The 55,375-nt window shown below is 64.6% G+C and carries 54 protein-coding genes, 2 pseudogenes and 1 riboswitch; of the genes and pseudogenes, 23 read left to right on the top strand and 33 right to left on the bottom strand.

Going from position 1 to position 55,375, the window contains the following annotated elements:
• The first annotated feature begins 139 nt into the window (after positions 1-139).
• Positions 140-2,383, top strand: coding sequence for an alkaline phosphatase family protein (locus AKN83_RS30130; RefSeq protein ID WP_050402009.1), 2,244 nt, complete (start codon positions 140-142; stop codon positions 2,381-2,383).
• 70 nt (positions 2,384-2,453) lie between these two features.
• Here AKN83_RS30130 and AKN83_RS30125 read toward each other — a convergent pair whose 3' ends face one another.
• Complete coding sequence (locus AKN83_RS30125; protein WP_050402010.1) at positions 2,454-3,170, bottom strand: glutathione S-transferase family protein; 717 nt, start codon at positions 3,168-3,170, stop codon at positions 2,454-2,456.
• A 107-nt stretch (positions 3,171-3,277) separates the two neighbouring features.
• On the opposite strand from AKN83_RS30125, the gene AKN83_RS30120 reads away from it, so the two are divergent.
• Positions 3,278-3,652 (top strand): winged helix-turn-helix transcriptional regulator, encoded by a 375-nt coding sequence (locus AKN83_RS30120; RefSeq protein WP_050402011.1) that lies wholly within the window; start codon positions 3,278-3,280, stop codon positions 3,650-3,652.
• Between the two features lie 156 nt (positions 3,653-3,808).
• Positions 3,809-4,792 (top strand): DMT family transporter, encoded by a 984-nt coding sequence (locus AKN83_RS30115; protein ID WP_050402061.1) that lies wholly within the window; start codon positions 3,809-3,811, stop codon positions 4,790-4,792.
• Positions 4,793-4,801: 9 nt separating this feature from the next.
• Here the strand turns inward: AKN83_RS30115 and AKN83_RS30110 are convergent, their stop codons facing one another.
• The 5 genes from AKN83_RS30110 to purC are packed head-to-tail and all read right to left on the bottom strand — an operon-like array spanning position 4,802 to position 8,108.
• Complete coding sequence (locus AKN83_RS30110; RefSeq protein WP_050402012.1) at positions 4,802-5,782, bottom strand: tripartite tricarboxylate transporter substrate-binding protein; 981 nt, start codon at positions 5,780-5,782, stop codon at positions 4,802-4,804.
• Between the two features lie 5 nt (positions 5,783-5,787).
• The gene (gene purQ / locus AKN83_RS30105) at positions 5,788-6,489 is read right to left on the bottom strand and encodes a phosphoribosylformylglycinamidine synthase subunit PurQ (RefSeq protein WP_050402013.1); all 702 of its coding nucleotides are present in this window, start codon (positions 6,487-6,489) and stop codon (positions 5,788-5,790) included.
• 4 nt (positions 6,490-6,493) lie between these two features.
• Entirely contained in the window at positions 6,494-7,069 is a 576-nt protein-coding gene (locus AKN83_RS30100; protein ID WP_244522158.1) for a hypothetical protein, read from the bottom strand.
• Between the two features lie 13 nt (positions 7,070-7,082).
• Complete coding sequence (gene purS / locus AKN83_RS30095; RefSeq protein WP_050402015.1) at positions 7,083-7,325, bottom strand: phosphoribosylformylglycinamidine synthase subunit PurS; 243 nt, start codon at positions 7,323-7,325, stop codon at positions 7,083-7,085.
• Between the two features lie 15 nt (positions 7,326-7,340).
• Positions 7,341-8,108 carry a phosphoribosylaminoimidazolesuccinocarboxamide synthase gene (gene purC, locus AKN83_RS30090; RefSeq protein ID WP_016843454.1) on the bottom strand — a complete coding sequence of 256 codons (768 nt, stop codon included), beginning with the start codon at positions 8,106-8,108 and terminating at the stop codon, positions 7,341-7,343.
• Between the two features lie 347 nt (positions 8,109-8,455).
• Here purC and AKN83_RS30085 point away from each other — a divergent pair, with 347 nt between their 5' ends.
• Positions 8,456-8,779, top strand: coding sequence for a DUF1476 domain-containing protein (locus tag AKN83_RS30085; protein ID WP_050402016.1), 324 nt, complete (start codon positions 8,456-8,458; stop codon positions 8,777-8,779).
• A gap of 47 nt (positions 8,780-8,826) precedes the next feature.
• On the opposite strand, the gene AKN83_RS30080 is transcribed toward AKN83_RS30085, so the two are convergent.
• Positions 8,827-9,771, bottom strand: coding sequence for a LysR family transcriptional regulator (locus tag AKN83_RS30080; RefSeq protein WP_050402062.1), 945 nt, complete (start codon positions 9,769-9,771; stop codon positions 8,827-8,829).
• A 111-nt stretch (positions 9,772-9,882) separates the two neighbouring features.
• On the opposite strand from AKN83_RS30080, the gene AKN83_RS30075 reads away from it, so the two are divergent.
• Positions 9,883-10,710: an isocitrate lyase/PEP mutase family protein gene (locus AKN83_RS30075; protein ID WP_050402017.1), complete on the top strand. Its 828-nt coding sequence runs from the start codon at positions 9,883-9,885 to the stop codon at positions 10,708-10,710.
• A gap of 181 nt (positions 10,711-10,891) precedes the next feature.
• Complete coding sequence (gene purB / locus AKN83_RS30070; protein ID WP_050402018.1) at positions 10,892-12,322, top strand: adenylosuccinate lyase; 1,431 nt, start codon at positions 10,892-10,894, stop codon at positions 12,320-12,322.
• 61 nt (positions 12,323-12,383) lie between these two features.
• On the opposite strand, the gene cynS is transcribed toward purB, so the two are convergent.
• From cynS to AKN83_RS30035, 7 genes are all read right to left on the bottom strand, one after another.
• Complete coding sequence (gene cynS, locus AKN83_RS30065) at positions 12,384-12,866, bottom strand: cyanase (protein ID WP_050402019.1); 483 nt, start codon at positions 12,864-12,866, stop codon at positions 12,384-12,386.
• A gap of 18 nt (positions 12,867-12,884) precedes the next feature.
• The gene (locus AKN83_RS30060) at positions 12,885-13,796 is read right to left on the bottom strand and encodes an ABC transporter ATP-binding protein (RefSeq protein ID WP_050402020.1); all 912 of its coding nucleotides are present in this window, start codon (positions 13,794-13,796) and stop codon (positions 12,885-12,887) included.
• Positions 13,797-13,798: 2 nt separating this feature from the next.
• A complete protein-coding gene (ntrB, locus tag AKN83_RS30055) occupies positions 13,799-14,638 on the bottom strand; it encodes a nitrate ABC transporter permease (RefSeq protein WP_050402021.1) in 840 nt (279 codons plus the stop codon).
• A gap of 85 nt (positions 14,639-14,723) precedes the next feature.
• Positions 14,724-16,115, bottom strand: a complete 1,392-nt coding sequence (locus tag AKN83_RS30050; protein WP_050402022.1) for a CmpA/NrtA family ABC transporter substrate-binding protein — start codon at positions 16,113-16,115, stop codon at positions 14,724-14,726.
• Positions 16,116-16,221: 106 nt separating this feature from the next.
• Positions 16,222-17,100, bottom strand: a complete 879-nt coding sequence (locus tag AKN83_RS30045) for a sulfurtransferase (RefSeq protein ID WP_050402023.1) — start codon at positions 17,098-17,100, stop codon at positions 16,222-16,224.
• Between the two features lie 46 nt (positions 17,101-17,146).
• Positions 17,147-18,274, bottom strand: coding sequence for an acyl-CoA dehydrogenase family protein (locus AKN83_RS30040; RefSeq protein ID WP_050402024.1), 1,128 nt, complete (start codon positions 18,272-18,274; stop codon positions 17,147-17,149).
• Between the two features lie 36 nt (positions 18,275-18,310).
• Complete coding sequence (locus tag AKN83_RS30035; protein WP_050402025.1) at positions 18,311-18,853, bottom strand: OsmC family protein; 543 nt, start codon at positions 18,851-18,853, stop codon at positions 18,311-18,313.
• A 267-nt stretch (positions 18,854-19,120) separates the two neighbouring features.
• Here AKN83_RS30035 and AKN83_RS30030 point away from each other — a divergent pair, with 267 nt between their 5' ends.
• The gene (locus AKN83_RS30030) at positions 19,121-19,780 is read left to right on the top strand and encodes a TetR/AcrR family transcriptional regulator (protein WP_050402063.1); all 660 of its coding nucleotides are present in this window, start codon (positions 19,121-19,123) and stop codon (positions 19,778-19,780) included.
• Positions 19,781-19,796: 16 nt separating this feature from the next.
• Here AKN83_RS30030 and AKN83_RS30025 read toward each other — a convergent pair whose 3' ends face one another.
• Positions 19,797-20,615 (bottom strand): AAC(3) family N-acetyltransferase, encoded by an 819-nt coding sequence (locus AKN83_RS30025; RefSeq protein WP_050402026.1) that lies wholly within the window; start codon positions 20,613-20,615, stop codon positions 19,797-19,799.
• 375 nt (positions 20,616-20,990) lie between these two features.
• Between AKN83_RS30025 and AKN83_RS30020 the strand changes: the two are divergent.
• Positions 20,991-22,208 (top strand): annotated as a pseudogene (locus AKN83_RS30020) (diguanylate cyclase).
• A gap of 18 nt (positions 22,209-22,226) precedes the next feature.
• On the opposite strand, the gene AKN83_RS30015 reads toward AKN83_RS30020, so the two are convergent.
• Positions 22,227-22,955: an SDR family oxidoreductase gene (locus AKN83_RS30015; protein ID WP_050402064.1), complete on the bottom strand. Its 729-nt coding sequence runs from the start codon at positions 22,953-22,955 to the stop codon at positions 22,227-22,229.
• Between the two features lie 102 nt (positions 22,956-23,057).
• Entirely contained in the window at positions 23,058-23,948 is an 891-nt protein-coding gene (locus AKN83_RS30010) for a LysR family transcriptional regulator (protein WP_050402027.1), read from the bottom strand.
• 144 nt (positions 23,949-24,092) lie between these two features.
• Here AKN83_RS30010 and AKN83_RS30005 point away from each other — a divergent pair, with 144 nt between their 5' ends.
• The 3 genes from AKN83_RS30005 (at position 24,093) to AKN83_RS29995 (ending at position 26,812) form a co-directional block, all read left to right on the top strand.
• Positions 24,093-24,554, top strand: a complete 462-nt coding sequence (locus tag AKN83_RS30005; protein WP_172803644.1) for a PACE efflux transporter — start codon at positions 24,093-24,095, stop codon at positions 24,552-24,554.
• 229 nt (positions 24,555-24,783) lie between these two features.
• Complete coding sequence (locus AKN83_RS30000) at positions 24,784-26,007, top strand: ABC transporter substrate-binding protein (RefSeq protein ID WP_050402029.1); 1,224 nt, start codon at positions 24,784-24,786, stop codon at positions 26,005-26,007.
• A gap of 34 nt (positions 26,008-26,041) precedes the next feature.
• Positions 26,042-26,812 carry an SDR family NAD(P)-dependent oxidoreductase gene (locus AKN83_RS29995; protein ID WP_050402030.1) on the top strand — a complete coding sequence of 257 codons (771 nt, stop codon included), beginning with the start codon at positions 26,042-26,044 and terminating at the stop codon, positions 26,810-26,812.
• Positions 26,813-26,993: 181 nt separating this feature from the next.
• On the opposite strand, the gene AKN83_RS29990 is transcribed toward AKN83_RS29995, so the two are convergent.
• Complete coding sequence (locus tag AKN83_RS29990) at positions 26,994-28,193, bottom strand: TrmJ/YjtD family RNA methyltransferase (protein WP_050402031.1); 1,200 nt, start codon at positions 28,191-28,193, stop codon at positions 26,994-26,996.
• A gap of 302 nt (positions 28,194-28,495) precedes the next feature.
• On the opposite strand from AKN83_RS29990, the gene AKN83_RS29985 reads away from it, so the two are divergent.
• The 3 genes from AKN83_RS29985 to AKN83_RS29975 all read left to right on the top strand — a co-directional run bounded on the left by AKN83_RS29985 (position 28,496) and on the right by AKN83_RS29975 (position 32,101).
• Complete coding sequence (locus tag AKN83_RS29985) at positions 28,496-30,223, top strand: alpha/beta hydrolase family protein (protein ID WP_050402033.1); 1,728 nt, start codon at positions 28,496-28,498, stop codon at positions 30,221-30,223.
• 126 nt (positions 30,224-30,349) lie between these two features.
• Positions 30,350-31,564 (top strand): NADP-dependent isocitrate dehydrogenase, encoded by a 1,215-nt coding sequence (locus AKN83_RS29980; protein ID WP_050402034.1) that lies wholly within the window; start codon positions 30,350-30,352, stop codon positions 31,562-31,564.
• A 36-nt stretch (positions 31,565-31,600) separates the two neighbouring features.
• Entirely contained in the window at positions 31,601-32,101 is a 501-nt protein-coding gene (locus tag AKN83_RS29975) for a DUF3455 domain-containing protein (RefSeq protein ID WP_050402035.1), read from the top strand.
• Between the two features lie 94 nt (positions 32,102-32,195).
• Here AKN83_RS29975 and AKN83_RS29970 read toward each other — a convergent pair whose 3' ends face one another.
• Positions 32,196-33,446, bottom strand: a complete 1,251-nt coding sequence (locus tag AKN83_RS29970) for a cyclic nucleotide-gated ion channel (protein WP_050402036.1) — start codon at positions 33,444-33,446, stop codon at positions 32,196-32,198.
• A gap of 11 nt (positions 33,447-33,457) precedes the next feature.
• The gene (gene alaS, locus AKN83_RS29965; RefSeq protein ID WP_050402065.1) at positions 33,458-36,145 is read right to left on the bottom strand and encodes an alanine--tRNA ligase; all 2,688 of its coding nucleotides are present in this window, start codon (positions 36,143-36,145) and stop codon (positions 33,458-33,460) included.
• 203 nt (positions 36,146-36,348) lie between these two features.
• A riboswitch (glycine riboswitch) is annotated at positions 36,349-36,437 on the top strand.
• Positions 36,438-36,579: 142 nt separating this feature from the next.
• On the opposite strand from alaS, the gene gcvT reads away from it, so the two are divergent.
• The 4 genes from gcvT to AKN83_RS29945 all read left to right on the top strand — a co-directional run bounded on the left by gcvT (position 36,580) and on the right by AKN83_RS29945 (position 41,617).
• Positions 36,580-37,725, top strand: coding sequence for a glycine cleavage system aminomethyltransferase GcvT (gene gcvT, locus AKN83_RS29960; protein WP_050402037.1), 1,146 nt, complete (start codon positions 36,580-36,582; stop codon positions 37,723-37,725).
• Positions 37,726-37,745: 20 nt separating this feature from the next.
• Positions 37,746-38,111, top strand: coding sequence for a glycine cleavage system protein GcvH (gene gcvH / locus AKN83_RS29955; protein ID WP_050402038.1), 366 nt, complete (start codon positions 37,746-37,748; stop codon positions 38,109-38,111).
• 22 nt (positions 38,112-38,133) lie between these two features.
• On the top strand, positions 38,134-41,007 hold the full coding sequence (gcvP, locus tag AKN83_RS29950) for an aminomethyl-transferring glycine dehydrogenase (RefSeq protein ID WP_050402039.1): 2,874 nt from the start codon (positions 38,134-38,136) through the stop codon (positions 41,005-41,007).
• A gap of 172 nt (positions 41,008-41,179) precedes the next feature.
• Entirely contained in the window at positions 41,180-41,617 is a 438-nt protein-coding gene (locus AKN83_RS29945) for an acyl-CoA thioesterase (RefSeq protein WP_050402040.1), read from the top strand.
• Between the two features lie 159 nt (positions 41,618-41,776).
• On the opposite strand, the gene recA is transcribed toward AKN83_RS29945, so the two are convergent.
• Positions 41,777-42,865, bottom strand: a complete 1,089-nt coding sequence (gene recA / locus AKN83_RS29940; protein WP_050402041.1) for a recombinase RecA — start codon at positions 42,863-42,865, stop codon at positions 41,777-41,779.
• Positions 42,866-43,234: 369 nt separating this feature from the next.
• A complete protein-coding gene (locus AKN83_RS40070) occupies positions 43,235-43,459 on the bottom strand; it encodes a hypothetical protein (RefSeq protein ID WP_157113638.1) in 225 nt (74 codons plus the stop codon).
• 1,418 nt (positions 43,460-44,877) lie between these two features.
• Here AKN83_RS40070 and AKN83_RS29935 point away from each other — a divergent pair.
• Positions 44,878-45,084 (top strand): hypothetical protein, encoded by a 207-nt coding sequence (locus AKN83_RS29935; protein ID WP_050402042.1) that lies wholly within the window; start codon positions 44,878-44,880, stop codon positions 45,082-45,084.
• Between the two features lie 20 nt (positions 45,085-45,104).
• Here the strand turns inward: AKN83_RS29935 and AKN83_RS29930 are convergent, their stop codons facing one another.
• The 3 genes from AKN83_RS29930 to AKN83_RS29920 form a co-directional block, all read right to left on the bottom strand.
• Positions 45,105-45,332, bottom strand: a complete 228-nt coding sequence (locus AKN83_RS29930; RefSeq protein WP_050402043.1) for a hypothetical protein — start codon at positions 45,330-45,332, stop codon at positions 45,105-45,107.
• Between the two features lie 96 nt (positions 45,333-45,428).
• Complete coding sequence (locus AKN83_RS29925; RefSeq protein ID WP_050402044.1) at positions 45,429-45,731, bottom strand: hypothetical protein; 303 nt, start codon at positions 45,729-45,731, stop codon at positions 45,429-45,431.
• A gap of 104 nt (positions 45,732-45,835) precedes the next feature.
• On the bottom strand, positions 45,836-45,967 hold the full coding sequence (locus tag AKN83_RS29920; RefSeq protein ID WP_050402045.1) for a hypothetical protein: 132 nt from the start codon (positions 45,965-45,967) through the stop codon (positions 45,836-45,838).
• Between the two features lie 162 nt (positions 45,968-46,129).
• On the opposite strand from AKN83_RS29920, the gene AKN83_RS29915 reads away from it, so the two are divergent.
• Positions 46,130-47,605 (top strand): amidase, encoded by a 1,476-nt coding sequence (locus AKN83_RS29915; RefSeq protein ID WP_050402046.1) that lies wholly within the window; start codon positions 46,130-46,132, stop codon positions 47,603-47,605.
• A gap of 44 nt (positions 47,606-47,649) precedes the next feature.
• A complete protein-coding gene (locus AKN83_RS29910; protein WP_050402047.1) occupies positions 47,650-48,111 on the top strand; it encodes a PaaI family thioesterase in 462 nt (153 codons plus the stop codon).
• Here the strand turns inward: AKN83_RS29910 and AKN83_RS29905 are convergent, their stop codons facing one another.
• From AKN83_RS29905 to AKN83_RS29890, 4 genes are all read right to left on the bottom strand, one after another.
• Positions 48,112-48,405 carry an HdeA/HdeB family chaperone gene (locus AKN83_RS29905; RefSeq protein ID WP_050402066.1) on the bottom strand — a complete coding sequence of 98 codons (294 nt, stop codon included), beginning with the start codon at positions 48,403-48,405 and terminating at the stop codon, positions 48,112-48,114. It abuts the gene before it with no gap.
• Between the two features lie 351 nt (positions 48,406-48,756).
• Positions 48,757-49,287: a VOC family protein gene (locus AKN83_RS29900; protein ID WP_050402067.1), complete on the bottom strand. Its 531-nt coding sequence runs from the start codon at positions 49,285-49,287 to the stop codon at positions 48,757-48,759.
• A gap of 105 nt (positions 49,288-49,392) precedes the next feature.
• On the bottom strand, positions 49,393-50,241 hold the full coding sequence (locus AKN83_RS29895) for an alpha/beta fold hydrolase (RefSeq protein ID WP_050402048.1): 849 nt from the start codon (positions 50,239-50,241) through the stop codon (positions 49,393-49,395).
• 75 nt (positions 50,242-50,316) lie between these two features.
• Positions 50,317-51,315, bottom strand: coding sequence for an NAD(P)-dependent oxidoreductase (locus AKN83_RS29890; protein WP_347336844.1), 999 nt, complete (start codon positions 51,313-51,315; stop codon positions 50,317-50,319).
• A gap of 103 nt (positions 51,316-51,418) precedes the next feature.
• Here AKN83_RS29890 and AKN83_RS29885 point away from each other — a divergent pair, with 103 nt between their 5' ends.
• Complete coding sequence (locus AKN83_RS29885; protein WP_050402068.1) at positions 51,419-52,279, top strand: LysR family transcriptional regulator; 861 nt, start codon at positions 51,419-51,421, stop codon at positions 52,277-52,279.
• Between the two features lie 408 nt (positions 52,280-52,687).
• On the opposite strand, the gene AKN83_RS29880 is transcribed toward AKN83_RS29885, so the two are convergent.
• Genes AKN83_RS29880 through AKN83_RS29870 form a run of 3 tightly spaced genes read right to left on the bottom strand, consistent with a single transcriptional unit; the run spans position 52,688 to position 54,151 of the window.
• Entirely contained in the window at positions 52,688-53,188 is a 501-nt protein-coding gene (locus AKN83_RS29880; RefSeq protein WP_050402050.1) for a phage holin family protein, read from the bottom strand.
• 11 nt (positions 53,189-53,199) lie between these two features.
• Positions 53,200-53,502 (bottom strand): DUF883 C-terminal domain-containing protein, encoded by a 303-nt coding sequence (locus tag AKN83_RS29875; RefSeq protein ID WP_050402051.1) that lies wholly within the window; start codon positions 53,500-53,502, stop codon positions 53,200-53,202.
• Positions 53,503-53,542: 40 nt separating this feature from the next.
• Positions 53,543-54,151: a sll1863 family stress response protein gene (locus AKN83_RS29870; RefSeq protein WP_050402052.1), complete on the bottom strand. Its 609-nt coding sequence runs from the start codon at positions 54,149-54,151 to the stop codon at positions 53,543-53,545.
• 219 nt (positions 54,152-54,370) lie between these two features.
• On the opposite strand from AKN83_RS29870, the gene AKN83_RS29865 reads away from it, so the two are divergent.
• Entirely contained in the window at positions 54,371-55,003 is a 633-nt protein-coding gene (locus AKN83_RS29865) for a tyrosine-type recombinase/integrase (RefSeq protein WP_050402053.1), read from the top strand.
• A gap of 145 nt (positions 55,004-55,148) precedes the next feature.
• Here the strand turns inward: AKN83_RS29865 and AKN83_RS29860 are convergent.
• A pseudogene (locus AKN83_RS29860) lies at positions 55,149-55,375 on the bottom strand (hypothetical protein); the annotation flags it as partial.

The following is a 55,375-nucleotide window of genomic DNA, read 5'->3' as shown; positions in this document are numbered from 1 at the left end:
CATTCAGACGCGAGCCGTGACACCACGACATGCTGTCGTTGCGTCGTCGCGCGCGCGTCACATGCGCGTCAGCCAAGCCCCCGAAGATTGCTGAACGGTTTCCGTTTGTGCATTCGCGCAGCGAAGTTGGGGCATTCTCATGAAATTGAAGACGTTTGTTTCCGTGACGTCCGCGATGTCGCTTGTCGCGTCGCTGGCATGCGTTGCAACTCCAGTGCGAGCCGGCCAGGACGGCGACAATGGCGATCGCGGCATCGGCGAGTCCCGCGGTCACGATCAGGACCAGGATCAAGATCGAGACCATGACGGCGGCGGTCATCACGGCCGCAAGCCGCGCGTGGTGATGATCTCGCTCGACGGCGCCAAGCCCGATTTCATCCAGAAATTCATCGAGGAAGGCGTGCTGCCGCGCGACGGCGGCCTCGCCCGGCTCAGCCGGCGCGGTGCCGTGGCACTGCAGAACGTGACGGCGTCGCCGTCGCTCACCGCGGTCTCGCATATTGCGATCGCGACCGGTTCGACGGCGGTGCATAACGACATCCCCTCCAACACGTTCCAGCCGATCGTCGGCCCGATCTCCAGCAGCATCAGCGGCTTTGCGGCGCCGATCGGCGGCTACAGCGAGAGCCCGCTCGGTCCCTCGGCGCACCCGACGGCACAACCGCTCTGGGTGCAGCTGCGCCAGCAGGGCAAGAAGGTCGTCACGGCGACGTGGCCCGGCGGCGACGGCGCCGACATCTCGATCAACAAGACCGTGGTGCAGCCGGCCCAGCCCACCCGCGTGACCGACTTCACGGTACCGTTCGGCGCCTTCGGCGGCATCGGGGCCCAGGGCTTCTCGCTGTCGCGCAGCGACTTCACGGCCGATCCCGGCATCGTCGCGGCGCTGCAGGCTGCCGGCCATTTCTCGTTCAGCCCGGTGCTGGTGACCTCGGCGCCGATCGAGACGTTCTCGTGCTCCGCGGCGGCGACCGCAACCTGCACCAGCGCACCGACGCTCGACGTCAAATATTCGATCCGCGTCGCCGCGATCGACACCACCAATGACCGCAAGGTGAACTACGACACGCTGGTGTTCTTCGACGAAAACCGCGGCATCACCGCAGGACCGTTCCACGCGCCGTCGACCGGGCCGGCCTACGTCAAGTTCGGCGGCGAGAACGCGCCGTTCTTCTTCGAAGGCAGCGGCGCCAAGGTCGGCGCCGCCTACTTCGTCTCGGCGCTGTCGCCGGACCTCTCGACAGTGCGCTTCGCCCGCTACGGCGCCAACTACATCCCGCGCAACACGCCTGTGCTTGCCGACGTCGACGACATCAACGACAACATCGGCTTCTGGCGTCCGCAGGCCGACTTCCGCATTCCGGAGCGCCTGAGCCCTGGCTTCACCAATTTCCCCGACGTCGAGATCGAGACGATGTACGAGGACATGGTGAAGACCTTCGTGCGCTACCAGGCCAATATCGGCGAGCGCGCGATCAAGACCCATCCGGACGCCGACCTCGTCATGGTCTATATCGAACAGCCCGACGGCTCCGAGCACCAGTTCCTGCTGACCGATCCGCGCCAGGGCACCAACCCGACCGATCCGAATTCGATCGGCGGCAACCAGGATCCGGCCAAGGTCAAGCGCTACGCCTCCTACATCCGCTTCGCCTACCAGACCGCCGACAAGGCAGTGAAGCAGATTGTCGACGCGGCGGGCCGCGACAGCAACGTCGTCGTGGTGTCGGATCACGGCTTCGCGCCGTTCCACACCTCGGTCAATCTCACCAACATCCTGCGCAACGCCGGCATCGACACCAGCAAGGTCGGGGTTCGCACCTCGGGTCCTGCCGCCGACATCTACGTCAACCTGCAGAACCGCGAGCTCGGCGGCACTGTCGACCTGGCAACCTACCGGGCCCTGGTGGCGCAGATCACCGATGCGGTGAAGAACGCGGTCGATCCCAATGCGCGCTTCAACTACTCGCTGAAGGATCAGCGCATCTTCACTGTCGTCGAGACCCGGCCGCTGCAATGCGACGCCGGAACCGGACAGTGCAACAGCAAGACCGTCGGCCAGGACTATGGCGACGTGTTCGCGCTGATGGCGCCCGGCTACAATTTCGACGGCATCCAGAACCCCGGCGTCGCGCGCCAGGGCGATGCGCCGTTCAATTCGGCCACCACCGCGCTGTCGATGCCGAACTTCTACGGCGCCCACGGTCACGATCCCGAGCTTCCGGTGATGAGCGCGACCTTCATCGCTGCGGGCCCGCAGATCCGTAGGGACACCGTGGTGCGGCGCATGCGCAATATCGACGTGGCGCCGACCATCATGCGGCTGCTCGGCACCACGCCGCACCAGGTCGATGGCGAGGTGCTGAACGAGGTCCTTCGCTAGGTCTTCGGCAAATTCGGTCCGGTGGACGCCAATCCGGCGTCCATCACCTCCCTCTCATCGCCCGGAATCCTCACGGACGCGGTGTGCCGTACCGCTCGATCACCTCGGCGAGCGCAACGTGACCGGTGCAGGCACCGGACCCCGCCGGGCTGCTCTCGCCGCTCTCCAGCGCCGTGGCGTAGATCACGGCCGGATCGGCCTCCAGGCGCGCCCGAAGCGCCGATAGCTTCGGCCAGCGATCACGGTCGGCGACGGCGTGGAAGTCGAGCCAGCGCGCGACACCGATCAGCAGCCCATCCGCCAATGTCGGGTGGTCGCCGAGCAGGAACGGCGCATCGCCGACGAGTTCCTCGAGCCGGTCGTGCCGCCGCACGACGTTGTCCCGCCCCCACTGCCGCAGCGCGGACTGCATCGCCGGATTCGGCGTTTGCATCTCCAGCGCTGCCCATAGCGGACTGAACGCGGCCGTGAAGCCGGTGTTCACGTAGGCCATCAGCTGACGCATCCGGTCGGCCTGCGGCGACAACGGGTCGAAGCTGATGCGACGCTCGGTATCGCGTGCCGCGAGCCAACTTGCGATCGCCATGTTCTCGGTAAGCACCCTGCCCTGGTCGGTGACGAAGGCCGGCGTCTCATGCCGCGGGTTGATCCGTGCATAGGAGGGCTCGCGCATCTCGCCGAGCATGTCGACGCGGCAAAGGCGATAGGGCTGGCGCAGCCATTCGAGCGCTGCAACGAGCCCCATGGAGCTTCCGAGCGGGAAGCCATAGATAAGGATAGGTTCCATGATGTGGTCTCCGATGATGTCCGACGGTCGCGCTGCGCAGCGGAGCCGGACCCTATTCGCCACATCCGTGAAGTAAATTACGCACCTTTTTGTAACCACGAGCCGCCATGAAATCTCTTGTCTCCCGCTGCCCGATCGAGGAAGTGATGCAGGTCCTGAGCGGCCGCTGGCCGACGCTGCTGATCTATTATCTGAAGCAGGGCACCAAGCGCTTCAGCGACCTGCGCCGCGACAACCCGACCATCTCGCACAAGATGCTGACGCTCGAGCTGCGCAAGCTCGAGGACGCCGGCATCGTCGAGCGCACCGAATTCGGCGGCTATCCCCTGCGCGTCGAATACCAGCTCACGCCGGCCGGCCATCGGCTGGTGCCGCTGATCGACGCGCTGGGCGAATGGTGGGATACGACGTCGGATACCGGCGCGCAGTCCAGCCCCGCGGATACCGAGCCGGTCATTCCGAATACCGTCTCGCGGGATTGAGCGGCACGCAGCGCCGTCAAACTTGCGCTGGCATCGGATGAGCTCCCGAAGTATCAGTTTTGATGCGCGGCCATGCGCGGGGAGCCAAATCAAGGTGCCGAAGAGCACAGCCAGAGCATGACCCGGAAAGGCGTGAAGCGGTTTTCCGAAAAGATCATGCTGAAACGAGGCGCGAAGACGGGCGGCGTGGCGGCTGGCGCGATCACGCCGATTTCGTCGACCGCAGCGCCCGGCGCGCGCGGCTGGCGCGACTATGCACTGCTGCTCGCGCTGGCCTGCTGCTGGAGCTCGACCTATCCGCTGACCAAGATCGGGCTCGGCTCGATTCCGCCGGTCACCTTCATCTCGGCGCGCTCGCTGGTCGCAGCCCTCTTCCTGCTCGTGGTGCTGCGGATCCGCGGCATCCGCATCCCGACCGACATCAAGGCCTGGAAGCTGTTCGCCTTCCAGCAGACCATCAACTCGACGATCCCGTTCCTGGTGATCACCTGGGCGCAGCTTTACGTGCCGGCGTCCAACACCGTGGTGCTGGCCTCGACGACGCCGATCTTCGCCTTCCTGATCACCTGGGCGATCACCCGGCACGAGCCGGCCTCGCTGCTCAAATTTGTCGGCGCGATCCTCGGCCTCGCCGGCACGGTCGCGATCATCGGCCTCGACGCGCTGTCGGGCTTCGGCAGGGAGATTGTCGCCGAGAGCGCGATCCTGCTCGCCACCGTCTCGTTCGCCTGTGCCACGATCTTCGGGCTTCGCCTCTCCGACTATGACCCGATGGTGGTCGCCGCCGGCTCGCTGCTGTTCGGCGGCAGCGTGCTGCTGCCGGTCGCCCTGATCGTCGACCATCCCTGGACGCTGCACCCGACGCCACAAGCGCTGGTCGCCACCGTCACCATGGGCATCTTCTCCAGCGCATTCGGCCTGATGCTGTTCTACATGTGCCTGACGCGGCTCGGCACGCTCACGACCAATGCGCAGGGCTATTTGCGGATTCCGATCGGCGTCGCGCTGTCGGTAATTCTGCTCGGGGAATCCGTGCCGTCGAACCTCGCGCTGGGGCTCGTGCTGGTCATGTTCGGCGTCGCCGCGATGACGGTGCCCGCCGACGCCGTGAAGCGCTGGCTAAGCCGATTGCGGAGATAGTCTCGCCGGCTACTTCTTGTCGTCAGCGAGCAGCGCGCGATACTTCGCGACGTCGCGGGTCACGAGTTGCTGCAGCGCCTCGGGCGCGAGCTCGTTGGCGTCGGGGGCGACGGTCGACAGGTCGAGGAAGCGCTTCTTCACCGCCTCGCTCGCAACCGCGGTGCGCGCGGCCGCGTTGAGCTTGGCGATGATCTCGGGCGGAGTGCCCTTCGGTGCGAACAGGCCGTTCCAGCCTTGCGCCTCGAACTCGGGCAGGCCTGCCTCGGCCGAGGTCGGCAGGTCCGGCAGCGAGGCGAGCCGCACGGTCGAGCCGACCACGACGGCCTTCACCAGTTTGTCGTCGATCGCCTGCGACACCGAGGCCGCGGCGTCGCAGACGCCGTCGATCTGGCTGCCGATCGCGTCCGTCAGCGCGAGCGCCGCGCCGCGATAGCCGACAAGCTGCACGTCGATCCCGGCGGCATGCACGAAGCTCTTGCAGATCAAATAATTCGATGAGCCGACGCCGGCATGGCCGAGATTGACCTTGCCCGGATTCTTCCTGGCGTAGTCGATGAATTCCCTGAGGTCCTTGGCCGGAAAATCCTTGCGCAGCGCAACGATGCCGAAAGTTTTCGCCACGACGGCGATCGGCGCGAAGGAATCAGGCGTGAACGACAGTTTCGGATAGATGGTGTAAGTCGCGGCGTTGGTGCCGGCATTGCCGATCGCGATCGTGTAGCCGTCCGGCTCGGCGCGCGCGGCGCGGGTCAGCGCGGTCGAGCCGCCGGCGCCGCCGACATTCTCGATGATGATGGACTGGCCGAGCGCCGCGCTCATCTGGTCGGCGACCGCGCGGGCGATCACGTCCGAGGTGCCGCCGGCCGTGAACGGCACGATCATCGTGATCGGACGCTTCGGAAAGTCCAGCTTCGAGGTATCCTGGGCGCGCGCAGCCGCCGCAAGCAGCAGAAATGCGGCTGCCGCTGCGGCAAGGCACCTTCCAAACATGATGGTTACGCCGCCTTCTCGAACTGCTGGACCAGCCCTGCGAACAGGCCGCGGCCGTCGGTGCAGCCCATGATCTCTTCGACGTGGTTTTCCGGATGCGGCATCATGCCGAGCACGTTGCCGCGCTCGTTGACGATGCCGGCGATCGAATGCGCAGCACCGTTGAAATTGGAGGCCTCGTCGACCACGCCCTCGGGCGAGCAGTAGCGGTAGAGCACCCGCCCCTCGCCCTCGAGGCGCTTCAGCGTCTCCTCGTCCGCCTCGTAGTTGCCCTCGCCATGCGCGACCGGTACGCGGATCACCTGACCGGCATTGTAGCCGCGGGTGAACGGCGTGTCGGAGCGCTCGACCTTCATATGCACGTCGCGGCAGACGAATTTCAGCCCGGCATTGCGCATCAAGACGCCCGGCAACAGCCCGGACTCGCAGAGGATCTGAAAACCGTTGCAGACGCCGAGCACGAGGCCGCCCTTGGCTGCGAAGTCGCGCACCGCGTCCATGACAGGCGCGCGGGCCGCGATCGCGCCGCAGCGCAGATAGTCGCCATAGGAGAAGCCGCCGGGCACCACCACGAGATCGGTGCCTTGCGGCAGCGCGGTCTCGGCGTGCCAGACCATCGCGGTCTCATTGCCGGATGCGAGCTTGAGCGCGCGCGCCATGTCGCGCTCGCGGTTGATGCCGGGGAAGACGAGGACGGCTGATTTCATTGCATCACCTGGATTTGGGCGCCAGCACGAGCTTGGCTGCGGCGGCAAACTTTGCGTAATTATCGTTGCTGGCCTTTTCGTCACGCGCCGAGCTGATCAGGCTGGCGGAGCCTTGTCCGCCGAGCAACAAGCCGCTGACCTGATACTCGCTTGCGCCGTCGGCGGTCACGGTCAGGCGCCGCGCCTTGAACATCCGTGGCCCCGCCGAGCCCTTGTCGCCGTCGACGCCGAGCAGCGTGATGCGCTGCCCCGGCGTCCGCTGCTCCAGCGCCTTGATGATCTGCTCCTGCCCTGCACGGAACTGGTCGAGCGTCATCTGCTTTCCGCCGGTGTAATACCGGTAGCTCACCTTGGAGCCCGCGCCGCAGGACGCTTGGGCGCAGCGGAACATGTGCATATCGGAGCCGCGGCGCTCGTAGCTCCATCCGCTGACCGTGAACGGCGGCGCCGGCATCGTGGCGGATGGCGGTACCGATTGAGCCGAAGTCGCGCCGATTCCAGCCGCCGTCAGCAAGCCGGCCATCAGCGCCCGGACGAACACTCGGTCACTGCGAAAAGTGGCGGGAGCGGCTATCATCATTTGGCGCGCCCGGTCAGCCCAGAACCTCGACCCGATAATTCTCGATCACGGTGTTCGCCAGCAGCTTGTCCGCGGCGGCCTTCAGCGCGGCCTCCGCCTTGGCCTTGTCGGTCGCAGCGAGCTCGATGTCGAACACCTTGCCCTGGCGAACGCTGGCGATGCCGTCGACGCCGAGCGATTTCAGCGCGCCCTCGATCGCCTTGCCCTGCGGATCGAGGATGCCCGACTTCAATGTCACAGTCACACGTGCTTTCACGGTCGCCCCTTGAGCTTAGCTCTTCACCAGCACCGGACCGCTGCCGGCCGGCCGCTCGTTTTCAATCAGAATGCCGAGCCGCTTCGCAACTTCGGTATAGGCCTCGAGCAGGCCACCCAGATCCCGGCGGAAACGGTCCTTGTCGAGCTTCTCGTTCGACTTGATGTCCCACAGACGGCAGGAATCCGGCGAGATCTCGTCGGCGACGATGATTCGCATCATCTCGTTCTCGAACAGCCGCCCGCACTCCATCTTGAAGTCGACGAGGCGGATGCCGATGCCGAGGAAGAGGCCGGTCAGGAAGTCGTTGACACGGATGGCGAGCGCCATGATGTCGTCGATCTCCTGCGGCGTGGCCCAGCCGAAGGCGGTGATGTGCTCTTCCGACACCATGGGGTCGTTGAGCTGGTCGTTCTTGTAGTAGAACTCGATGATCGAGCGCGGCAGCTGGGTGCCCTCCTCGATCCCGAGCCGCTGCGACAGCGAGCCGGCGGCGACGTTCCGCACCACCACCTCGAGCGGCACGATCTCGACCTCGCGAATCAGCTGCTCGCGCATGTTGAGGCGGCGGATGAAGTGGGTCGGCACCCCGATGTCGTTGAGGTGCTGAAACAGGTACTCCGAGATCCGGTTGTTGAGGACGCCCTTGCCCTCGATCACCTGGTGTTTCTTGGCGTTGAACGCGGTCGCGTCGTCCTTGAAGTGCTGGATCAGGGTTCCCGGCTCGGGGCCTTCGTAAAGCACCTTGGCCTTGCCTTCATAAATACGGCGTCGACGGCTCATTGGGATGTACCGTGTTTTGTTGAAATCCATGGATTTGGGTGCTCCGGATGACTTGGGGTTACGACCCACGACGGAGCTGCCGCGGAGGCCTGGAACCTGGGCAATCCAACTGGAAACAGAACAAGAACCATGCCTGTTGGCAACCTATCCGATTGGCCCATCCAGCACAATCGATAGTGCCCCCTTCAGGGCACTTATACCGCCCTATCAAAAAGGCCCGATTCCGCCTGTTCTGCCTGCGGCTTAACGGCTCGTTGTCTTGCCGATTCCTCCCACTTATCTAGGCAGGCATCGGGGCTGCCGCAACGAGCTGGAGCCCGCCATTCAGCAGGAATTGGAACTTCGGCATGAACGAATTCGACAAGCGCGAGGAAGGTTTCGAGAAGAAGTTCGCCCTCGACGAGGAGCAGAAGTTCAAGGCCGAAGCGCGCCGGAACAAGCTGCTCGGCCTGTGGGCCGCCGAGAAGCTCGGCATCGCCGGCGACGCCGCCAATGCCTACGCCAAGGAGGTGGTGGCCGCCGATTTCGAGGAAGCCGGCGACAATGACGTGCTGCACAAGGTGCTGAGGGACCTCACCGCCAAGGGCCAGGCCACCACCGAGCGCGACGTTCGCGCCAAGATGGACGAACTGCTGGCGGTGGCGGCAGCGCAGGTGAAGGCGGGGACGTAAGCCGGGAACCTGAGCTCTCGCGCCCCCTGAGCTCCAATTCGACATTCTTACGCGCGCCGGACACCGTTCCGGCGCGACGTGTTTGGGAACCTCGTTTTGGTGAAGTCAGCCCGGATGATGTCGAGCAGACGGCGCGACGCGGCGCTGAGAAAGCCGCCATGCCGCGTCACCGCGACGACCTCATGGCTGGCGGTGAGATTGCCGACGCGGATCGTCGCGATCGAGCCGGCGCGCAGCTCCTCCGCCGCATTGCTTTGTGAAAGCAGCGCGATCCCGAGTCCGGCCTCGACCAGCCGCTTCTGCGCCGTGAGGCTGTCGACCGGCGTCCAGGCGACCTCGCCGAGCCCGTGCGTCAGGAACAGCGCGAACACGTGCGAAGCAGTTATCTCGCGCCGTCCAGGCACCTCGGGAAATGCGATCCAGCGCTCGTCCCTGAGATCGGCGAGTTTGCCGACCCGGCATCCCGCCAGCGGATGGTCCGGCGCGCAGACCACCCCAAGCGGCTCGGCGAACAGCACCTCGCAATCGAGTTCGCCCGAGCGGTCGCGGTCGTAGCGCAACCCGATGGTCGCTTCGCCGCGCCGGATCAGATCGCTGACCTCGGCACTGGTCGCGGTGCGCAGCGTCAGCGCGACATCCGGATGCCGGCGCGCAAAACGCTTCAGCACCTTCGAGAGCCGCTCGCCCGCAAGGGTGCCGGTCACAGCCAACGCCACGGGACCGGAATTGTCACGCAGCAGCGCGCGCACCGCATTCTCGGCATCCTGCGCCGCCGCCACCGCGCGTTCGGCATAGGGCACCATCACCCGCCCCGCATCGCTCAATCTGGTCTTGCCTGCGATGCGCTCGAACAACGGCACGCCGAGTTCCTGCTCGAGCAGCGCGATGCGCCGCGAGATCGCCGGCTGCGAGCGGTGCAGCGCCTTCGCGGCATTCGAGATTCCGCCGCGGCGATGCACCACCAGGAACGTATTGAGCGCGTCACTGTCCATCTTCGCCTCATGCAAAAAGCTGATGATATCGAAAGAAATAACAAATTTGGCTGATAGCCGAAACCGCCCTATCGCTGAGCCAGTCGCATTTTTCAATCATCAGGAGTTCACATGCGCACCCAGGCAGACAAGGCAGCACGGTTTCGCGAACTGCATCAGCGTCCCGGCGCCTTCATCATCCCGAATCCCTGGGATGCCGGCACGGCAAAGCTGCTCGCGGCGATGGGTTTCGAGGCGCTCGCGACCACCAGCCTCGGGCTCGCCAACACGCTCGGCAGCGCAACCGTCAGCGTCGATGCCATCATCGAGAACTGCCGGGTGATCGCCGAGGCCACCGACCTGCCCGTCAACGCCGATCTGGAAAATTGTGGCGCGGACGATCCGAAGACCGCGGCAAAGGCGATCACCCGCGCCGCCGAGGCCGGCGTCGTCGGCGGCTCGATCGAGGATTCGACCGGCAACCCGCAGCATCCGATCTACGACTTCTCGCTCGCGGTCGAGCGGGTTCAGGCCGCCGTCGAAGCGGCGCGGGCGCTGTCGTTCCCGTTCACGCTGACCGCGCGCGCGGAGAACTTCCTGCACGGCCGCAAGGATCTCGACGACACCATCAAGCGGCTGCAGGCGTTCGAGGCCGCCGGCGCCGACGTGCTGTATTCTCCGGGCTTGTACGACATCGGCACCATCAGGACCGTGGTGTCGGCCGTGAAGCGGCCATTCAATCTCGTGATGGGCTTTGCCGATCCGACCTTGACCGTCGAGCAATTGTCCGCCGCCGGCGTCAAGCGCATCAGCGTCGGCGGCGCGATGGAGCGGCACGCGCTAGCCGCGTTCCTGCGCTGTGCCCGCGAGATGAAGGACCAGGGCGCGTTCAGCTTCGTGCGCGACATGGCGCCGGTGAAGGAGGTGCGCGAGGCATTTGCTGCGGCGAAAGGCGAGTAGGACGTCCTGTCCCGCACCCGGGAATGCCGGCGCCGCCCCGGGATTGCCTGAGGCGGCGTATCCACTGATCTGGTATGGTGGCGCCAACACCGCAAGTCCGGCCAAGGTGCTACCAGACCTGACGATTCATGACAGGTCGCGACTTGCAGCCAGCCTCAGGCAATGCCAAGAGAGCGGGATCATGTCCCAGGATCACATTTCCAACGTTCTCGCTGAACGTTACGCCTCACCCGCCATGCGCGCCATCTGGAGTGGCGAGGGCAAGGTTCGCCTCGAACGCGACTACTGGATCGCCGTGCTGAGGGGCCAGCGCGATCTCGGCATTCCAGTTCCGGACGGCGTGATCGAAAGCTACGAGCGCGTCAAGGACCAGATCAACCTGGCCTCCATCATGCAGCGCGAGCGCGTCACCCGCCACGACGTCAAGGCGCGCATCGAGGAGTTCTGCGATCTGGCCGGCCATGAGCACCTGCACAAGGGCATGACCAGCCGCGACCTCACCGAGAACGTCGAACAATTGCAGGTCTACCGCGCGTTGCAGCTGGTCGAGACCAAGAGCATCGCGGCGCTGATTCGGTTTGCGAAGCGCGCGCAGCAGTTGCGCGACATCCCGTTCACCGCGCGCACCCACAACGTCGCCGCGCAGGTCACGACGCTCGGCAAGCGCATCGCCATGTCAGGCGAAGAGATGCTGCTGGCGCATCAGAGCCTCGTCCATGTGCTGCAGACCTACCCCGCCCGCGGCCTGAAGGGCGCCGTCGGCACCCGCCTCGACCAGATCACACTGTTCAATGGGGACGCCGGCAAGGCGCGCGCGCTCGAGCAGCGCATCCTCGTTCACCTCGGCCTGCCCAAAGCGCTCGATGCCGTGGGCCAGGTCTATCCGCGCAGCCTCGATTTCCGTGCGGTCAGCGTCCTCACCGAGCTCGCCAGCGGTCCCGGCAACTTCGCCAAGACCATCCGCCTGATGGCGGGCCATGAGCTTGCCAGCGAAGGCTTTGCCAAGGGCCAGGTCGGCTCGTCGGCGATGCCGCACAAGATGAACAGCCGCTCCTGCGAGCGCATCAACGGCCTGCATGTGATCCTGAAGGGCTATCTCGCGATGGCCGCGGGGCTCGCCGGCGATCAGTGGAACGAGGGCGACGTGTCCTGCTCCGTGGTCCGCCGCGTCATGCTGCCCGACGCCTTCCTCGCAATGGATGGCCTGCTCGAGACCTTGCTCACCGTGCTCGACCAGATGGAGGTGTTCGAAGCCGTCGTCGCCACCGAGCTCAACCGCTATCTGCCCTTCCTGCTGACCACCACGGTCATGATGGAAGCGGTGAAGAAGGGCGCCGGCCGCGAAGGCGCGCATGAGGCGATCAAGGAGCACGCCGTCGCGGCCATCGGCGACCTGCGCACCGGCAAGATCGTGCAGAACGATCTGCTGCAGCGTCTCGCCGCCGACAAGCGTCTTGGCCTCAGCGAAGCCGAATTGCAGCTCGTGCTCGCGCAGGGTCGCGCCAACTCGGGCGACGCTGGCGCCCAGGTCGATCACTTCGCCGAGCAGGTCGAGGCGCTGGCCCGGGCCAAGCCGGAAGCGGCGAGCTACGCGCCGGGCACGATCCTGTGACGTCATTCGCCATTCGCGAGTAGCGATTCGATTCGCTACTCGCCATTCGCGCCCCCTCCCCTCACTCTTCCTTGAAGCCGTATTCCGGCACGTTGCCGCTGGCGCCGTAATATTTGTACGGCAGGAACTTGCCCGACATCGTGATCTTGACGCGGTCGCCTTTTGGATTCGGCAGGCGCTCCATCACCATGTCGAAGTCGATCGCCGACATGATGCCGTCGCCATATTCTTCCTCGATCAGCGCCTTCCAGGCCGGACCGTTGACCATCACGAGTTCGTAGAACCGGTAGATCAGGGGATCGGTCGGCGGCATCGGCATGCCGCGCATCGGCGTTTCGTTCAGCATCGCGATTTCCGACTTCGACAGCCCGAACAGCTCGCCGGCATTGGCCGCCTGCGGCTTTGTCAACTTCATTTGGCCGAGGATCGCGCCGACGATCAGGACCTCTGAGTAGCCGCCGATCCTCTCGCAGATGTGCTTCCAGCTCCAGCCCTTCTCGCGCTTGATGTCGAGCAGCTTTTCGGTGAGGTCTTCGCGTTTCATGAGGCTTCCTCCTTGGGCTCAGCGCGCAACGCTCTGCGCGGGATTGGGTTCGACGACGCGCGGCGGCGAGACGATCGTGGGCTCGCCGACGCCGGGCCGCACCGTTGGCACGTGGCGCGGATCGTGACCGGTCACCTCGGCGGCAAAGCTCTTGCTGCGGCTGACCAGGAAATCGACGATATGGTTGCGCAGCGCATAGTAATAGGGATGGCGGTGCAGGTCGATGCGGCCGCGCTCCTTCGGCAGCGGGTTCTCGACGATCTCGGCCAGCACAGCACCGGGGCCGTTGGTCATCAGGAAGATCTTGTCGGCGAGGAAGATAGCCTCGTCGACGTCATGGGTGATCATGAAGGTGGTCTGCCCGGTCTCCAGGCAGATCCGCCGTACCTCGTCCTGCAAGGTGCCGCGGGTCAGCGCGTCCAGCGCCGAGAACGGCTCGTCCATCAGCATGATCTTCGGGGTGATCGACAGCGCGCGCGCAATGCCGACGCGCTGCTTCATGCCGCCCGACAGCTCCGACGGGTGCTTGTGCTCGGAGCCGGTCAGCCCGACGAGATCGATGAATCTCTGCGCGTGGGCCCTGACCCGGGCGCGATCCCATTTGCGCCATTTCGAGCTCACGGCATAAGCGACGTTGCCGAGCACCGTGCGCCACGGCAGCAGCGCATGGCTCTGGAAGATCACGGCGCGGTCGAGGCTGGTACCTTCGATGCCCTGCCCGTCGACGATGACGGTTCCTTCGCTCGGCTCGTCGAGCCCGGCGAGGATGTTCAGCACCGTGGTCTTGCCGCAGCCGGAATGCCCGATCACGCAGCCGAACTCGCCGCGCGCCATCGACAGCCAGAAGTTCTCGAACACCGTGGTGGTACCGCCGCCCGCGCCGGGATAACGGCGCGCGATGCCCTCGATGGAAATGAACCTGTCAGTCATCGCTACTCCGGAAACGTCACCATGCGCGTGAAGCGCGCCAGCACCTGGTCGAGTAGCATGCCGACGAGGCCGATCAGAAGGATCGCGATGATCACATTGGTGATCGACAGGTTGTTCCACTCGTTCCAGACGAAATAGCCGATGCCGGTGCCGCCAACGAGCATCTCGGCGGCGACGATCACGAGCCAGGCGATCCCGATCGAGATCCGCATGCCCGTGAGGATCGTCGGCGCCGCCGCCGGCAGGATCACGGTGAAGGCGCGCCTGACGGTGCCGACCTCGAGCGTGCGCGCGACGTTGATCCACTCCTTGCGCACGCCGGCGACACCGAAGGCGGTGTTGAGCAGCATCGGCCACACCGAGCAGATGAAGATGACGAAAATCGCCGATATCGAGGAGTCCTTGATGGTGTAGAGCGCCAGCGGCATCCAGGCCAGCGGCGAGATCGGCTTCAACACTTGGATGAACGGATCGAGCGCCCTACTGATCAAGGGCGACATGCCGATCATGAAGCCGAGCGGGATCGCGACGATGACGGCGATCAGATAGCCGAGCCCGACGCGCCCGATCGAATAGGCGAGCTGGATGCCGAGCCCCTTGTCGTTCGGCCCATTGTCGTAGAACGGCCGCTTCAGATGCTCCCAAAGCTTGGCGCCGACATCGAGCGGCCCGGGCATCGCGGACTTGCCTTGGGTTGCGGTCAGCCCCATCAGTTTTGCATATTCGGGAGTCATATTGGCCGTCGCCCCCGTGCTGCGGGTCGCAAGATGCCAGGCGCCGAGAAAGGCAGCGAGCAGCGCGATGGAGACGATGGCGGCGCGGAGGCGGAGTGAGAGTGTCATGCGCGCTCCCTCAACCCGTCGTCCTGGCGCAGGCCGGGACCCATACGCCGTGCCGTATCGTCGAGCATGCGGGTAGCCACGCCCCTCACGACGACTTCCTGATCTTGAAGCTCGCCAGATAATCGTCGGGCTTGGCCGGATCGAAGTTCTTGCCCATCACCGAGAACGACTTGTACGAGGCGGCGGGCGGCGCAAGCCCCATCTCGGCCATCACCTTCTTGGTGTCGGTCGCGAGATAGACCTGTTCGGCGACCGCGTGATAGTCGACGTCGCCCTTGATCTGACCCCAGCGCTTCATCTGCGTCAGCATCCACACCGCAAAGGACTGCCAGGGGAACGGATCGAAGTCGACACGCTTCGGATCGGTCTTCACGCCGCCGAGGCCGTCGGCATAGGTGCCGGTCAAAACCTGCTCCAGCACCGTCACCGGCGCGTTGATGTAGTTGGCCGGCGCGATCGCTTCCGCGATCTGCTTGCGGTTCTCGGCCTTCGATGCATAGCCGGTGGCATCGACGATCGCCCGCGTCAGCGCCGCGAACGAGTTCGGCGCCGTCGTGATGAACTCGCGGCTGGCGGCAAAGCTGCAGCAGGGATGGCCGTCCCAGATCTCCTTGGACAGGATGTGCAGGAAACCGACGCCGTCATAGATCGCGCGCTGGCAGATGTTGTCGGGCGCGAGGAAGCCGTCGATGTTGTCGGCGCGCAGATTGGCGACCATCTCCGGCGGCGGCACCGAGCGGAGCTGCACGTCGGTATCCGGATCGAGGCCGTGCTCGGCGAGATAGTAGCGTAGCAGGTAATTGTGCATGGAGTAGTCGAACGGAATGGCGAACTTCATGCCCTTCCAGTCCTTTGGATCGCGCTTGTCCTTGTGCTTGATGGCAAGCGTGATGCCCTGCCCGTTGATGTTCTCGATCGCGGGCACCGTGAACGGAATGGCGTTGGCACCAAGCCCGAGCGAGATCGCGATCGGCATCGGTGCCAGCATGTGGGCTGCGTCATATTCCTTGTTGATGGTCTTGTCGCGAATGACCGCCCAGCCGGCGGTCTTCACCACCTCGACGTTGAGGCCCTGCTTGGCATAGAAGCCGAGTGGCGCGGCCATAATGATCGGGGTCGCGCAGGTGATCGGGATGAAGCCGACCTTGAGATCCTTCTTCTCCGGTGTTCCGGCGTCGGCGAACGCCTCCGTCGCCGTCTTCAGCGGGAAGAACTCCGACAGCGCGGCGAGCGCGGTCGCGGCACCGACCGATTTCAGGAAGGCGCGGCGCGCAATGTCTTGCGGAAACACCGCCCGCATCACCGCCGACGCGACGATGCCTTCGTACCGCTTCTCCTCGCTAACGCCGGCCACCGGTTCACAGCGCCACGTACGTGCGGACTGATCGTGCTCGGCCGTCGAGCGATGCTGGCCGCAGGCGCAGCCGGACCGCGTGAGCGCGCGATCGGCATCGAAGGGATCGTCAAAGGTGGACATGCTGCGCCCCATTGTCGCACCGAAACGGGGAGAGCTCCGCGATCCGGTTCATTGATCGGCGTCCGGCCGCGCTTTGCGCCGCCGGACGCCGACAAACATGCAGGTTCTATGCCGCCTTGCCCGTGACGACGGCCGCGGTCGGCAAGCCCTCATCGATCGGCAGCGAGGGGTCGCGCGACCATTCGTTCCAGGAGCCGAAGTACATCCGCACGTCCTTCACGCCGGCGTTCTTCAGCGCCAGGAAGGTGTTCGAGGCGCGCGCCCCCTTGAAGCAGTACAGATAGACCGGCGTGGTCTGCGAGATGCCGACGGTCGCACACTCCGCCAGGATTTCGTCCTTCGACTTGAAGCGTGGGCCCTCGGCGGTCGGCTTCATCATCCGGTACCATTCGAGCCACACCGCGCCGGGGATGCGGCCCTTGCGTGGGCAGAAATCCTTCCCATAAGGAGACGAGCTTTCGCCGATCCATTCGTCGACGTCGCGCACGTCGAGGATCGCGACGCCAGGCTTGCCGACCGCCGCCAGCATCGCCTTGGCGTCGATCATGATGTCGCCGGCCTCCGGCACGATCGCAAAGGAGGCCTTCGGCGGCACCGCAACGTCGGTGGTCACGGGAAGGTCGGCCGCCTTCCAGGCATCGAAGCCGCCATGCAGCACCTTCACCTTGGGATAGCCGAGCATCGTCAGCAAATAGTAGCCGCGGCAGGACTGGCCGAAGCCGGAATTCATCGATTGCTCGTAGATCACGGCGGTCTCCTTGCCGGATAGACCGGCGGCGCCGAAGGCATCGGCGAACTTGGTCTTCAGTTCGTGGATGCCCTCCGGCGTCGAGGTCGCCAGGAACGTGAAGATGTCATGCACATTGACGGCACCGGGCAAATGGCCGCCCGCATAGGCATCCGGATTCCGCGTGTCGATGATGACACACGGCTCTTTCTTGACGAGCTCGGCAAGTTCGCCGGCGGTGATCAGAACGTCCGTCATGGCTCTCTCCTGTTCGTGGTTGCAGTCGTGGTGGTCCCGAACTCCTTCAGCCGTCAGCCAGCATCTTGCGCAGCTGCTTGGTGGCGGGCGTGACGATGGCGACGAAATAGGCTTCGCGCAGCCTGCGCTGGGCGCGGTGGCTCATCAGGTAGCCGCGCGCACCGCAATGGAGCATCGCCGCATGCGCGAACGCGACGCTGGCATCGCCGATCCGCAGGCGCAGCGCGACGACACGTCGCCAGTAGCTGTCGTCGGTGTTGTAGGGATCGCTGGCCAGCGTCATCGCCTCCTTCTCGAACTCGGCAAGAAGCTCGCGGAACTGCAGCGGCTGCTGCGGCAGATAGCGGTTGACGTGACCGAGCGGCGCGTGGACCTCGTCCATGATGTTGATGCAATCCCTCATCAGGCCGAGGCCCATGCCGGCCTGCAGCAGGATGAACCCGGCGCGGATCTTCCTGACGAACGGTGCAGCCGGTTCCGCCAGGATCAACTCGTCAGGCACGAACACGTCGCGGAACTGGACGCCGTAAGTGCCGGTGCCGTCCATCGCCAGGAACGGCTTGCACGGCGTCAGCGTGATCGCGGGATCGGCGCAGTCAGCGAGGAACATGACCGTGCCGCCCGGCTCGCCTTTGTTGCCCTCGTCCTCGCGCTCGAAGATCGTGCCGAAGTAGTGGTCGGGGCCGAGATTGGACACCCAAGGCAGCGCGCCGCGGACGATGTAGCCGCCATCGACCTTGCGGCCCTTCAGCTTCAGCCGCTCGATGCCGAAGAAGCTCTTCATCGGGTTGGAGAGCCCGGTGCCGCCGAGCGCACGCCCGCTGGAGAAGCAGTTGCCGAAGCGCGCGGCGAGCTTCACATTGGTGGAATTGGCGACGTACCAGACCAGCGTGTTCTGGCACCACGCCATGAAGGCGGTGGCGCCGCAGACCTCGCCGAGCGCGGCCATCGACTGGATCGCCCAGCGGAGGTCGGCAGGCCCCTCCTGCGGCACGTGGCTGCTCCACGCACCGACCTTGCCGAGCCGGCGCAGGAATTCGCCGGGATAGACCGAGCCGGCATCGATCGCGGATGCGAGCGGTGCCAGCTCCTGACGGGCGAGACGCGCGACCTCGTCGGTGATGGTCGGTGCGGGATCTTGAGCTGCGACCCGCGATAAAGCCAGTGAACCCATGGTTGGTCTCCGCACCTTGAATTGCCGATCGAGCGTTTACGCGCTGACCTCGAGATTGACGGGACGGGTGAAGGTGTTGGCGACCGGCGACCACTTCTTCACATGCGCCACCAGCGCGTCGATCTCGTCCTGCGCGACGCCCTCGCATTCCATGTCGACCTTGACGCGGACATCGGTGAAGCCGACCGGCTTCTCGCTGACGTCGCCGGTGCCCCACACTGCGGTGATGTTGAGATCGCCCTCGAGCTCGAGCTCGAGCTTGTTGACGATCCAGCCGCGATGCACCGCGTTGGCGTGCAGGCCGACCGCAAGGCAGGAGCCGAGCGCGGCGAGCGAGGCCTCCGACGGATTGGGCGCGGTGTCGTCGCCGAGCAAGCCCGGCGGCTCGTCGACGATGTAGGGCGCGAGGTTTCGGATGTAGTTGGCGTGACGGAACTTGCCCTCGGCCACCGTTCTGCACTTCAAGGTCTTGATCACCTTCGGGTTGGCCTTGCCGTTGGCAATCAGCTGCTCGAGCCCGCCTCTGTCGATCGGCGCGAGGCAGCCGGTCAGTGCGGTTTTTTGAGCGACAGCGGTCATCAGTTTTCTCCCTGGGAGCGATGGATTTGGTCAGGATACCGAACGGTCTGTTTCCTGCACGAAGCGTGCCAGTCCTCCGCCAGATCAAAAGGTGAAATCGCGCAGCCGGTTAGCCCTGCCTGCCTACGGATTGATCAGGGCGCGGCTGCTCAAACGCGGTGCATCTGCCGCGCTGCCGCGATTACTTTGAGCGCAGGACGGCGCACATGCCCGCCCCCGTGAAGATGCGACTTGATGATTTCACCGCGCTCCGATTTACTGCCGCGCATGGCCAAAACGATTGCGAAGAAAAAACCTGCCGCCGCGTTCGCCGCCGGCGACGACGAGTCCGCACGCGGGCGCCTCTTGAGTGCGGCGACGCATCTGTTCTGCAAGAACGGCATCAACGCCACCGGCATCGATGCGATCATCGACGAGGCCGGCACCGCCAAAACCACGCTCTACAAATTGTTCGGCTCGAAGACCAACCTCGTGCATGCCGTGCTGGAGAGCGAAGGCCGGCAATGGCGCGAATGGTTCATCGGCGCAATCGAGGCCGGCGGCGGCGATCCGCAGACCAAGCTGGCGCGGATCTTCCCTGCCCTGAAGAGCTGGTTTGCTGAGGAGCGCTTCTACGGCTGTCCCTTCATCAACGCGGTCGCCGAGCACGACAAGGACGCCAAGCAGTTCCGCAACATCGCACTGAAGCACAAGAAGGTGGTGCTGGCGCATATCGAGAAGCTCGCCAGCGAGATGGGCGCGGCTGAGCCGGCGGTGCTCGCGCATCAGCTCGCGCTGTTGATCGACGGCGCCATCGTCGCCGCCATGGTGTCATGCGATCCGACCGTTGCCGATACCGCGGGTCTTGCCGCAAGCAATCTGTTCGCGCCGGCCAGGCTGAAGAAGGCGAAGCGCGCGGGCCGCGCGGACGAACTCATGGCAGTCTAGGCGCCGCGCGCCCGTTTCATCTGAACGGAAATGGCTGCGCGGCCATGATCCCGGCGGCCGCGTCGACGATGCGCGGCAACGACATCAGATGGCAGGTGGCGGCGCCGACGCTGCCGCTCCGAACCAGCCCCTGCCGGAGCAATTGCGCGCCGATCTCCGGAAAGCCGTCCGGATATGCCGCAGCAACGTCGAACCGAACCCAGCGGCGCTCGCCGTCGACGACCATGGGTGAGCCTTCCGCGATGCGCGGCAAGCCCGGCCACGCCCGTTGCTCGGCCAAGTGGAACGCGGTGCAGGCATCGAAGCCGGCGCCAAGCAGCAGGATCCGCGCGGACGATCGGTAGAGATATCCGAGCGGCCCCTCGTCACCGAACGGCGCACCAAGCGGCTGCTGCGCGGTGATCTTCTCCGCCTCGGGACCCAGTGCGGCAAACGAGCAGGTCGGATGCTGGCTCCGTTGTGCGCTTGGCCAGGTCCGGAACAGCTCGGCGACGGCGCCCATGTCGCGGGTCGGCGTCGTGCGCGGGTCGAAGGCAGGCAAATTCGCGCGGATCGTCTCGATCCATTCTTGCGGGACAGCCGGGGCGCGCCAATTGGCGGGGTCGCTGAGTTGCGATGATTGCGCGGGCATCACCAGCGTGCCGCCGTCGGTGACCGCGCCGAGCAACGCACGCACCACGGCTTCCGAGCCGCCGGCCACCCAACCAAGCCTGCTCATAGCGCAATGGACCAGAAGCGTCTCGCCCGGCTGCACGCCGAGGCGACGCAGATCACGGATGAGGCTGTCCCGGGTGCGCGGCTCGCTGCTTGCAGCGACGAGGTTATGTTCTGTCATCTGAATCGTATCGGCGTCGTGCCAGCCATCAACCGGTAGAACTGGCCGCCGAACGCCGCGACGCCAGGCGCATTGCAGATTGCCGGCACCCGTTCCGGAGTGCCCGACAGGCGAGATGTCGCGCCTGCCCGGTCAACTCATAGGATCACCGCGATATCACCGCAACACGCGACCGCTGCCGGTCGAAAATTAACCGCTGGCCGAACGGATCGGCGCGGCCAACGGCCGCATCGCAGCCTCCGGCATCGGTATTCAGCGGCGCGATCGCCCGCCGGATTTACCTGTCGTCAATCACACCGCGCGATCCGCCGCGGCCTTAAACGCCTGTTAGGTCCGGCCGGGTCAGTTGCGACGTGAAAGTACGAGGCAAGAACAATGCAGTCCGAAACAGGACGATACAGCCAGCCGCGCTGGGGCGTGACGCGCTGGCTCGCCGATGCGGGTCCGGGCGTGCCGGATGACATCCGCGCGGCGCTGATCGGGGATCTCTATGGCTCGCTGCCGGTGTTCGCGGCCGGCGCGGTCAATACGGTCGCAGTCGCAGCCGTGATTGCGATCCGCGAGCCGACCGCGCCGTTCATCGCCTGGGTCATCCTCGAACTCGTCATCTGCCTCTCGCGACTGGCGGTGCTCGTGGCTGCGCATCGCGCGGCACGCGAAGGGCGGCCGACGCCGACCGATCTCCACCTCGTCCTTGCGGTCGCCTGGAGCGCGAGCGTCGGCTTCGGCATGCTGATCAGCCTTGCAAGCGGCGATTGGGTGGTTGCGATGCTGGCCTCGCTGTCTGCGGCGGCAATGGTCGGCGGCATCTGCTTCCGCAACTTCAGCGCCCCGCGCCTTGCCGGAACCATGATCCTGCTCAGCCTCGGGCCGATCGTGCCCGGCGCGGCGCTGGGCGGCGAGCCGCTGCTGTTCATCGTATTCCTGCAGGTGCCGATGTATCTCGCGGCGATGACGGTCGCGGCCTTTCGCCTCAACAAGATGCTGATCGCGACCATGCGCGCCGAGCGCGAGAACGGCCACCTTGCCCATCACGACACCCTGACCGGCCTGCGCAATCGCGCCGGTTTCGTCGCCGCGCTGAACACGAAGCTGGCGGCTCCGGCCGGACATCGCAAGCCGTTCGCGCTGCTATTCCTCGACCTCGACGATTTCAAGCCGATCAACGACACCTATGGCCATGCGGCCGGCGACCAGGTGCTGATGCTGGCCGCCGAGCGGCTGCGGCGCGCGCTGCCCGAGACCGCGGTGATCGCACGGCTCGGCGGCGATGAATTCGTGGTGCTGGCGAACGGCGCCGGCGCCGAGCAGGCGCTCGGGATCGGCCAGCGCATCATCCAGGCTGTCACGTTGCCCTAGCGGCTGGCCGACGGCACCTTCGCAAAGGTCGGCGTCAGCGTTGGTGTCGCCGTATCGCCCGAGCACGGCACTGAGGCCGAGGAGCTCCTAGCCGTTGCCGATGCCGCGCTGTACGAGGCGAAATCCGACGGCAAGGCACAGTGCCGCCTCGCCTCCGTCGCCACCAACGTTGCGGCCCTGCGCCGGCTGACGAAAAAAGACTCCACGCCGGCGTTCGATCGCGGCGCCGCCTGAGGCGGCAGGAACGCTCCGCTACAGATCGAAATTCGTCGGCAGCATCACGACATCGCGAATCGTCATGCCGCGCGGCCGGGTCAGCATGAACATCACGACCTCGGCGACCTCGCTCGCCTCCAGCAGGCTGCCCGCCGCCTTGGCCTCCGCGAGCTTCTCCGCCGGCCAGTCCGCGAGTAGTGCGCTGATCACCGGCCCGGGCGAGACCGAGCCGACGCGAATGCCGTGCCTGAACACCTGGCGCCGCACCGTCTGCACGAAGCAGTTGATCGCCCATTTCGACGAGGCATAGACCGGCTCCCACGGCGTCGGGAAATGCGCGGCGAGCGAGCTCGTCACGATGATGTCGCCGGTCCCGCGCGCGATCATGTGCGGCAGCACGTCATGCACATTCTTCATCACGACGTTGACGTTGAGGTTCAGCATCCGGTCGATCGCGCTGCTATCGGCGTCGACGAGATCGCCGCCGACGTAGATTCCCGCATTGGCGTGCAGGATGTCGAGCTGGCCGGCTTGTTCGAGGATCTTTGGCAGAAGCGTCGCGCAGGCCTTCGGATCAAGCAGGTCGATGACCAGCGGGATCACCGCATCGCCGTGCCTGCCGGCAATCGCTTGCAGCGCGGCCGCGTCACGGTCGACCATCACCACGTGCGCACCGGCGGCCAGCATCGCCTCGCTGCTTGCAAGTCCGATGCCCGACGCCGCCCCGGTCACGGCTGCGACCTTGCCTTCCAACTGCTTCGCCATCGTCTCCACCCTGTCCAGTCAGTGCAACGCGCATGGCAACACATCGCCGTCGAGCTGTCAGCTCCCATGGGGCGAGCGACGTTGTCCGACGCGCCCGTCCCGTCACATCCGGAGCATCGGCGGTCGCGTGGCGAAGCGGCGGCGCAGCCATTTCGCCGCCGGCCCCGCCGGCCGCTGCTTGTGCCAGACCACTTCGAGCGCAACGGGATGCGCGCCCTCGTCGAACTCCAGTTCGGGAATGGCGAGGTCCTCGGCCACCGGCGAACTCGCCATGATGTGCGCCGGGATCAGCGCCCAGCCGACGCCCTGCTTGAGGATCTGCAGGATCACCCAGTGGCTCTCGACCCACCACACCTCGGCTGCGACACGCAGCCGGTGCCGCTCGGTGCCTTCGTTACGCACCGTGACCATGATCTGGCGATGCCGCTTCAGCTCCTCCCAATCCACTCTTCCATGCGCCAGCGGATGGTTCTTGCCGCAGACGAGCTGCAGCGGCACCCAGCCGATGGTCTTGAAGCCGAGCTCGGGCGGCAGCTGCTCCTGCCGCCACATCACGCCGACATCGGCCTTGCCGTCGAGTACGAGGCGGCTGACGTCCTCCATGATCGGAAACAGCAGTTCCAGCTCGACATGGGGAAAACGCCCGGCGAATTCCGCGAACAGCTCCCCGACCGCGCTCTCCGGATAGAGTTCGTCGATCGCCACCACCAGGCGCTTCTCGACATGCGCCTCGAAACTGCTGGCAACACCGATCAGATGCTCGCGGCGATCGAGGATCAATTTCGCTTCCGGCAATAGCCGGGCGCCCGCTTCGGTCAGCACCGGATTACGACCGGCCCGGTCGAACAGTGCAATCCCGAGGTCCGTCTCCAGATTGGCGACGTGGGTGCTGACAGCCGATTGCGCCTTCTTCAGCAGCCGCGCCGCACCGGAGAACGAGCCCTGCTCGGCCGCCGCCACGAAGGATTCGAGCTGGTCCATGGAGACGGCCATCTATCTCTTTTCCAGATATTACCTAACTTTCTTATCCCACAATATCAGATAGAAATCCGGTCACAACGACGAAAGCGTTTTCAAGCGAAGCGGATACCCGTTCGCGTGAAGAAAACGCGTCAAACAAGAATAAGGGGTTTCAAAATGTCCATGCGTTCCTTCTCCGACCGGATCAGGCACGCAGTCCTGTTCGAACTGATCGGTATCGCCATCTTCACGCCGGCAGCCGCGTGGCTGTTCAATCAGCCGGTCGCCCATATGGGCGTCATCGGCGTCGTCTCCGCGACGGTGGCGACGATCTGGAACTTGCTGTTCAACCTCGGCTTCGACCACGCGCTGGTCCGCGTCACCGGCCGTGTCGCCAAGACGGTGCCGATCCGTGTCGCACACGCGATGCTGTTCGAGGCCGGCCTGATCGTGCTGCTGATCCCGTTCGTCGCCTGGTATCTCGGCGTCTCGCTGTGGGCCGCGCTGATGATGGATATCTCGATCGTCGCGTTCTATCTGGTCTACGCGTTCGTCTTCAACATCGCGTACGATCGCGTGTTTCCGCTGCGCGAGCTCCGCACGCGCGATGGCGCGGCGAGCCGGGCCCTGGCGGCTTGATCAATCTTGGCGTCCGGCGCGGCGGATCATTCGATCTGCCGCGCCGGACCCTGACACCGCGCGAATATTTCCGGCAATAGCGACTGCACACAAGTTCCGCCGCACATCACTCCTAGACTGGTTTGATCCGGCTCGGAGGCTGTGAAATGCTTTGAGCCGACATGCCCGTCAGAGGCTGCCAAACGGCCAATAATGCCAAACGGCCAACAACAAGAAACGGAGGATGACAATGCCAAGGAACCGTTCACCCCAGCTCACTCGTCGTGATCTCATCAAGGGCACCGCCGCGTCGGCGACGCTGCTGCTCGGCACGCCTGCCATCGCCAAAGGCAAGACCGAGATCGTGATCGGCAACATCGACGCCTATTCGGGACCGGCCGCGGTCTATTCGTCGATCGGCCGCACGCCCGGCGGCTATTTCAAGATGATCAACGAGCAAGGCGGCATCAACGGCCGCATAATCAAATACATCACCTATGACGACGGCTACAGCCCGGCCAAAACGGTGGAACAGGCGCGCAAGCTGGTTGAAGGCGACGAGATCGACGTGCTGTTCGCGCCGCTCGGTGCGCCGACCAATGCCGCGATCATGAAATACATGAACCAGAAGAAGGTCCCGCACCTCTTCATCGCCTCGGGCGCCACCAAGTTCGGCGACTACAAGAATTTCCCCTACACCATGGGCTTCCAGCCCTGCTACCAGATCGAAGGGCGAGCCTTCGCGCAGCACGTCCTGTCGACACAGACCGATCCCAAGATCGGCATCGTCTACCAGAACGACGATTTCGGACGCGACGTGCTGAAGGGTTTCAAGGACGGCCTCGGCGCCAAGACGTCCGCGATCGTGGCCGAGCTGTCCTACGAGACGGCGGATCCAACCATCGACAGCCAGGTGGTCCGCTGCAAATCCGCCGGCGCCAACGTGTTCATGAGCATGACCACGCCGAAATTCGCGGCGCAAGGCATCAAGAAGATCGCCGAGCTCGGCTGGCAGCCGGCGCACTACATCGGCAACAACGCCTCCTCCGCCGGCTCGACGCTGAAGGCAGCCGGCTTCGGCGAGTCCAAGGGCATCATCTCGAGTGCCTATTTGAAGGATCCCGTCGACGCGGCCTGGGACAACGATCCCGCGATCCAGAAATGGCGCGCATTCCTCGACAAATACGATCCGGCGGCCGCCAGGAACGACATCTACGCGGTCACCGGCTATCTCACCAGCCAGATCCTGGTTCAGGTGCTCAAGCAGTGCGGCGACGACGTCTCGTCGGAAAACATCATCAAGCAGGCGGCGAACCTCAGGGATGTCGAATCCGACATGCTGCTGCCGGGCATCAAGATCAACACCTCGCCGACCGACTACTATCCGCTCGAGCAATTGCAGCTGACGCGCTTCAGCGGCGAACGCTACGAGCCGCTGGGACCCGTCATCGACGGCGGCATCTCGAAGGCTTGATCGCAATCGAAGCAAAGCGCGGGAGGAGTTTGTCATGACAGGTATTCTGGACGGCAAGGCGGCATTGGTGACAGGCGGTGGCTCCGGCATCGGCCGGGCAACGGCGATTGCCATGGCGCGCGAAGGCGCGCGCGTCGCGGTGTCCGACCTGTCGAGGGACGGAATCGATGAGACGGTCGCGCTCATCAACGCCGCAGGCGGCCAGTCGATCGCGATCCAAGGTGACGTCACCGACGAGACCGATGTCGCCAACATGGTGGCACGCACGGTATCTGCGTTCGGGCGGATCGATTCCGCGTTCAACAATGCGGGCGTTGCCGGGCGCTCCGTCGGACCGCCCGGCCAGCGCATCCATGAACTCACCCAGGCTTCGGTGGCGAAGATGCTCTCGGTCAATCTGATGGGCGTGTTCCTGTGCCTCAAATACGAGGTCGCACAGATGCTGAAGCAGGGCGGCGGCGGCGCGATCGTCAACACCGCCTCGATCGCCGGGCTGGTCGGACTAGCGACATCAGCCCACTATGTCGCGACCAAGCATGGTGTCGTCGGGCTGACCAAGTCTGCGGCGATCGAATATGCCCAGGACGGCATCCGCGTGAATTGCGTCAATCCCGGATACATCAAGACGCCGATGACCAAGGAGACGATGGACGAGCGTTACGACGAGATCATCGCCAAGGTGCCCGCACGCCGCCTTGGGGTCCCAGAGGAAATCGCGGAGGCGGTGGTCTGGATGTGCTCGGACAAGGCATCCTTCATGACGGGCGCATCGCAGGTGGTCGACGGCGGCTACAGCGCGGCCTGATTAACGAAGAGGGCCGTCGGGCAAATCGACGTCAAGTCCGAGTCGCATGTCGCGAGAGTGCGGCGTGTGACTCAAAGCTCGCGCTACGATGAGGGTGTCGTCCTGGCGAAAGCCGGGAAGACGTTTGGAGAGGTCGCGATCAATCTCGACGCCATCAGGCGATCAGCATAACGGCGAAAGCTCACCGCCCCTGCCGCAAACTCCCCTCCAGCCGCGCCAGTTCGACGTCGAGGTCGCGCTCGACATCGGCTACCTGCATGTCGATCACCCGATAGTCGCGCGCCTCGAGCCAGGCTCTGCGCTTGGCGCGGTCGATGCCGATGGCGTCGCTCTCGCCGGCATTGACCAGCTCGATCGCGAGCCGGTGCACGAAGGAGACGAAGTCGGGGATGTGGCGGCCGACCGGGGTCTGGCGCTTGAACTGGCCGGCGAAGCGGCGGTCCCGCGTCAGCGCCTGCCACAGGATCCGCTCGGCGTCGGTCGGATTGCGGCGGAGCAGCCGGGCGAGGCCGCGCACCGTGCTGGAGCTGTCGGCGGCGGCACCGCCCTGCCCCTGCTCGGCGAGCAGCGCCCGTAGCCGGGTTGCCTGGGCGCCGTCGAGCACGCCGCCCTTGGCCGGCCCCTTGCGCCCCTCGGCGATCGCCATCACGACTCCATGGAGCGTGTGCATGTCCTGCTTGGTCGGGTCCATCCGGGTGAAGATGTTGCGCAGGTTCACCAGCATGGTGTCGCGCTTCTCCGCCGGTCGCAGGAACTCGACCTTGTCGAGCTCGGCGACGAGGTTGTCGAAGAACGCCTGCATCTGGTGCTGGGAAGCCGGCTCGGACCGTTCGGGCATCGCGAACGGCAGCGCGCCCGCCGTCGAAAGCTTGAACCACTCATAGCCCATCAGCAGCACCGCCTGCGCCAGGTTGAGCGAGGCGAACCCCGGATTGACCGGGAAGGTGATGATGCGGTTGGCGAGCGCGACCTCCTCATTGGTCAGGCCGGAGCGCTCCCGTCCGAACAGGATGCCGGCCCCGCCGCCGGATGCGACATGGCGGACGATCTCGCCCGCCGCGCCTTCCGGCCCGACCACCGGCTTGGCCTGGTCGTGGGCACGTGCGGTGGTGGCAAACACCAGCGTGAGATCGGCGATCGCCTGCTCGACCGTGTCGAACAGCTCGACGGAACCAATGATGTGGTCGGCGCCGGCGGCGGCGCGCTGGGCGGCAAGGTTCGGCCAGCCGTCACGCGGATTGACGATCCGCATTCGGGTCAGCGCGAAGTTGCCCATCGCGCGCGCGGCCATGCCGATGTTCTCGCCAAGCTGCGGCTCGACCAGGATGACGACGGGACCGGCAAGGTCGTGCCCTGCCTTGGTCTTGTCGGTGCCGGACATCTCACTTCACTTTCTGATTCAACGTCTGGAGATTTTGAATCAGCTTCCGAAGCGGCTGATTCAAACTCTCATGCAGGACGGCGCAACCAGCTTTGCACCGGTTTTGCGCGCGACCATTTTCTCCAAGGAGATAACAGGGTTAGCCGCGTTTGCGAATCCTCAATCGGAGTCCCATTCGCACTGCGCGAGGGCTGCCGCTTGCGCGCGCTTGGCCTTCGGATAGGCTATCAACCACAACCAAAGCGAAGCTGTAAAGGCACGCTTGAGACGCCGGTTGAACGGCGAGACACCTTGGGGGGACAATGCGGGGCAGATGGACGCTGGCGATTGTGGGCGTGGTCTTGATCGTGGCGGGAGGCCTGCTCGCCTACCTCACGCAGACCGCGGGCGGCATCCGGATCGAGGATGTCAGGTTCAAGGGCGCCAAGGGCAACACCATGAGCGCCCTGCTCTACATCCCGCCGAACGCGACGCCGCAGATCCCGGCACCCGGCATCCTCGCCGTCCACGGCTATATCAATTCGCGCGAGACCCAGGACGGCTTCGCCATCGAGTTCGCGCGCCGCGGCTATGTGGTGCTGGCGCTCGACCAGACCGGCCACGGCTACAGCGACCCGCCCTCCTTCGCCAACGGCTTTGGCGGACCTGACGGGCTTGCCTATCTCCGCAGCCTGCCCTTCGTCGACAAGGAGAATATCGGGCTCGAGGGCCATTCGATGGGCGGCTGGACCGTGCTGGCAGCGGCCGCAGCCATGCCCAACGACTACAAGTCGATGGTCCTCGAAGGCTCCTCCACCGGCAAGCCATTCGCCGCCGAGGGTACCACGAGCTGGCCGCGCAACACCGCGCTGGTGTTCGCCCAGTACGAGGAGTTCTCCACGCTGATGTGGGGCGTCGACCTCGCCCGCGACGTCACCACGAGCCCAAAACTCTGGGCGCTGTTCGGCACGCAGGGCGCGGTCGAGCCGGGCAAGGTCTACGGCGATCCGGCCAATGGCACCGCGCGGGTGCTGTACACCCCGGCGATGACCCATCCGGCCGAGCACATCTCGCATGAGGCGATCGGCTACAGCCTCGACTGGTTCGCCAAGACATTGAAGGGCGGCACCCCGCGCCCGGCCAGCGACCAGATCTGGTTCCGCAAGGAGATCGGCACGCTCATCGCCCTCATCGGGTTCGTTGCGCTGGTGATCGGAACATTCGACGGGCTGCTGGAGGCATCGATGTTCTCCCGCCTGCGGCTGCCGGCGGTCGCCGACGGCACCATGCCGCCGCATCAGGCCGCGAGCGGGCGGCGCTGGACCACGGCATTCATCCTGTCCGCCTTCATCCCAGCGCTGACCTACTACCCCGCTTTTGCGCTGGGCGGCACCTTCGTCACCCCGAGCGCATTCCTGCCCCAGGGCATCACCAACCAGATCCTGGTCTGGGCCACCATCAACCTCTTGATCACGCTGGCCCTGATGCGGTTCGCTCCGAAGCGGGCCAGCCGGGCCGGCCTCGTCGGTCAATCCGTCGTGATCGCGCTGATCTCGGTTGCGGCGGGTTACGCCGCGCTCTGGCTCGCCGACCTCGCCTTCAAGATCGACTTCAGGTTCTGGATCGTCGCATTGAAGTTGATGAGCGCGAAGCAATTCCTCATCTTCCTGATCTATCTGATTCCGTTCACGGCGTTCTTCGTGGTGGCGCTGCACGTGCTGCACCGGAATTTCTCGACCATGGATGCGCCGCGCGGGGCGCTGTACCTCACCAACATCCTGGCGCTGACCTTCGGTTTCATCGTGTTGCTGGTGCTGCAATACGGCACGATGTGGCTGACCGGTAAGCTGTTCAACCCGCTCCCGGACCCCGGTTTCGTGCCGCTCTCGACCATCGTCGCGATCCAGTTCGTGCCGCTGCTCGCGATCGTCGCCGTGATTGCGACCTTCACCTGGCGGCGGACTGGATCGAGTCTGCCGGGGGCCCTGATCGCCGGCCCGTTCGTGACCTGGTATATCGTCGCGGGGACGGCCACTCAGGTCCCATTTTAGCTGAAAAGATGGGCTTAAAGTGCATAACCGGTCCGCTTCCGCCCGCGTCCAGGCGGTGCTATAGCGCAGGCGTATTTCACCATCCCGCGGTCAAAAGCGCGCTGTTCCCAAGAGGGCCTCTCCGTCATGGCAAAAATCAAGGTATCCAATCCCGTCGTCGAGCTCGATGGCGACGAGATGACCCGGATCATCTGGCAGTACATCAAGGACAAGCTGATCAACCCGTTCCTGGATGTCGAACTGCTGTATTTCGATCTCGGCATGGAATACCGCGATGCGACCAATGACCAGGTGACCATCGACGCCGCCAACGCGATCAAGAAGGTCGGCGTCGGCGTCAAATGCGCCACCATCACCCCGGACGAGGCCCGGGTGAAGGAGTTCGGCCTCAAGGAAATGTGGAAGTCGCCGAACGGCACCATCCGCAACATCCTCGGCGGCTGCATCTTCCGCGAGCCCATCATCTGCAAGAACGTGCCGCGCCTGGTTCCCGGCTGGACCAAGCCGATCATCATCGGCCGCCACGCCTTCGGCGACCAGTACCGCGCCACCGACATCAAGTTCCCCGGCAAGGGCGTGCTGACGCTGAAATTCGTCGGCGAGGACGGCACCGTCATCGAGAAGGAAGTGTTCAAGACGACCGGTCCGGGCGTTGCGATGGAAATGTACAATCTCGACGACTCCATCGTCGATTTCGCCCGTGCCTCGTTCAACTACGGCCTGATGCGCAACTACCCGGTCTATCTGTCGACCAAGAACACGATCCTGAAGGTCTATGACGGCCGCTTCAAGGACATCTTCCAGGAGGTGTTCGACCGCGAGTTCAAGAAGGAATTCGACGCCAAGGGCCTGACCTACGAGCACCGCCTGATCGACGACATGGTGGCCTCGGCGCTGAAGTGGTCCGGCGGCTATGTCTGGGCCTGTAAGAACTATGACGGCGACGTGCAGTCCGACACCGTGGCCCAGGGTTACGGCTCGCTCGGCCTGATGACCTCGGTGCTGCTCACCCCGGACGGCAAGACGGTCGAAGCCGAAGCCGCCCACGGCACGGTGACCCGCCACTACCGCGAGCACCAGAAGGGCAAGGAGACTTCGACCAACTCGATCGCGTCGATCTTCGCCTGGACGCGTGGCCTCGCCCACCGCGCCAAGCTCGACAACAATCCGGAGCTCGCCAAGTTCGCGACCACGCTGGAGAAGGTCTGCGTTTCGACCGTTGAAGAGGGCTACATGACCAAGGACCTCGCGCTCCTGGTCGGCGCCGACCAGCGCTGGCTCTCGACCACCGGATTCCTCGACAAGGTCGCCGACAATCTCGGGAAGGCGATGGCGGCCTGAGGCCGCCGTAGCCGGACAACAGGTGCGAGCGTGATCATGGCCCTTGTCAAAGCCGTTGCGCTCGCATCGTTCCTGCTCACCGGGTCGGCGGCACTCGCTGCCGATCCCCTGCCCGAGCCGATTGCGGCGCCCGACGAGACTGCGGTCCTCACCACCCATGCCGAGGGCGTCCAGGTCTACGAGTGCAAGCCGGTCACCGAGGGCAAGCTCGCCTGGTCGTTCCGCGAGCCGGTCGCCACCCTGATCGCCGATGGCCGCACGGTCGGCCGGCACTATGCGGGTCCGAACTGGGAACATGTCGATGGCAGCGCCGTGACCGCCCGCAATGCCGGCAGCGCGCCCGGCGCGACGCCAAACGACATTCCCTGGCTGAAGCTCGAGGTGATCTCCCATCGCGGCAAGGGCCTGCTGACCAGCGTCGCCACTGTGCAGCGGATCAACACCTCCGGCGGCGAGCTGAGCGGCGCCTGCGACAAGGCCGGCGCATTGAAGGGCGCAGCGTATTCGGCGGACTACGTGTTCCTGCGCCGCGACTAGGCGATGAGATTGGGTTGAATCGTCATCGCGCTTTAGCTTCTTGTTTGAGCGTGATCTTTTCGGAAAACCGCTTCACACTTTTCCGGACCATGCTCTAATCGCGGATACCGCCGTCAGTCTCGTGCGGCGCTTGGGCGATTTCACCGGCGGCAAGGTCGCCACCGGCCGCGAGCGGATCGGCAAGCCGCGCCTCGGCGGTCTCCCGGACATGCGCGGCAAGCGCCGGCATCCGCTCGATCAGGGCATGGAAGTCCTGCGCATCGAGCAGCAAAAGCTTGGTCTTGCGCATCGCCGTCACCGTGCCGGATCGGCTGGTCCGGCGCAGCAGCGCGATCTCGCCGAAGAACGTGCCGTCGGCAAGCCGCACCCGCTGGCTTGGCAGGTCGATCTCGACCTCACCCGCGGTGATGAAATACATCGATGACGCCGCATCGCCGCGCCGCACCAGGATCTCGCCGGCCTCGATGGTCTGCGACCGCAACAGCCGCATGATATCGGCGATCTCGGCCGCGCCAAGATGCGAGAACAGCGGCACCCGCGCCAGCATGCCCCAGGTCACCACGAAGTCGCGCCGCCGCACCTCGTCGGCGAACGCGGTCGAGATGATCGCGACCGGCAGCGCGATCATCGCAAAGCCGACCACGATCGCGACCACGGTGACGATGCGGCCGAGCAACGTCACCGGGACGACGTCACCGTACCCGACGGTGCCGAGCGTCACGATCGCCCACCACATTGCCTGCGGCATGGTGCCGAACTTGTCCGGCTGCACCTTGTGCTCGATGGCATAGAGCAACGACGCGAACAGCAACACCGCGCCGGTCAGGATCACGACGCAGCCGAACAGCGTGCGCCGCTCGGCATGCATCGCCGCCAGCAGCGAGCGCATCGCGGTCGAATAGCGTACCAGCTTCAGGAACGGCAGCATGCCGAACAGCACCAGCGCGGTCTTGTCGCCGACCGCAAGCGCGATCGCCGACGGCAGGAAGGCGAGCAGGTCGATCACGCCGAGCGCCGAGCAGGCGTATTCCAGCCGCGCCTGCGACGGCGTCATGTCGCGCAGCGAGCGGCCGACCACGCTCCAGAGCCGCGCCGCGTATTCCAGTGCGAAGGCGATCACGGCGGCGATCTCGATCGCCGTGAACAACCACCAGAACTGGGCATCGATCTCCGGCACCGATGCCAGGATCGCCGCCAGCACATCGACGGTGATGATCGCGATAACGAGCCGGACGAAGCGCGAGCCGACCGAATATGGCAGGTGGTCCTGCTCGAGCAGCTCGTAGAGACGCTCGCGCAACCCGGGATCGCTGATCGTGGGCCTCCCGGGAGCCGTCGCCACGATCAGCCTCTCCGTCAGGCGCCAGCCGATGCCTGAGTCATGGCCTGCTCGATCGCCGACAGCGCCGCGTCGGCCTTGGCGCCGTCGGGGCCGCCGGCCTGCGCCATGTCGGGCCGGCCGCCGCCGCCCTTGCCGCCGAGCACCTCCGAGCCCTTTCGCACCAGCTCGACCGCGTTGAAGCGCGAGGTGAGATCGGCGGTAACGCCGACCACGATGCCGGCCTTGCCGTCCTCGGTGACGCCGACGATCGCGACCACGCCGGAGCCGATCTGCTTCTTGCCGTCGTCGACCAGGCTCTTCAGGTCCTTGGTCTCGACACCCTCGACCGCGCGCGCGAGCAGCTTGACGTTGCCGACCTCGCGCACGCCGGAGGCCGCACCGTTCGACGACGCTCCGCCACCGCCCATCGCGAGCTTCTTCCTGGCATCCGACAGGTCACGCTCGAGCTTCTTGCGCTCCTCCATCAGGGCGGCGATGCGCGCCGGCACATCCTCGATCGAGGTGCGCAGCTCGGCCGCCGCGGTCTTCGCCAGCATCATGGTGTCATTGGCGTGCTTGCGCGCGTGATGTCCGGTCAGCGCCTCGATGCGGCGAACGCCGGAGGCGACCGCGCTCTCGCTGGTCACCGAAATCAGGCCGATGTCGCCGGTGCGGCGGACATGGGTGCCGCCGCAGAGCTCGACCGACCAGCCGAGCGCGTTCTGGCCGTGCTCGCGGGCGCTCTTGCCCATCGAGACGACGCGAACCTCGTCGCCATATTTCTCGCCGAACAGCGCGCGCGCACCGGCCTCGCGGGCGTCGTCGACCCCCATGATGCGGGTCGTGACGTCGTCATTCTCGAGCACGACATCGTTGGCGATGTCCTCGACCCGGGCGAGCTCTTCCGGGGTGATCGGCTTCGGATGCACGAAATCGAAACGCAGGCGATCGGGCGCGACCAGCGAGCCGCGCTGCGCGATATGGTCGCCGAGCACCTGGCGCAGCGCCTCGTGCAGCAGATGCGTCGCCGAGTGGTTGGCGCGGATCGCCGACCGGCGCGCGTGGTCGACCTCGAGCTGCAGCGCGGTGCCGACGCTCAAGGTGCCCTGCTCCACCGTGCCGACATGCACGAACAGGTCGCCGGCCTTCTTCTGCATGTCGGTGACGCGGAACTTGACGCCCTCGCCGGTGAGGATGCCGACGTCGCCGACCTGGCCACCCGACTCCGCATAGAACGGCGTCTGGTTCAGCACGATCGCGCCGCTCTCGCCGGCCTTGAGGCCGCCGACCTCGGCACCGTCCTTGACCAGCGCCGTCACCACGCCTTCGGCGCTCTCGGTCTCGTAGCCCAAAAACTCCGTCGCGCCGAGCTTCTCGCGCAGCGGGAACCAGATGGTCTCGGTGGCCGCTTCGCCGGAGCCCGCCCAGGAGGCACGCGCCTTCTCGCGCTGGCGGTTCATCGCGTCGGTGAACGCGGCCTGGTCGACGCTGATGCCGCGCGACTTCAACGCGTCCTGGGTCAGGTCCAGCGGGAAGCCATAGGTGTCGTACAGCGTGAAGGCGGTGTCGCCGTCGAACATGTCGCCCTTCTTGAGGCCGGCGCTCTTCTCGTCGAGGATCGACAGGCCCCGCACCAGCGTCTTGCGGAAGCGGGTCTCCTCCAGCTGCAGCGTCTCCTCGATCAACTTCTCCGCGCGCACCAGGTCCGGATAGGCCTGCCCCATCTCGCGGACCAGCGCCCAGACCAGGCGATGCATCAGCGGCTCGCTCGCGCCCAGCAGCTGGGCGTGGCGCATCGCGCGGCGCATGATCCGGCGCAACACATAGCCGCGGCCCTCGTTCGACGGCAGCACGCCGTCGGCGATCAGGAACGCCGAGGAGCGCAGGTGATCGGCGATCACCCGGTACGATGCCACGTTCTGCGCGTTCGGCCCATGGCCGAGCGCCGATGAAGCCGCATCGATCAGATGGCGGAACAGATCGGTCTCGAACACGCTCTCGACACCCTGCAGGATGCAGGCCATGCGCTCGAGGCCCATGCCGGTGTCGATCGAGGGACGCGGCAGCGCCACGCGCTCCTCCTTCGTCACCTGCTCGTACTGCATGAACACCAGATTCCAGAACTCGAGGAAGCGATCGCCGTCCTCCTCCGGGCTGCCGGGAGGTCCGCCCCAGATGTGCTCGCCGCGGTCGATGAAGATCTCGGAGCACGGACCGCACGGGCCGGTGTCGCCCATCGCCCAGAAATTGTCCGAGGTCGGGATGCGGATGATGCGGTCGTCCGAGAAGCCGGCGATCTTCTTCCAGTAGCCGGCCGCCTCGTCGTCGGTGTGGTAGACGGTGACGAGCAGCTTGTCCTTCTTCAGCCCGAAATCCTTGGTGATCAGGTTCCAGGCGAGCTCGATCGCGCGCTCCTTGAAGTAGTCGCCGAACGAGAAATTGCCGAGCATCTCGAAGAAGGTGAGATGGCGCGCGGTGTAGCCGACATTGTCGAGGTCGTTATGCTTGCCGCCGGCGCGGACGCATTTCTGCGACGTCGTGGCGCGCTGATAGCTGCGCTTCTCGACGCCGGTGAAGACGTTCTTAAACTGCACCATGCCGGCATTGGTGAACATCAGGGTCGGGTCGTTGCGCGGCACCAGCGGCGACGAGGCCACGATCTCGTGGCCGTTCTCCTTGAAGAAGTTCAGAAATGTCGACCTGATGTCGTTGACGCTGCTCATGTTCATCCAATCGGAAAAAGGGGCCGGCCAGCCGCAAAAAGGCGTCATTTTCCGGCCGAACGCTTTTAGACATTGCCAGCTGCGGTGTCCAGAAACTGTGCAGGCGGATCATGGGCTTGCCGCGGCAGCACAAAGCCCATTGGATAGTTGTTGCAGCTGCGTTGACAGTCTTGGCGGCGCCGTGTTTTCTACCTACCTGTTACCCCGTCACGTCGGGAGAGACCGGCCTTGCCGCCGGCGCCGAAGGAGCAACCGCCCCGGAAACTCTCAGGCAAAAGGACCGCGTGACGTCTGACATCTGGAAAGAGGCGCTGGGGTTCTCCCCGATTGCGTCCGCCGACGGGATAATACTCTCAGGCACAGCGACAGATGGGGCTTTCTGCAGGTTTCTCAAGGGGAAATGGGTCCCCGGCGGGAACTGCGAGGGCCCTGTGATGCTTGCGCACGAAACTTCCCCGCTGAAACGGACCCCGCTGCACGCGCTGCATCTGGCGCGCGGCGCCAAGATGGTGCCGTTCGCCGGCTACGACATGCCGGTGCAATACACGGCCGGCGTGCTCAAGGAGCACCTGCACACCCGCAAGGAAGCCGGCCTGTTCGACGTGTCCCACATGGGACAGCTCGTGCTGAGGGCCAAGTCCGGCAAGGTCGGCGACGCCGCGCTCGCGCTGGAAAAACTGGTGCCGCAGGACATCGTCGGCATCGCGCCGGGACGGCAGCGCTACGCGCAATTCACCAACAATGACGGCGGCCTGCTCGACGATTTGATGGTGGCGAATTTCGGCGACCGCCTCTTCCTGGTGGTCAACGCCGCATGCAAGGAAGAGGACGAGGCGCATCTGCGCGCGCATCTCTCCGACACCTGCGAGATCGTGTCGCTGGCCGACCGCGCGCTGATCGCGCTGCAGGGGCCGAAAGCCGAACCGGCGCTCGCGAAACTTTGCCCGGATGTCGGTTCGATGAAATTCATGGACGCCGGCCCCCGCCTTGTCGCCGGCATCGACTGCTTCGTCTCGCGCTCAGGCTACACCGGCGAGGACGGTTTTGAGATTTCAGTGCCCGCCGACAAGGCGGAAGCCCTGGCCACCGCGCTGCTGGACAATCCCGACGTGCTGCCGATCGGGCTCGGCGCGCGCGACAGCCTGCGGCTCGAGGCCGGGCTTTGCCTCTACGGCCACGACATCGACACCACGACGACCCCGGTCGAAGGCGCGCTGGAATGGTCGGTACAGAAGGTTCGCCGCAGCGGCGGCGCCCGCGCCGGCGGTTTTCCGGGCGCCGACAAGATTCTCGCACAATTTGCGCAAGGCGCTGCCCGCCGCCGCGTCGGGTTGAAGCCCGACGGTCGCGCGCCGGTGCGGGAAGGCGCCATGCTGTTCGCCGATCCGGCCTCGACCGAGCCGATCGGCAAGGTGACCTCGGGCGGCTTCGGCCCGAGCCTCAATGCGCCGGTTGCGATGGGCTATCTGCCGACATCGCTCTCCGCGCTCGACACCACCGTTTTCGCCGAAGTGCGCGGCCAGCGGCTGCCGCTCAAGGTCACCGCCACGCCCTTCGTCCCCAACACCTACAAACGCTAAACGCTGAAGGATCGATCCCCATGACGACGCTGTACACGTCCGACCACGAATGGCTCCGCATCGAGGGCGACGTCGCCACGATCGGGATCACCGATTACGCGCAGTCGCAGCTCGGCGACGTCGTGTTCGTCGAACTGCCCAAGGTCGGCCGCAGCCTGAAGAAGGCCGAGGCCGCCGCGGTGGTCGAATCCGTCAAGGCCGCCTCCGACGTCTACGCGCCGATCACCGGCGAAGTGATCGAGGTCAACGAGGCGCTGACGGCCGATCCCGCGCTGGTCAATTCGGATGCCGGCGGCAAGGCCTGGTTCTTCAAGCTGAAGATTGCCGACAAGGGCGAACTCGGCGGCCTGATGGACGAGGCCGCCTACGCCGCGCACACCGCCTGAGGATCATCCCAAGGATTTCGCCATGAACGCGCCCTTCAAGCCGATCAACGAACCCGCCACCGATTTCGTCCGCCGCCACATCGGACCCTCACCGCGCGACGTCAACGCGATGCTGGAAACGGTCGGCGCCGCGAGCCTGCAGGCGCTGATGAACGAGACGCTGCCGGCGTCGATCCTCCAGAAGGCGCCGCTCGAGCTCGGCCGCGCGCTGAGCGAGACCGAGGCGCTCGCGCATATGGGCGAGCTCGCCGCGCAGAACCAGGTGTTCACCTCGCTGATCGGCCAGGGCTATTCCGGCACCATCCTGCCCGCGGTGATCCAGCGCAACATCCTGGAGAACCCGGCCTGGTACACCGCCTATACGCCGTATCAGCCGGAGATCAGCCAGGGCCGGCTCGAAGCCCTGTTCAACTTCCAGACCATGATCTGCGATCTCACCGGGCTCGACGTCGCCAACGCCTCGCTGCTCGACGAGGCGACCGCGGCCGCAGAGGCAATGGCGCTCGCCGAGCGCCATTCGCAGGTAAAGGCGAAGGTGTTCTTCGTCGACAAGGAGGTGCATCCGCAGACGCTCGCGGTGATGCGCACGCGCGCCGCGCCGCTCGGCTGGGCGCTGGTCGTCGGCGATCCCCTGACCGAGCTCGACAAGGCCGATGTGCTCGGCGCGCTGCTGCAATATCCCGGCACCACGGGCGCGGTGCGCGACCTCCGGCCGGCGATCGCATCACTGCGCGCCAAGGGTGCGCTTGCGATCGTCGCTGCGGACCTGCTGTCGCTGGCCCTGCTGACCTCGCCCGGCGAGCTCGGCGCCGACATCGCGATCGGCTCGGCGCAGCGGTTCGGCGTGCCGATGGGCTATGGTGGACCGCACGCCGCCTACATGGCGGTGCGCGACACGCTGAAGCGCTCGCTGCCCGGCCGCATCGTCGGCCTCTCGGTGGATTCGCGCGGCGCACCGGCCTATCGCCTCGCGCTGCAGACCCGCGAGCAGCATATCCGTCGTGAAAAGGCGACCTCCAACATCTGCACCGCGCAGGTGCTGCTCGCCGTGATCGCTTCGATGTATGCTGTCTATCACGGCCCCGAAGGCCTGACCCATATCGCGCGCGGCGTGCATCGCCGCGCCACCGTGCTCGCTGCCGGCCTGCGCAAGCTCGGCTTTGCGCCGACCAGCGAAGCGTTCTTCGACACCGTGACGGTCGAGGCCGGCGCCAAGCAGATCGAGATCGTCACCCGCGCGCAGGCGGAGCGGATCAATCTGCGCATCGGGGCGACCACGCTCGGCATCGCGCTCGACGAGACCACCACGCCGGAGACCGTCGAGGCGGTGTGGCGCGTGTTCGGCGGCAAGCTCAGCTTTGCCGAGATCGAGGCGGCGGCGCGCGAGGCGCTGCCGAAGGAGCTGCGGCGCACCAGCGCCTTCCTCACCCACCCGGTTTTCAACACCCACCGCTCGGAGACCGAGCTGCTGCGCTACATGCGCAAGCTCTCGGATCGCGACCTCGCGCTCGACCGCGCGATGATCCCGCTCGGCTCCTGCACGATGAAGCTCAACGCCACCACCGAGATGATCCCGCTGACCTGGCCGGCGTTCGGCAATCTGCATCCGTTCGCGCCGGCGGATCAGGCCAAGGGTTATCACGCGCTGTTCAAGCGGCTCGAGCAGTGGCTGTGCGACATCACCGGCTATGACGCGGTCTCGCTGCAGCCGAACTCCGGCGCGCAGGGCGAATATGCCGGGCTGCTTGCGATCCGCGGCTACCATCTCGCCCGCGGCGAGCCGCACCGCAAGGTCTGCCTGATCCCCTCCTCCGCGCACGGCACCAACCCGGCCTCGGCCGCGATGGTCGGCATGGACGTCGTGGTTGTCGCCTGCGATGCGCGCGGCGACGTCGACGTCAACGATCTCCGCGCCAAGGCGGAGAAGCATTCGGCCAACCTCGCCGCCGTGATGATCACCTATCCGTCGACCCACGGCGTGTTCGAGGAGCATATCCGCGAGATCTGCGACATCGTGCACGCCCATGGCGGCCAGGTCTATCTCGACGGCGCCAACATGAATGCGCAGGTCGGGCTGTCGCGGCCCGGCGATTACGGCGCCGATGTCAGCCATCTCAACCTGCACAAGACGTTCTGCATCCCGCACGGCGGCGGCGGCCCCGGCATGGGACCGATCGGCGTGAAGGCGCATCTTGCGCCTTATCTACCCGGCCATCCCGCAACCGACGGCGCGACGGCACACGCCATCGGCCCGGTCTCGGCGGCGCCGTTCGGCTCGGCGTCGATCCTGACCATCTCCTACATCTACATCCTGATGATGGGCGGCGAAGGCCTGACGCGCGCCACCGAGATCGCGATCCTCAATGCGAACTACATCGCCGCACGGCTGCAGCCGCACTTCCCGGTGCTGTATCGCAACGAGCGCGGCCGCGTCGCGCATGAATGCATCGTCGACCCGCGGGCGCTGAAGACGACCAGCGGCGTCACCGTGGACGACATCGCCAAGCGGCTGATCGACTACGGCTTCCATGCGCCGACCATGAGCTTCCCGGTGGCAGGCACGCTGATGATCGAGCCGACGGAATCCGAATCGAAGTTCGAGATCGACCGCTTCTGCGACGCGATGATCGCGATCCGCGGCGAGATCACGGAGATCGAGAACGGCCGCTGGAAGGTCGAGGCCTCGCCGCTGCGCCACGCCCCGCACACCGTGCACGACATCGCCGACGACGCCTGGAACCGGGCCTATACCCGCGCCGAGGGCTGCTTCCCGGCCGGCGTGTCGCGCTCCGACAAATACTGGAGCCCGGTCGGCCGCGTCGACAATGTCTATGGCGATCGCAATCTGGTGTGCTCGTGCCCGCCGATCGAGGATTATGCGCAGGCGGCGGAATAGCGCGGGCGACGATCAAGGTTAGTGTAGGATGGGTGGAGCCAACGGGTCCGCGCAAAGCGCGGCCCGATGATAAACTCCGCGAAGCCCATCACTGCACATCACGTCATAAGAGACTGCAATCGACAGCCACTGATCGCGCGACAAACAGAGGCTGCCTGCGGCAGGAGGAAACATGCGCGAGGAATTCTGGTTCCACTTCCCGTTTCGCGTCCGCTATTCCGAGGTCGACGCACAGGCCGTGGTGTTCAACGCGCACTACCTGACCTATTTCGACACCGCGATCACAGAGTATTTCCGCGCGCTCGGCTACGACTATCTCGGCGAGGTGGCGCGGACCGGCATCGACTTTCACACCGTGAAGTCGGTCGTCGAATACAAGGCGCCGATCCGGTTCGATGAGGACATCGAGGTCTGCGTCCGCGTCGCCAGGATCGGCCGCTCCTCGATCGTGCTTGCGCTCGCGATCTTCGCCAAGGGCTCCGAGGACCTGCGCGCCACCGGCGAGATCATCTGGGTCGCGACCGACCAGAAGACGCATCAATCGGTCGCGGTCACGGAAGACTTGCGCGCGCTGGTCGCGAGCCGGGAAAAGGCGCTGGCGCGCGGGTAAGCGCCAGATATCGGTTTCAACGCCGCGCAAAACCAAACAGGCGCCGAAGACGTCGGCAACTCAACGTCCTCAGCGCCCGCTTGCAGCGAAATGATTTGATCGCTTGAGCATGATCTTTCCGGAAAATTGCTTCGCTCTTTTCCGGATCATGCCTCAGGCTTACTCGTCGGCGGGCTCTTCGCCCTCGGCGTCGCGCTCGGGCGTACCGGCGAGGATCTGCTCGGAGATCAGGCCGGAATTCTGCCGGATCGCGGCTTCGATCTTGGCGGTGATGTCGGGATTCGCCTTCAGGAACGCCTTCGAATTCTCGCGACCCTGGCCGAGCCGCTGGCTGTCATAGGAGAACCAGGCGCCGGACTTCTCGACGATGCCGGCCTTGACGCCGAGATCGAGGATCTCGCCCATCTTGGAGACGCCCTCGCCGTACATGATGTCGAACTCGACCTGCTTGAAGGGCGGCGCCAGCTTGTTCTTCACCACCTTGACGCGGGTGGTGTTGCCGACCACCTCGTCGCGCTCCTTGATCGCGCCGATGCGGCGGATGTCGAGGCGGACCGAGGCATAGAACTTCAGCGCATTGCCGCCGGTGGTGGTCTCCGGCGAGCCGTACATCACGCCGATCTTCATGCGGATCTGGTTGATGAAGATCACCATGGTGTGGGACTTGTTGATCGAGGCGGTGAGCTTGCGCAGCGCCTGGCTCATCAGGCGCGCCTGCAGGCCCGGCAGCGCATCGCCCATCTCGCCCTCGAGTTCGGCCTTCGGCACCAGCGCCGCGACCGAATCGACCACCAGCACGTCGACCGCACCGGAGCGCACCAGCGTGTCGCAAATCTCCAGCGCCTGCTCGCCGGTGTCGGGCTGCGAGATCAGGAGCTCGTCGATGTTGACGCCGAGCTTGCGCGCATAAACCGGGTCGAGCGCATGTTCGGCGTCGATGAAGGCGCAGATGCCGCCCTTCTTCTGGCCTTCCGCCACGGTGTGCAGCGCCAACGTGGTCTTGCCCGACGATTCCGGCCCGTAGATCTCGACGACACGCCCCTTCGGCAGACCGCCGACGCCGAGCGCAATGTCGAGCCCCAGCGACCCCGAGGACACCGTCTCGACATCCATCGAACGGTCGTTCTTGCCGAGCTTCATCACCGAGCCCTTGCCGAACTGGCGCTCGATCTGGGAGAGCGCGGCTGAGAGGGCCTTGGACTTGTCCATGGAGGATCCTTCGACGATACGCAGTGCAGTAGCGGACATTTGGGATGTGCTCCTTATGGCGGGGATTCGCTAGCGGGAAAAACGGGAGATGAGGCTCGGGCGGAACGCGTTGTTGATGGGAGTCTCGTACCACGTTTGTTCTACGTTCGCAATATGTTCTTTCTGATGGGTAGGTGCTGTCCGTATTTGACCCCGAGTGTCCTAATTCGAATCTGAGAGTGTCCTAAATCGCTTAGCTGGATGTTCTTGGCGTTCTCAGTAGGACTACCGAGCCCTATGCACGCCTCTGGGCATAACGGTTTTCTATAGGGCGGCAAACTCGTTCCCTACGTGGTTCTCCTTAAGGGGAGACCCGGTGTTCTCCGTGGGTGAACGCAGTTCCTCGGGAACGAATCTGCCGCCGTGCTATTAGGCACACATCACCGCCCATCCGTGGCCGTCACCGGTGACTGAGAGACCATTGCGCTCCCGCCCGCGAAACGTGGGGAGCGCGCCTTGTGCGAGAGATGTGTCGAACTGGATGGGATCAGCAACCACTACCGGACGCTTGCCAGAAACATCACCGATCAGCAGACGCTGGACGCCATCAAGAAGCTCATTGAGCATCACGAAAATCGGAAGGGTCAACTGCACCCCGAGCCGCCGGGGAGCCCGGTTTGACGAAGCGCAGCCAGGAAAAACAGCAATGGGAGATGAGCGCGTTCCCGTGCCCGTATTGCTCGCGAAGCATGAAGCTCATGGGTAAAGAGCGTGCTGATCCGGGATCGCGCGGCTATCTGTTGACCTTTCAATGTGATTGCGGACAAATCTTCGCGGCTAGGAGCGATCAGTAAGGCCGCCTCAGTTGGCGGCCTCTTCATTTCATGAATTCTGGTTCGTCTTTGGCCGCTGCGTCTTGAGGACGCCTGTCTTCCTTCTTGTCGTCGTCCTTCACCTTGAAGCTGCGGTTCGGCTACCACTCCCTAAGGCCCCAAGTTCCGCCCCCAACGCGCACCACATCGCCGACTCAGCCATACGCCCCGTCAAACGGACCCAATGGTATTGGCGGGCTCTTTCGAATTCATATGAAGGCCGCCCGTTTTGAACATGGCAGCAAACTCCGGATTCTGAAGTGGGGTTCGCTTGGACGTCAGAAGGGCTTTTGCCGCATCCACGATAGAACAAAGCAACTCTGAACTGAGAAGAAACGGCCCCTGCGAAGGGGCCGCTTAGTGGAAATGAGAGGGCCGCGTCACGCGAACGGCCCGCCGGGTAAATCTGAAAATCATCCGAATTGAAAACCTGCCCCGGCTCCAAAATCCTAGTTCTCCTCGCGCTCGCAACAATTCCGGGAGGATACGGAGTGGCCTAAAGCATGATCCGGAAAAGTGCGAAGCGATTTTCCGGAGGTGACCCCAGCGCGCTGAAGCGCCGAGGCGGCGCGGTCCGGATTGATCGCTGTGATAGCCAATTTGGGACATGTCCTGTCGCACAGATTGTATAGGCTTCCGGCTACAGGATTTTGCACACCTTCCTGGGGCTAGGGCCGGCGCCGTCCGCAAGCATTTCAAGCGGGCGGCGTTGCGCTGTCAGGCATCAGTCCGAACGAAACCCGCGGATCCGAACGCGCCGACGGGAGCCATTGTCGAAGCATTTGGGCTGCGGCGCAGTGCGATCCGTAGTTCTCCGGGGCAGAACAAAGTTCCGCGAGCAGGGCTCGGCGTTCGTCTCGACTGCATCAGATAATCAATGAGTTACAGAAGGATTTGGCGGAGCCGATGGCACAATCTGCATACTACCTTGGTACCCCTCCTGACGCCCAAAAAAACTACGTAGCGTTCACGAGAAGACTCGGGTTCCGGCAGTGTTCGTAACACTCCCTTCTCCGGCCGACGCACCGATTGCGCATCCCGAGGCAAGGCGACGCCGCCGGCGAACGGATCCACTTCGGGATTCACAACGACGTCCGAACGGGCGCGACGATTCACTCTATCGTTTGACGGGTGTCAATTATTGCTACAACTTCTGATTTAGATATCGACGACCGCCATTCATTCGCGGAACCGTTCCAGATGATCCACAAGGGCGTCGAATTCACCGTCACTCAGCACATGCCCGGCGTCTGGAAATGGCGTTTCCAGATCGGCGATCGGGTCTTCACGGGCAAGACCGAAGCAAAACTCGACCTGCTGGCGATCCGCCGCGTACAGCTGCGGATCGACCGCGAGCTGAACAATCTCGGGCTCGGACGCAGCCACGGACACCGCGATCAGGATTGAGGCGGTCCGTCCGGCAAGCCTCAGTCCGCGCTTGCCAGCCGCCGCATCGTGAACTCGATGTCGCCGCCGGGCAATTCGCGCCAGCTTTCGACGGCGCTCATATAGGCCGCCTTCGGGTAGCGTTTGAGATAGTCGCGGGCCCGCAGCCGGGCCTGATCGCGCGGCAGGCTGAAAGTCTCGCGCAGATAGCCGTCATCCGGCTTGCGCCGTGCGGCCCGGCTGGCGAGATCGCGCGGACGAAACACCATTGCCGCAACTCCAGACCTACTGACGCCCTCAATATAGGGGCGGCGCCTTGAGAATCCGAGTCTGCGGGAAACCGGTGAAGCTCGCCCCGGTGGGGCTTACTGGCTGCGCTGCGCCGGGCTTCCGGGCTGGGCGGAGCTTCCGGTCCTGGTCTTCGGCTTGGCCGGGTGGGCCGCCGCCTTCGGCGCATCGCTGCGCACCGCGCCCCAGGGATCGGCCGCCCCCTTGGCATCCGGAATCTTGCTCAGCGAGTCCTTGTAGGCCCGGTCGGTGACCGCGTCCTGATCCTTCTCTTCCTGGGTCTTGGTCTTGACCTCAGGCATCAGATTGACGTTCGGCATCTGCGCATAGGCCGGCGCCAACAGCAGCACCGCAACCGCAACTGCGCCCAAAACTCTCATAAGAAACGCTCCCTGCATTTTCGCCAGCGGTATATCACCGCAAGAAAGCCGACGCCAAGCCTGGCCATGACAAGCGTGGCCATGACAAGCGTATCTGCCCTGCCCTAGAGATTGTCTGACTTGCAGGATTTCGGCGACTGCATCCAGTCGTCCCAGATCGGACCGCATCGCGTGCAGCTGCCGAGCGCAAGCCCGATCGCGATCACGCCGCCCAGCAATACCAACCCGCGGAACATGGACGCCCCACCACTGACGAGGGGCGATTGGGCGCCAGAACTGGGGCATTTTCAAGCCGGGCATGGCGCTTGCAGCGCAGCGCGCGAGCCAGCGCCCGCGCGATGGTTTGACCGGACCGCCCCCCAAACTACACTGCGCAACAAAGCAGAAAAGGAATCGAAATGACTTTGGCGATGAGCTGGGACGAATGGACGCGGCATGACGGGACGGCGCTTGCCGAGCGCGTCCGGAATGGCGAGCTGACGCCGCGGGAGCTCGCATCGCAGGCTGCCGCCGCCGCAGCCAAGGTCGATCCGGCGCTCTCCGGCGTGGTCGAGCTGTTCGACGACGTGATCGCCGATCCCGCGCGCGACGGCGCCGATCTCAACGGGCCGTTCGCCGGCCTGCCCTTCCTGATGAAGGATCTCGGCCCGACGCTGAAGGGCCGCCTGCAGGAGATGGGCTCGCTGATGATGCGCGGCAACCGCGCCGCGGCCGACACCTTCCTGACGACGAAGTTGCGCAAGGCCGGTCTCAATCTGATCGGCCGCACCACCACGCCGGAGTTCGGGGTTTGCAGCTCGGCCGAGAACCCCGCGGTCTATGTCACACGCAATCCCTGGAACACCGACTATACCACCTGCGGCTCGTCGGCCGGCAGCGCGGCGATGGTTGCCGCCGGCACTGTGCCGATCGCGCATGCGACCGACGGCGGCGGCTCGATCCGGATTCCCGCCGGCGTCAACGGCAATATCGGGCTGAAAGTGTCGCGCGGCGTGTTCTCGCTCGCGCCGCATCTGTCCGATCTCACCGGCCTCGTCTCGATCCAGGGCTGCCAGTCGCGTTCGGTGCGCGACACCGCCGCCTTCGTCGATGCCTGCCGTGGCCCCGCACCCGGCGAGTTCATGCCGTTCTGGACGCCGGCCGAGCCCTATACGGCGATGATCGCGCGCGACCCCGGCCGGCTCAGAATCGCGCTGTCGCACACGTGGGGCGACTATCGCGCGACGCCGCACATCGCAGCCGAGCTCGAACGGGTCGGCCGCTTCCTCGAAAGCCTCGGCCATCAGGTCGACTACGCGCTGCCGGCGATCGACTACCGGGAAGCCTTCGCGGCGCAGACCACCTGCTACATCAGCAATTTCGCCGTCGTGATCGGCAACATGCTCGCGGCACGCGGACTGACGCGGCCGCCGGCGGACCTGATCGAGCCGATCAACATCCGCATCTGGGAGCATGGCCGCGACTTCAGCTTCGCCGACCGCGCCCGCATGCAGGCCGTGTTCAACACGACGGCGCGCGGCTTCGGCGCCTTCTTCGAGGATTGGGACATCATTCTGACGCCGATCACCGCGCTGCCGACGCCGAAGATCGGCACCAGGGAATATCTCACCATCAGCGACAATCCGTCGGTGCTGGACTGGTTCGGCAACCTCTGGCGCAACTTCGCCTTCACGCCGCTTGCCAATCTCTGCGGCATCCCGGCGATCTCGCTGCCGCTCGCGACCAACGAGCACGGCCTGCCGCTCGGCATCCAGGCGATCGGCAAGCAGGCCGATGACGGCCTCCTGCTGCAGCTCGCCGCCCAGATCGAACGGGCGATCGACGGCAAGTGGAATGACGGCAAGCGGCCGGCCGTGCATGTCACGCGCAACTAGGCGATAGACGACAAACAAGCCATCAGGGAAGGAAGCGGAACGCCATGCAGCAGGCCGGTGAATTCGGGATCGACGACGCCAAACGCGTGCTCGGCGACGTCTTTGCGCCATGGGTGCAGGACCTCAATCTGTCGATCGAGCAGTTCGACATCGCGCCGCCCGCGGGCGGCAATGCGGACTGGCAGCCCGGCGCCATCCTGCGCATGCCGTTTTCCGAACGCTTGTGCCGCAATGGCGGCATCGTCTGCGGCCAGGCACTGATGGCGTTCGCCGACACTGCGATGGTGCTGGCCAATCTTGCCGCCAACAAGGGCTATCGTCCGATGACGACGGTCGACCAGACCACCCACTTCATGCGCGCGGTGACCGCCTCCGACGTGCTGGCCGACGCGCGCGTGGTCCGGCTCGGCCGCACCATGAGCTTCGGCCGCGTCACGCTCTCCTCCGCCACCGACAACAAGCCGGTGGCGATGGTGTCGAGCGCGTTCGCGATGCTGCCGGGATAACTACTTGCCGAGCACCGCCTCGGCGGCGTTGACGATGCTGATGGTCGGGTTCTTTCCGCAATAGGTGCCGAACTTCTTGGCGTTCTCGACGAACACGTCGGTGTCGATGATCGCCTCGTCGGAATCGCCCTTGTACCAGCCGTCCATCCAGACCAGCACCATCTTGATGGTGTCGTCGCCGCCTTCGACGAACTGCTTGCAGGTCATGGTCGAGAGATCGAGCACGGTGGCCTTGGCCGGCGCGGACGATAGCGCGAGCGCTGTGGCAAGCATGATCGAGGCAGTGACCTTCATCGCAATCTCCATGGACAATGATCTGAAATCAACGGGTCGCCGGAAGTTCGGCGCGTCCGCTCGCGACCTCGTAAGCGAAGCGTCGCGGCGAACGCAAGCGTGACATCGCGCGCGGTTATCCGCACGTCGTTTCGGTGCACGGATTGAGAATTCGCGTTTCTGATTTGTGATGGCGCCGCGCCAAGACGCGATGAGATCAGGGACAGGCGCGGACGAAGGTCAGGCTCAACCGGATGAGCTGACCGCCGGCGCGGTAGATCCGCCACGACAGCCGTCGTGGCTGCGCACTCGTCGAACCTTCCGCAGCGTCGGCATCGCCGCGCATCAACTGATGCGGGTCTCGCGCCCTGCTCAGCCCGCGTCCTGCCACCTGCGCAGATCCGTCTGGTCATGATAGGCCATGCGGTCCGGCGTGGTGATGAATTCCATCGTCGTGCCCCACGGCATGCGGCAGTAGCAGACCTTGTTTCCAGGACCTTTCTCGGTTGCATAGGGAATTGCGCGCGGCGCGGTGAATGCTGTGCCTCCCGCCTTCTCGAAGCGCTCGACCGATGCGTCGATGTCGTCCGTGTAGAGAGCGAAGTGGGTGATGCCGAAGTCGCTTGCCCGGATCGGATTGGCTTGCTCGGGACCGTGCATCTCGAAGAGCTCGATATCGGGTCCGGCTCCGATCTTGACCATCGCCTGCGCACGCACGACCGTTCCGGGAAAAGCCCCGACGGCCCGCTCGAATTCGGGCCCCTGCCGCGGCGGATCCTGCGGTCCGAAGGACTGGTAGATCACCTGGCCGCCGAAAGCTTCTATCAGGAACGATTTTGCGGCTTCGATGTCGGGCACCGTGATGCCAATATGATTGACGCCGCGAATGACGGGTGCGGTCATGACAGTCTCCTTTGCTGTGTATTCGATCCGTCGCGATCGCTGCGGGGGCAATTCGCCCACCGCATCGCGATCCGCCCGGCCCATGACGGTGCTGGGCGCTGAATTTCAACTGGCCTTGACGAACTCGATCAGGGCGGATGCGACTTCATCCGGCCGCTCGTCCGCGACATAGTGGCTGCACCGCGCGATCGAGCCGCCCCTCACATTGGTGGCGAACTCCTTGAGCATCGGCACCATCTGCGCACCGAAGCGCTGGTCCCCACCCAGGCCGAGCACAGGTATCTCGAGCGGTTGCTTCTTGTACTCGAGCGCGGCTGCATGGTCGGCGGCGAACGCACGATACCATTCCATGCCGCCACGCGTGCGTCCGGGAAGCGCCATCGCCTTGGCGTAGATCTCGATGTCCGCCGGATTGAAGGTGCTGTGATCGTAGAACCGCTCTGCCATGAAGGTCGAAACATAGTCATATTCACGGCCATGAATCAGGCGCTCGGGCAGATCCCGGTTCATATGGAAGCCGAAGTGCCAGAGCTTTGCGGTCGTCGCCTCCCATCCGGTCCAGCCGGGAAGCGGAACGTCGAGGACGGCCAGGTGGGTAACAGCCTTCCGATAGATGGCGGCCTGTGGCAACGCCACCATTCCGCCAATGTCATGGCCGCACACGGCGTAGCGTTCATGTCCAAGGGCAACCATGACCTCGTGCGCGTCGCGCGCCATCGTGGCCTTGTCATAGCCGTCAAGCGGGCAGTCGGAAAAGCCCGCGCCGCGCAGATCCATGGCCACCACGCTGAAATGCTCGGCGAGCAGCGGCATCACATGGTGCCATTCCCACCATGTTTCCGGCCAACCGTGAAGCAGAAGGATCGGCAGGCCCGAGCCCCCCGTGACGGCGTTGATCTTGATGCCATTCACCGGCACCAGCTGCTGGGTAAACCCCTTCAAAGTTGCGATCATGATCGCTTTCCGGTCAGATGTTGACGTTCAAACGGAGCTCGTGGCCCACGCTCAAGGCTGTGATGAGCCAGGTTTTCAGTATTTCCTCTCCGCGTTGTTTTCAGACGACGCGACACTATCGCCGCCACGAACCGTCATATCGGCCATGATCGACCAGTCCTTCTCCCCAAGGCCCGCCGAGACAGCTTTGCTGAGCCCCTCGCGGACAGCTTCAAGCATCGGGAGCGTGCGTCCGATCTCGTTGCTGGCCTCAGTCGCAAGGCGCATGTCCTTGAGAGCGAGCTTGGCTTTGAAACCCGGTTCGAATGATCGTTCCGTGATCTGCGCGCTGTAGCTCTCATAGGCGCGGCCCGAGAACAGGGTGCCCAGGATGAGCTTAAAGAAATCCGCACGGTCGAGGCCGGCACTCTCGGTCAGCACGACACCCTCGGCCATCGCCTCGATAGCCATCGCGATCATCATGTTGCAGGCGAGCTTTGCCGCGTTCGCCTGAGCGGGGTTCTCCCCTAACTTCCAGACCTTTTTGCTGAGGGGGGCAAGCAGCGGCTCGATCGCGGCAATTGCATCGGCCTTCCCGGCCGCCAGGATGTTGAGCTGGCCACTCGCCGCGACGTTCGGTCGACCGAGGACCGGTGCGGACACATAGCCAAGGCCCGCCTCTTCGTGCAGGAGCTGCAGTTCGCGCGCGAAAGCGACGGAGATCGTCGATGTGACGACATGGGTCAGCCCTGGTTGCGCGCTTGCCAGCAAGCCGGCGTCAAGGACCACCTCCCGAATGGCCGAGTCGTCGGACAGCATCGTGAAGACTGCGTCAGCCTCGAATGCATCCGCCGCAAGCTTGACCAGCGTTACCCCGCGGACGCTTTCCTGGGCGACCTTGCTCCGGTTCCAGGCCCGCACGTCATGGCCGGCCTTCACCAGGTTCAGGGCCATTGCTGAGCCCATACTGCCGAGACCGATAAATCCGATCTGCATATTTCTATCTCCTGCCGCCGCGTTCTGCCGCCGCTCTGGGAAATCTCTCTGCTCCCTCCGGACCAGCTTCCCTTGGGTTGCACAGCCAGGGGAATCCACAGAAGGGCAGGACGATGGCGATGGCCGGAACGTAGGTGCTTAGATTTGTTCTTTAACTGACATAACTGTACTCTCGGCGTTCAGTTTTGTGTGGATGGCCGCGATGGAATGGAGCGACGTCAGGATCTTTCTTGCTATTGCGCGATCCGGCACGCTCGGCGGCGCCGCGCGCGCTCTTCAGACAAGCCATCCGACCGTCGGCAGGCGTCTTCGCGCACTTGAGCAGGCGATCGGTCACACGCTCTTCCAGCGCACAGCGGACGGTCTTGTTCTGACCGAAGAGGGCCACGGGATCATCGCGCTGGCCGAGCAAATGGAAGAAGGCGCGCTGGCCATGGAGCGCCGGCTTGCGGGGCGGGAGCAGAATCTCAAAGGCAGCCTGCGCATTTCGTCAGCGGACTGGTTTGGGGCCTATGTTCTTCCTCCTATCCTGGCGGATTTCTCGAAAGCCTACCCCAATGTCGACGTCGAGATCCTGACCGGCACGCGCCGGGTCAGCCTTGCCCAACGAGAGGCCGACATCGCTTTTCGGATCGTTCCGTTCGACACTGCCGATGTCGTTCAGCGGCGGCTCTTCAGGCTCGAATACGGCGTCTACATCGCCGAGGAGGCGGCCGATCCCAAATATGGCGATGGGATCGGTTTCCGGCTTATCACCCATGACACATCCACGGGCCACTTCCCTGACATCGCGTGGCTCATCGAGAGTTTCCCCAACGCCAGACCGGTCCTTCGATCGAACAACCGCAACGTCCAGGGACGCATGTGCAGGCAAGGCGTCGGCATCGCTGTCCTGCCCCGCGTGGTCGGCAATCAGATCCCGGGTATCCGCAGGCTGGAACTGCCAAGGCCGCCGCCAGCGCGAGACATTTGGATGGGATACCACCGGGACCTAAGGCGTCTTGAGCGTCTACGCGCGTTCATCTCTACGGTATCGGACCATCTCATGAACGCGACCGCATGATGCGCGGCCCGAGCGCATAGGAGCCGGAATGTCTGCAAAGGGTCCAAAAAGCCACCCACCGCGCCCTAACCCGGCCACTCCCGCTCCGTACAAATAAGCTGACCTGCTGATGGACGGCTGCACCTTCAGCTAAGGGAGCGACGTGCGAGAGAGGCCGCCAACTGAGGCGGCGTCTCAGAATTCTCCCCTAAAGCGCGATGTGATTAGGTTGAATCGTCATCGCGCTTTAGCTCTTTGACTGAGCGTGATCTTCTCGGAAAACCGCTTCGCACTTTTCCGGATCATGCTTTAGTCAAAGCCAAAGAACCTGCAGAATTCATCAAGCGCCGCGCGGCCTACATTCGCGCGCCCGATCCGGGCGTTACTGCAAGCGAAACGGCGCACCTGCAGGCACTTGCGCCGGTGTGGTCACGAATGCTCCTTCTTCGACCGCAGTCCTCGGAGCACCGATAAGGCGGCTGGCACCAGCAGTTTTTCCGCCGCGACGTCGAGCGGATTGTGCACGAGCGCGGTCACGCTCTGCTTCACGTTCCTGATCTCCTGGCCCAAGACATCGATCGTCAGCTTGATGTCGCGCGCATCCTCATGAAGGGATTCTAGCGCGGTCTTGCGGACCTCGAGCGCCACGTCAATTTCCGGTCCCGGATGGGACCTTAGAGCGATCAGGAGCACGATCGCTGCAATGGTAAAATCCACGAGCGCCAGAACGGTAGCCGCCCAGACGGTTCCAAGCGAATTTTGCAACGCGTTATAACCGGCGACATTTGCCATTCCGAGCCCGAACACCGCGATCAGAGCCGCAAAAGCCAACAAGCCAAGCCGGCGCGCGAGCACGTTGAGCCAAATTTTCCCGACCAGCATGTCCGCTTTGCGCAGGACCTGAAGATCGCGCAGAAGATGATCGATCATGGTTGGGCTCCTCAGCGCCTGCCGAGCAGGCGGCCGATCAAGATGCCGACGACCAGTGCGCCGGCAACGCTCTGGGTCGGGTGGGCCGAAATGCTCTTCTCGGCCTCACCAAACAGTTCGGTGACTTCGTCAGCGAGTTGGCGCAGGTAACCCTGCAGCTCGGCTTCGTCCGGCGCCGAAGCCGCCGTGGCGCTTGCCGGTGGGGGCGATGCTGCAGCCGATTGCTCGACCACTGCGGTGCGATTGTTTTTGGCACTCGCAAGCTCGTCCTGCAGCGATTTCAACTCGCGCGAAATCAGGACATCGGTTGCCATACATCCCTCCTGGACTGGCTGTTGCGAACCAAGCGGTTGTTCAGCTCTTCGAGCCAGAGCCCTTCAGGGCGTCCCATGCGGCTTGGTTGGCTTGATCGAATGCCTTGCGGGATTCCGCCAACGCGGCGCCCAGGACCGACCAGGACTCGCTCCCCGCCTGCTTTAGCTTCTGAAGACGCGCTTCCGCTTCAGCCGCATCGATTTTCATCTGCTTGAGTGCGGCATCGACATCGACGCTGCGGGCCGCGGCCACTTTGGCCGCCGCCTCGCGTAATTTCTCCGCCGCCTCGCTCCAGGCCTTCGCCTGCGCCGCTGCAATATCCCTGAATGTGGCCTGCTGCTGCTCGATCTGCTTGCCGGCGCCTTCGAAATAGGTCTTTACCTGGCCTTCGAACCCGTTCCATTGCTTTTCAAGATCCGTCTTGGCGCACGCCAAAGCGTCTTCGCTGGCTTCCACTTGCGTTTTGAGCAGCGCTCGAAATTCGTCACGACGCTCTTTCAGATCGGCGACGATCTGATCGACCTTTACCTTGGACTCGGTCTTTGCCTGGTCAGCTCTGACCTCGAAGGAAGCCAATGCGGCGTCCATCTCGTCGATCCGCTCTTTGGCCCAATTCAGGTGTACATGCATGCTGCTCTGTTCTGGCATGACCAACTCCTTGACTAGTTGATCAATTATTTCCGAGCTTGGCCCATCTCGTGTTGACCTGCGTCAAGTTGGAGATCCGCCATGTCTCTTGTGGGTCAAAATCGGTCCTGCCATCGATCGAATTGGACGCAAGTACGTCTCCAATCGTCTAGAAGCGGACGCCGGATTGGAAGTTCTCCGGGCTGAACATGACCAGCCTCATTAGCTGAGGAGGTCAACATGACTCTTACGCCAAGCACCATCCCCGCCATCGTGAAGCACTCTCCTTGGAACAAGGGGAAGATCGTCGGCGCAAAGCCGCCGCTCCGTCCGAAGCACGTCTGGTCAATCCGAACCAAACTCCAGGTCGAAGGCCGGATGCGCGATCTGGCAATGTTCAACGTCGCCATCGATAGCAAGCTGCGTGGCTGCGACGTCGTAGCTTTGAAAGTTGAGGACCTTGCGCCGGGTGGATATTCGGCCGACCGCGCGACGGTCCGGCAGAAGAAGACCGGCCGGCCAGTCAAATTCGAACTGACGGAGTCGACCCGGCAGGCAATCGACGACTACCTGCGGATTACGGGCAAGAAGTCAGGAGATTACCTGTTCACTGGCCGGCGGCTGAGTGCACATCTGACGACGCGCCAGTATGCCCGCCTGCTATCCCGCTGGCTCGCCAACATCGGATTGGACCCGCATCTGTTCGGAACGCATTCCCTTCGCCGGACAAAGGCGACCTTGATCTATCGCCGAACCGGCAACCTGCGAGCCGTACAGCTCCTTCTGGGGCATACCAAAATCGAGAGCACCGTTCGATATCTCGGCATCGAGGTCGACGATGCCCTCGCAATAGCAGAACAAGTCGACGTCTGATTTCGGGGGCAGAGCAGACGCGCTCTGCGCTGCCCTCACAGACGGCTTCGGGCCAGCAGCGGACCTCGCAGCTCATTCGGCTCATCTTCCGACAGTCGAGGGCGGAGTGACCTCTCTTTCACTCGTCGGGAGAAGGAAGGTGGCGTCACCCGAACTGCGCGACCGCGGCCGACCACAGACGCCAGATTTCGGGGGACTTCTCATCGACGGCGGTCTGCACCATAACCAGTTTCGAGGGCGGATCAACGAGGATGCGCTGCCCGAGGTACCCCAGGAGCGCGAATTGCCGTCTGCTGCCGGGAAACAGGTAGACCTGATATCCGTACCCGAACACTCCCTCGACCTTTGTACCCGAACACTCCCTCGACCTTT

Origin of the sequence: Bradyrhizobium embrapense (assembly GCF_001189235.2) — a bacterium.
GTDB classification, from domain to species: Bacteria; Pseudomonadota; Alphaproteobacteria; order Rhizobiales; family Xanthobacteraceae; genus Bradyrhizobium; species Bradyrhizobium embrapense.
This window is presented reverse-complemented; position numbering and strand designations above follow the sequence as displayed.

What these genes read in the sequence shown, in the direction of transcription:
- AKN83_RS30130 (WP_050402009.1), top strand. Translation starts at nt 140, where the DNA reads ATGAAATTGAAGACGTTTGTTTCCGTGACGTCCGCGATGTCGCTTGTC.
- AKN83_RS30125 (WP_050402010.1), bottom strand. Translation starts at nt 3,170, where the DNA reads ATGGAACCTATCCTTATCTATGGCTTCCCGCTCGGAAGCTCCATGGGG.
- AKN83_RS30120 (WP_050402011.1), top strand. Translation starts at nt 3,278, where the DNA reads ATGAAATCTCTTGTCTCCCGCTGCCCGATCGAGGAAGTGATGCAGGTC.
- AKN83_RS30115 (WP_050402061.1), top strand. Translation starts at nt 3,809, where the DNA reads ATGCTGAAACGAGGCGCGAAGACGGGCGGCGTGGCGGCTGGCGCGATC.
- AKN83_RS30110 (WP_050402012.1), bottom strand. Translation starts at nt 5,782, where the DNA reads ATGTTTGGAAGGTGCCTTGCCGCAGCGGCAGCCGCATTTCTGCTGCTT.
- purQ (WP_050402013.1), bottom strand. Translation starts at nt 6,489, where the DNA reads ATGAAATCAGCCGTCCTCGTCTTCCCCGGCATCAACCGCGAGCGCGAC.
- AKN83_RS30100 (WP_244522158.1), bottom strand. Translation starts at nt 7,069, where the DNA reads ATGATGATAGCCGCTCCCGCCACTTTTCGCAGTGACCGAGTGTTCGTC.
- purC (WP_016843454.1), bottom strand. Translation starts at nt 8,108, where the DNA reads ATGAGCCGTCGACGCCGTATTTATGAAGGCAAGGCCAAGGTGCTTTAC.
- AKN83_RS30085 (WP_050402016.1), top strand. Translation starts at nt 8,456, where the DNA reads ATGAACGAATTCGACAAGCGCGAGGAAGGTTTCGAGAAGAAGTTCGCC.
- AKN83_RS30080 (WP_050402062.1), bottom strand. Translation starts at nt 9,771, where the DNA reads ATGGACAGTGACGCGCTCAATACGTTCCTGGTGGTGCATCGCCGCGGC.
- AKN83_RS30075 (WP_050402017.1), top strand. Translation starts at nt 9,883, where the DNA reads ATGCGCACCCAGGCAGACAAGGCAGCACGGTTTCGCGAACTGCATCAG.
- purB (WP_050402018.1), top strand. Translation starts at nt 10,892, where the DNA reads ATGTCCCAGGATCACATTTCCAACGTTCTCGCTGAACGTTACGCCTCA.
- cynS (WP_050402019.1), bottom strand. Translation starts at nt 12,866, where the DNA reads ATGAAACGCGAAGACCTCACCGAAAAGCTGCTCGACATCAAGCGCGAG.
- AKN83_RS30060 (WP_050402020.1), bottom strand. Translation starts at nt 13,796, where the DNA reads ATGACTGACAGGTTCATTTCCATCGAGGGCATCGCGCGCCGTTATCCC.
- ntrB (WP_050402021.1), bottom strand. Translation starts at nt 14,638, where the DNA reads ATGACACTCTCACTCCGCCTCCGCGCCGCCATCGTCTCCATCGCGCTG.
- AKN83_RS30050 (WP_050402022.1), bottom strand. Translation starts at nt 16,115, where the DNA reads ATGTCCACCTTTGACGATCCCTTCGATGCCGATCGCGCGCTCACGCGG.
- AKN83_RS30045 (WP_050402023.1), bottom strand. Translation starts at nt 17,100, where the DNA reads ATGACGGACGTTCTGATCACCGCCGGCGAACTTGCCGAGCTCGTCAAG.
- AKN83_RS30040 (WP_050402024.1), bottom strand. Translation starts at nt 18,274, where the DNA reads ATGGGTTCACTGGCTTTATCGCGGGTCGCAGCTCAAGATCCCGCACCG.
- AKN83_RS30035 (WP_050402025.1), bottom strand. Translation starts at nt 18,853, where the DNA reads ATGACCGCTGTCGCTCAAAAAACCGCACTGACCGGCTGCCTCGCGCCG.
- AKN83_RS30030 (WP_050402063.1), top strand. Translation starts at nt 19,121, where the DNA reads ATGGCCAAAACGATTGCGAAGAAAAAACCTGCCGCCGCGTTCGCCGCC.
- AKN83_RS30025 (WP_050402026.1), bottom strand. Translation starts at nt 20,615, where the DNA reads ATGACAGAACATAACCTCGTCGCTGCAAGCAGCGAGCCGCGCACCCGG.
- AKN83_RS30015 (WP_050402064.1), bottom strand. Translation starts at nt 22,955, where the DNA reads ATGGCGAAGCAGTTGGAAGGCAAGGTCGCAGCCGTGACCGGGGCGGCG.
- AKN83_RS30010 (WP_050402027.1), bottom strand. Translation starts at nt 23,948, where the DNA reads ATGGCCGTCTCCATGGACCAGCTCGAATCCTTCGTGGCGGCGGCCGAG.
- AKN83_RS30005 (WP_172803644.1), top strand. Translation starts at nt 24,093, where the DNA reads ATGTCCATGCGTTCCTTCTCCGACCGGATCAGGCACGCAGTCCTGTTC.
- AKN83_RS30000 (WP_050402029.1), top strand. Translation starts at nt 24,784, where the DNA reads ATGCCAAGGAACCGTTCACCCCAGCTCACTCGTCGTGATCTCATCAAG.
- AKN83_RS29995 (WP_050402030.1), top strand. Translation starts at nt 26,042, where the DNA reads ATGACAGGTATTCTGGACGGCAAGGCGGCATTGGTGACAGGCGGTGGC.
- AKN83_RS29990 (WP_050402031.1), bottom strand. Translation starts at nt 28,193, where the DNA reads ATGTCCGGCACCGACAAGACCAAGGCAGGGCACGACCTTGCCGGTCCC.
- AKN83_RS29985 (WP_050402033.1), top strand. Translation starts at nt 28,496, where the DNA reads ATGCGGGGCAGATGGACGCTGGCGATTGTGGGCGTGGTCTTGATCGTG.
- AKN83_RS29980 (WP_050402034.1), top strand. Translation starts at nt 30,350, where the DNA reads ATGGCAAAAATCAAGGTATCCAATCCCGTCGTCGAGCTCGATGGCGAC.
- AKN83_RS29975 (WP_050402035.1), top strand. Translation starts at nt 31,601, where the DNA reads ATGGCCCTTGTCAAAGCCGTTGCGCTCGCATCGTTCCTGCTCACCGGG.
- alaS (WP_050402065.1), bottom strand. Translation starts at nt 36,145, where the DNA reads ATGAGCAGCGTCAACGACATCAGGTCGACATTTCTGAACTTCTTCAAG.
- gcvT (WP_050402037.1), top strand. Translation starts at nt 36,580, where the DNA reads ATGCTTGCGCACGAAACTTCCCCGCTGAAACGGACCCCGCTGCACGCG.
- gcvH (WP_050402038.1), top strand. Translation starts at nt 37,746, where the DNA reads ATGACGACGCTGTACACGTCCGACCACGAATGGCTCCGCATCGAGGGC.
- gcvP (WP_050402039.1), top strand. Translation starts at nt 38,134, where the DNA reads ATGAACGCGCCCTTCAAGCCGATCAACGAACCCGCCACCGATTTCGTC.
- AKN83_RS29945 (WP_050402040.1), top strand. Translation starts at nt 41,180, where the DNA reads ATGCGCGAGGAATTCTGGTTCCACTTCCCGTTTCGCGTCCGCTATTCC.
- recA (WP_050402041.1), bottom strand. Translation starts at nt 42,865, where the DNA reads ATGTCCGCTACTGCACTGCGTATCGTCGAAGGATCCTCCATGGACAAG.
- AKN83_RS29935 (WP_050402042.1), top strand. Translation starts at nt 44,878, where the DNA reads ATGATCCACAAGGGCGTCGAATTCACCGTCACTCAGCACATGCCCGGC.
- AKN83_RS29930 (WP_050402043.1), bottom strand. Translation starts at nt 45,332, where the DNA reads ATGGTGTTTCGTCCGCGCGATCTCGCCAGCCGGGCCGCACGGCGCAAG.
- AKN83_RS29925 (WP_050402044.1), bottom strand. Translation starts at nt 45,731, where the DNA reads ATGAGAGTTTTGGGCGCAGTTGCGGTTGCGGTGCTGCTGTTGGCGCCG.
- AKN83_RS29920 (WP_050402045.1), bottom strand. Translation starts at nt 45,967, where the DNA reads ATGTTCCGCGGGTTGGTATTGCTGGGCGGCGTGATCGCGATCGGGCTT.
- AKN83_RS29915 (WP_050402046.1), top strand. Translation starts at nt 46,130, where the DNA reads ATGACTTTGGCGATGAGCTGGGACGAATGGACGCGGCATGACGGGACG.
- AKN83_RS29910 (WP_050402047.1), top strand. Translation starts at nt 47,650, where the DNA reads ATGCAGCAGGCCGGTGAATTCGGGATCGACGACGCCAAACGCGTGCTC.
- AKN83_RS29905 (WP_050402066.1), bottom strand. Translation starts at nt 48,405, where the DNA reads ATGAAGGTCACTGCCTCGATCATGCTTGCCACAGCGCTCGCGCTATCG.
- AKN83_RS29900 (WP_050402067.1), bottom strand. Translation starts at nt 49,287, where the DNA reads ATGACCGCACCCGTCATTCGCGGCGTCAATCATATTGGCATCACGGTG.
- AKN83_RS29895 (WP_050402048.1), bottom strand. Translation starts at nt 50,241, where the DNA reads ATGATCGCAACTTTGAAGGGGTTTACCCAGCAGCTGGTGCCGGTGAAT.
- AKN83_RS29885 (WP_050402068.1), top strand. Translation starts at nt 51,419, where the DNA reads ATGGAATGGAGCGACGTCAGGATCTTTCTTGCTATTGCGCGATCCGGC.
- AKN83_RS29880 (WP_050402050.1), bottom strand. Translation starts at nt 53,188, where the DNA reads ATGATCGATCATCTTCTGCGCGATCTTCAGGTCCTGCGCAAAGCGGAC.
- AKN83_RS29875 (WP_050402051.1), bottom strand. Translation starts at nt 53,502, where the DNA reads ATGGCAACCGATGTCCTGATTTCGCGCGAGTTGAAATCGCTGCAGGAC.
- AKN83_RS29870 (WP_050402052.1), bottom strand. Translation starts at nt 54,151, where the DNA reads ATGCCAGAACAGAGCAGCATGCATGTACACCTGAATTGGGCCAAAGAG.
- AKN83_RS29865 (WP_050402053.1), top strand. Translation starts at nt 54,371, where the DNA reads ATGACTCTTACGCCAAGCACCATCCCCGCCATCGTGAAGCACTCTCCT.